Annotated in this window: 56 protein-coding genes (1 of these 56 cut by a window edge); 44 read left to right on the top strand and 12 right to left on the bottom strand. The window is 64.5% G+C overall.

The window, feature by feature from the left end:
- The 4 genes in view from RB623_RS08580 to RB623_RS08565 are tightly spaced (at most 28 nt apart) and all read right to left on the bottom strand, a layout consistent with a single transcriptional unit that may run on beyond the window.
- Positions 1-63, bottom strand: partial view of an ABC transporter substrate-binding protein gene (locus RB623_RS08580; RefSeq protein WP_374121656.1) — the 5' end (the start) only. 1,545 nt of this gene lie to the left of the window's left edge; 63 of the gene's 1,608 nt are visible here — the first part of the coding sequence; its start codon is at positions 61-63; the stop codon falls past the left edge of the window.
- Positions 64-91: 28 nt separating this feature from the next.
- Positions 92-2,269 carry a thiamine pyrophosphate-dependent enzyme gene (locus tag RB623_RS08575; protein ID WP_308056362.1) on the bottom strand — a complete coding sequence of 726 codons (2,178 nt, stop codon included), beginning with the start codon at positions 2,267-2,269 and terminating at the stop codon, positions 92-94.
- Between the two features lie 20 nt (positions 2,270-2,289).
- Positions 2,290-3,819 carry a 3-hydroxyacyl-CoA dehydrogenase gene (locus tag RB623_RS08570; protein WP_308056361.1) on the bottom strand — a complete coding sequence of 510 codons (1,530 nt, stop codon included), beginning with the start codon at positions 3,817-3,819 and terminating at the stop codon, positions 2,290-2,292.
- A 1-nt stretch (position 3,820) separates the two neighbouring features.
- Positions 3,821-4,603: an enoyl-CoA hydratase-related protein gene (locus RB623_RS08565; RefSeq protein ID WP_308056360.1), complete on the bottom strand. Its 783-nt coding sequence runs from the start codon at positions 4,601-4,603 to the stop codon at positions 3,821-3,823.
- A gap of 298 nt (positions 4,604-4,901) precedes the next feature.
- On the opposite strand from RB623_RS08565, the gene RB623_RS08560 reads away from it, so the two are divergent.
- A complete protein-coding gene (locus RB623_RS08560; protein WP_308056359.1) occupies positions 4,902-5,594 on the top strand; it encodes a TetR family transcriptional regulator in 693 nt (230 codons plus the stop codon).
- Between the two features lie 114 nt (positions 5,595-5,708).
- Here the strand turns inward: RB623_RS08560 and RB623_RS08555 are convergent, their stop codons facing one another.
- Positions 5,709-6,578, bottom strand: coding sequence for an AraC family transcriptional regulator (locus RB623_RS08555; protein WP_308056358.1), 870 nt, complete (start codon positions 6,576-6,578; stop codon positions 5,709-5,711).
- Between the two features lie 183 nt (positions 6,579-6,761).
- Here RB623_RS08555 and RB623_RS08550 point away from each other — a divergent pair, with 183 nt between their 5' ends.
- The 8 genes from RB623_RS08550 to RB623_RS08515 all read left to right on the top strand — a co-directional run bounded on the left by RB623_RS08550 (position 6,762) and on the right by RB623_RS08515 (position 15,315).
- Positions 6,762-7,538 carry a phytanoyl-CoA dioxygenase family protein gene (locus RB623_RS08550; RefSeq protein ID WP_308056357.1) on the top strand — a complete coding sequence of 259 codons (777 nt, stop codon included), beginning with the start codon at positions 6,762-6,764 and terminating at the stop codon, positions 7,536-7,538.
- Between the two features lie 115 nt (positions 7,539-7,653).
- Positions 7,654-8,676, top strand: a complete 1,023-nt coding sequence (locus tag RB623_RS08545) for an ABC transporter permease (protein WP_308056356.1) — start codon at positions 7,654-7,656, stop codon at positions 8,674-8,676.
- A 39-nt stretch (positions 8,677-8,715) separates the two neighbouring features.
- On the top strand, positions 8,716-9,687 hold the full coding sequence (locus RB623_RS08540; protein WP_308056355.1) for a substrate-binding domain-containing protein: 972 nt from the start codon (positions 8,716-8,718) through the stop codon (positions 9,685-9,687).
- Positions 9,688-9,866: 179 nt separating this feature from the next.
- A complete protein-coding gene (locus RB623_RS08535; RefSeq protein ID WP_308056354.1) occupies positions 9,867-11,384 on the top strand; it encodes a sugar ABC transporter ATP-binding protein in 1,518 nt (505 codons plus the stop codon).
- 130 nt (positions 11,385-11,514) lie between these two features.
- Positions 11,515-12,465: a ribokinase gene (locus RB623_RS08530; protein WP_308056353.1), complete on the top strand. Its 951-nt coding sequence runs from the start codon at positions 11,515-11,517 to the stop codon at positions 12,463-12,465.
- Complete coding sequence (gene rbsD / locus RB623_RS08525; protein WP_308056352.1) at positions 12,462-12,920, top strand: D-ribose pyranase; 459 nt, start codon at positions 12,462-12,464, stop codon at positions 12,918-12,920. The genes RB623_RS08530 and rbsD overlap by 4 nt, the downstream gene beginning before the upstream one ends.
- 12 nt (positions 12,921-12,932) lie before the next feature.
- The gene (locus tag RB623_RS08520; protein WP_308056351.1) at positions 12,933-13,763 is read left to right on the top strand and encodes a 3-methyl-2-oxobutanoate hydroxymethyltransferase; all 831 of its coding nucleotides are present in this window, start codon (positions 12,933-12,935) and stop codon (positions 13,761-13,763) included.
- Between the two features lie 700 nt (positions 13,764-14,463).
- Positions 14,464-15,315, top strand: coding sequence for an SDR family NAD(P)-dependent oxidoreductase (locus RB623_RS08515; RefSeq protein ID WP_308056349.1), 852 nt, complete (start codon positions 14,464-14,466; stop codon positions 15,313-15,315).
- A gap of 24 nt (positions 15,316-15,339) precedes the next feature.
- Here the strand turns inward: RB623_RS08515 and RB623_RS08510 are convergent, their stop codons facing one another.
- Positions 15,340-15,546: a DUF1737 domain-containing protein gene (locus RB623_RS08510; protein WP_308056537.1), complete on the bottom strand. Its 207-nt coding sequence runs from the start codon at positions 15,544-15,546 to the stop codon at positions 15,340-15,342.
- 54 nt (positions 15,547-15,600) lie between these two features.
- Positions 15,601-16,476, bottom strand: coding sequence for a CoA ester lyase (locus tag RB623_RS08505; RefSeq protein WP_308056348.1), 876 nt, complete (start codon positions 16,474-16,476; stop codon positions 15,601-15,603).
- A gap of 99 nt (positions 16,477-16,575) precedes the next feature.
- On the opposite strand from RB623_RS08505, the gene RB623_RS08500 reads away from it, so the two are divergent.
- The 14 genes from RB623_RS08500 to RB623_RS08435 all read left to right on the top strand — a co-directional run bounded on the left by RB623_RS08500 (position 16,576) and on the right by RB623_RS08435 (position 27,588).
- Positions 16,576-17,745: an FAD-binding oxidoreductase gene (locus RB623_RS08500; protein WP_308056347.1), complete on the top strand. Its 1,170-nt coding sequence runs from the start codon at positions 16,576-16,578 to the stop codon at positions 17,743-17,745.
- Between the two features lie 145 nt (positions 17,746-17,890).
- The gene (locus RB623_RS08495) at positions 17,891-18,562 is read left to right on the top strand and encodes an amino acid ABC transporter permease (protein WP_308056346.1); all 672 of its coding nucleotides are present in this window, start codon (positions 17,891-17,893) and stop codon (positions 18,560-18,562) included.
- The gene (locus RB623_RS08490; protein ID WP_308056345.1) at positions 18,562-19,233 is read left to right on the top strand and encodes an amino acid ABC transporter permease; all 672 of its coding nucleotides are present in this window, start codon (positions 18,562-18,564) and stop codon (positions 19,231-19,233) included. The genes RB623_RS08495 and RB623_RS08490 overlap by 1 nt, the downstream gene beginning before the upstream one ends.
- A 1-nt stretch (position 19,234) precedes the next feature.
- The gene (locus tag RB623_RS08485) at positions 19,235-19,969 is read left to right on the top strand and encodes an amino acid ABC transporter ATP-binding protein (RefSeq protein ID WP_308056344.1); all 735 of its coding nucleotides are present in this window, start codon (positions 19,235-19,237) and stop codon (positions 19,967-19,969) included.
- A gap of 271 nt (positions 19,970-20,240) precedes the next feature.
- Positions 20,241-21,158, top strand: coding sequence for an isoaspartyl peptidase/L-asparaginase (locus tag RB623_RS08480; RefSeq protein ID WP_308056343.1), 918 nt, complete (start codon positions 20,241-20,243; stop codon positions 21,156-21,158).
- 28 nt (positions 21,159-21,186) lie between these two features.
- Positions 21,187-21,978 (top strand): transporter substrate-binding domain-containing protein, encoded by a 792-nt coding sequence (locus RB623_RS08475; RefSeq protein ID WP_308056342.1) that lies wholly within the window; start codon positions 21,187-21,189, stop codon positions 21,976-21,978.
- A 64-nt stretch (positions 21,979-22,042) separates the two neighbouring features.
- A complete protein-coding gene (locus tag RB623_RS08470) occupies positions 22,043-22,801 on the top strand; it encodes a copper homeostasis protein CutC (RefSeq protein ID WP_308056341.1) in 759 nt (252 codons plus the stop codon).
- A gap of 8 nt (positions 22,802-22,809) precedes the next feature.
- Entirely contained in the window at positions 22,810-23,805 is a 996-nt protein-coding gene (locus RB623_RS08465) for a LacI family DNA-binding transcriptional regulator (protein ID WP_308056340.1), read from the top strand.
- An 87-nt stretch (positions 23,806-23,892) separates the two neighbouring features.
- A complete protein-coding gene (gene leuD, locus RB623_RS08460; RefSeq protein WP_308056339.1) occupies positions 23,893-24,498 on the top strand; it encodes a 3-isopropylmalate dehydratase small subunit in 606 nt (201 codons plus the stop codon).
- 13 nt (positions 24,499-24,511) lie between these two features.
- Positions 24,512-25,345 carry a hypothetical protein gene (locus tag RB623_RS08455; RefSeq protein WP_308056338.1) on the top strand — a complete coding sequence of 278 codons (834 nt, stop codon included), beginning with the start codon at positions 24,512-24,514 and terminating at the stop codon, positions 25,343-25,345.
- A gap of 5 nt (positions 25,346-25,350) precedes the next feature.
- Complete coding sequence (locus tag RB623_RS08450) at positions 25,351-25,737, top strand: RidA family protein (protein ID WP_308056337.1); 387 nt, start codon at positions 25,351-25,353, stop codon at positions 25,735-25,737.
- Between the two features lie 219 nt (positions 25,738-25,956).
- Entirely contained in the window at positions 25,957-26,550 is a 594-nt protein-coding gene (gene thpR / locus RB623_RS08445) for an RNA 2',3'-cyclic phosphodiesterase (RefSeq protein ID WP_308056336.1), read from the top strand.
- Between the two features lie 41 nt (positions 26,551-26,591).
- Entirely contained in the window at positions 26,592-26,891 is a 300-nt protein-coding gene (locus RB623_RS08440) for a 4a-hydroxytetrahydrobiopterin dehydratase (protein WP_308056536.1), read from the top strand.
- 358 nt (positions 26,892-27,249) lie between these two features.
- Positions 27,250-27,588 (top strand): YkvA family protein, encoded by a 339-nt coding sequence (locus RB623_RS08435; protein WP_308056335.1) that lies wholly within the window; start codon positions 27,250-27,252, stop codon positions 27,586-27,588.
- A 19-nt stretch (positions 27,589-27,607) separates the two neighbouring features.
- Here RB623_RS08435 and RB623_RS08430 read toward each other — a convergent pair whose 3' ends face one another.
- Positions 27,608-28,180, bottom strand: a complete 573-nt coding sequence (locus RB623_RS08430) for a sigma-70 family RNA polymerase sigma factor (protein ID WP_308056334.1) — start codon at positions 28,178-28,180, stop codon at positions 27,608-27,610.
- Between the two features lie 337 nt (positions 28,181-28,517).
- Here RB623_RS08430 and RB623_RS08425 point away from each other — a divergent pair, with 337 nt between their 5' ends.
- Positions 28,518-29,021, top strand: a complete 504-nt coding sequence (locus tag RB623_RS08425; RefSeq protein WP_308056333.1) for an invasion associated locus B family protein — start codon at positions 28,518-28,520, stop codon at positions 29,019-29,021.
- Between the two features lie 274 nt (positions 29,022-29,295).
- On the opposite strand, the gene RB623_RS08420 is transcribed toward RB623_RS08425, so the two are convergent.
- On the bottom strand, positions 29,296-30,207 hold the full coding sequence (locus tag RB623_RS08420; protein ID WP_308056332.1) for a LysR substrate-binding domain-containing protein: 912 nt from the start codon (positions 30,205-30,207) through the stop codon (positions 29,296-29,298).
- A gap of 152 nt (positions 30,208-30,359) precedes the next feature.
- Between RB623_RS08420 and RB623_RS08415 the strand changes: the two genes are divergently transcribed.
- Positions 30,360-31,253, top strand: coding sequence for a DMT family transporter (locus tag RB623_RS08415; RefSeq protein WP_308056331.1), 894 nt, complete (start codon positions 30,360-30,362; stop codon positions 31,251-31,253).
- 117 nt (positions 31,254-31,370) lie between these two features.
- A complete protein-coding gene (gene rlmN / locus RB623_RS08410) occupies positions 31,371-32,606 on the top strand; it encodes a 23S rRNA (adenine(2503)-C(2))-methyltransferase RlmN (protein WP_308056330.1) in 1,236 nt (411 codons plus the stop codon).
- A 522-nt stretch (positions 32,607-33,128) separates the two neighbouring features.
- Here the strand turns inward: rlmN and RB623_RS08405 are convergent.
- Positions 33,129-33,770, bottom strand: a complete 642-nt coding sequence (locus RB623_RS08405; RefSeq protein WP_308056329.1) for a LysE family translocator — start codon at positions 33,768-33,770, stop codon at positions 33,129-33,131.
- A 202-nt stretch (positions 33,771-33,972) separates the two neighbouring features.
- Here RB623_RS08405 and RB623_RS08400 point away from each other — a divergent pair, with 202 nt between their 5' ends.
- The 4 genes from RB623_RS08400 (at position 33,973) to RB623_RS08385 (ending at position 37,449) form a co-directional block, all read left to right on the top strand.
- Positions 33,973-35,097, top strand: a complete 1,125-nt coding sequence (locus tag RB623_RS08400; protein WP_308056328.1) for a TRAP transporter substrate-binding protein — start codon at positions 33,973-33,975, stop codon at positions 35,095-35,097.
- A gap of 77 nt (positions 35,098-35,174) precedes the next feature.
- Entirely contained in the window at positions 35,175-35,819 is a 645-nt protein-coding gene (locus RB623_RS08395) for a TRAP transporter small permease subunit (protein ID WP_308056327.1), read from the top strand.
- A complete protein-coding gene (locus RB623_RS08390) occupies positions 35,816-37,237 on the top strand; it encodes a TRAP transporter large permease subunit (RefSeq protein WP_308056326.1) in 1,422 nt (473 codons plus the stop codon). Before RB623_RS08395 ends, RB623_RS08390 begins: the two co-directional genes overlap by 4 nt.
- Positions 37,238-37,281: 44 nt before the next feature.
- A complete protein-coding gene (locus RB623_RS08385; protein ID WP_308056325.1) occupies positions 37,282-37,449 on the top strand; it encodes a hypothetical protein in 168 nt (55 codons plus the stop codon).
- A 22-nt stretch (positions 37,450-37,471) separates the two neighbouring features.
- On the opposite strand, the gene RB623_RS08380 is transcribed toward RB623_RS08385, so the two are convergent.
- Positions 37,472-38,383 carry a hypothetical protein gene (locus tag RB623_RS08380; protein ID WP_308056324.1) on the bottom strand — a complete coding sequence of 304 codons (912 nt, stop codon included), beginning with the start codon at positions 38,381-38,383 and terminating at the stop codon, positions 37,472-37,474.
- A 220-nt stretch (positions 38,384-38,603) separates the two neighbouring features.
- Between RB623_RS08380 and RB623_RS08375 the strand changes: the two genes are divergently transcribed.
- Entirely contained in the window at positions 38,604-39,827 is a 1,224-nt protein-coding gene (locus tag RB623_RS08375) for an argininosuccinate synthase (protein ID WP_308056323.1), read from the top strand.
- A 153-nt stretch (positions 39,828-39,980) separates the two neighbouring features.
- Here RB623_RS08375 and RB623_RS08370 read toward each other — a convergent pair whose 3' ends face one another.
- Complete coding sequence (locus RB623_RS08370) at positions 39,981-40,775, bottom strand: lytic transglycosylase domain-containing protein (protein ID WP_308056322.1); 795 nt, start codon at positions 40,773-40,775, stop codon at positions 39,981-39,983.
- A gap of 157 nt (positions 40,776-40,932) precedes the next feature.
- On the opposite strand from RB623_RS08370, the gene RB623_RS08365 reads away from it, so the two are divergent.
- The 13 genes from RB623_RS08365 to RB623_RS08305 all read left to right on the top strand — a co-directional run bounded on the left by RB623_RS08365 (position 40,933) and on the right by RB623_RS08305 (position 56,746).
- Positions 40,933-42,198 (top strand): NAD(P)/FAD-dependent oxidoreductase, encoded by a 1,266-nt coding sequence (locus RB623_RS08365; RefSeq protein WP_308056321.1) that lies wholly within the window; start codon positions 40,933-40,935, stop codon positions 42,196-42,198.
- A gap of 35 nt (positions 42,199-42,233) precedes the next feature.
- Entirely contained in the window at positions 42,234-43,286 is a 1,053-nt protein-coding gene (locus RB623_RS08360) for a putative zinc-binding metallopeptidase (protein ID WP_308056320.1), read from the top strand.
- 134 nt (positions 43,287-43,420) lie between these two features.
- Entirely contained in the window at positions 43,421-44,074 is a 654-nt protein-coding gene (locus RB623_RS08355; protein ID WP_308056319.1) for a DUF1236 domain-containing protein, read from the top strand.
- Between the two features lie 178 nt (positions 44,075-44,252).
- Positions 44,253-46,055, top strand: a complete 1,803-nt coding sequence (locus RB623_RS08350) for a calcium-binding protein (RefSeq protein ID WP_308056318.1) — start codon at positions 44,253-44,255, stop codon at positions 46,053-46,055.
- Between the two features lie 145 nt (positions 46,056-46,200).
- Positions 46,201-48,882, top strand: coding sequence for a DNA translocase FtsK (locus tag RB623_RS08345; protein WP_308056317.1), 2,682 nt, complete (start codon positions 46,201-46,203; stop codon positions 48,880-48,882).
- A gap of 121 nt (positions 48,883-49,003) precedes the next feature.
- The gene (locus RB623_RS08340; RefSeq protein WP_308056316.1) at positions 49,004-49,684 is read left to right on the top strand and encodes an outer membrane lipoprotein carrier protein LolA; all 681 of its coding nucleotides are present in this window, start codon (positions 49,004-49,006) and stop codon (positions 49,682-49,684) included.
- Positions 49,685-49,774: 90 nt separating this feature from the next.
- Positions 49,775-49,933 (top strand): DUF3309 family protein, encoded by a 159-nt coding sequence (locus RB623_RS08335; RefSeq protein WP_308056315.1) that lies wholly within the window; start codon positions 49,775-49,777, stop codon positions 49,931-49,933.
- 128 nt (positions 49,934-50,061) lie between these two features.
- Positions 50,062-50,700 carry a class I SAM-dependent methyltransferase gene (locus RB623_RS08330; protein WP_308056314.1) on the top strand — a complete coding sequence of 213 codons (639 nt, stop codon included), beginning with the start codon at positions 50,062-50,064 and terminating at the stop codon, positions 50,698-50,700.
- 80 nt (positions 50,701-50,780) lie between these two features.
- Positions 50,781-51,371 (top strand): MgtC/SapB family protein, encoded by a 591-nt coding sequence (locus RB623_RS08325; protein WP_308056313.1) that lies wholly within the window; start codon positions 50,781-50,783, stop codon positions 51,369-51,371.
- 270 nt (positions 51,372-51,641) lie between these two features.
- Complete coding sequence (leuC, locus tag RB623_RS08320; RefSeq protein ID WP_308056312.1) at positions 51,642-53,051, top strand: 3-isopropylmalate dehydratase large subunit; 1,410 nt, start codon at positions 51,642-51,644, stop codon at positions 53,049-53,051.
- Positions 53,052-53,181: 130 nt separating this feature from the next.
- Positions 53,182-54,396, top strand: a complete 1,215-nt coding sequence (locus RB623_RS08315; RefSeq protein WP_308056311.1) for a GGDEF domain-containing protein — start codon at positions 53,182-53,184, stop codon at positions 54,394-54,396.
- 121 nt (positions 54,397-54,517) lie between these two features.
- Positions 54,518-55,714: a GGDEF domain-containing protein gene (locus RB623_RS08310; RefSeq protein WP_308056310.1), complete on the top strand. Its 1,197-nt coding sequence runs from the start codon at positions 54,518-54,520 to the stop codon at positions 55,712-55,714.
- Positions 55,715-55,771: 57 nt separating this feature from the next.
- The gene (locus RB623_RS08305; protein WP_308056309.1) at positions 55,772-56,746 is read left to right on the top strand and encodes an amidohydrolase family protein; all 975 of its coding nucleotides are present in this window, start codon (positions 55,772-55,774) and stop codon (positions 56,744-56,746) included.
- Positions 56,747-56,783 lie beyond the last annotated feature (37 nt).

The raw sequence follows: 56,783 nt of genomic DNA, 5'->3' as shown, positions 1-56,783 counted from the left end.
CAGCATTGTCGCGGCCGCGAGACCCTTCAGTCCCGAAAGACGGCCAAAATTCCCCATTTTCATTGTCATGCTCCTTCCCAGTTCGATCTGTTCATGCGTTCTCGGTAATCAACTCCATCGCCTCCCGCAGCTTTTCCGCGGAACCGAGGGCGGCCTTGTTGAGTACGGCCGACACGACGGGCGCCGAGAGACTGCCGGTGACGTGAAGTATTTCGTGGTCGAGGTCATCGAATGCACGCGCCTGGATTTCCGCGATCCAGTGGCGGCCGAGCGCGAAGCCGCTGGCGACCTGCTCGGCGATGATGACCCGGTTTGTCTTTGCGATCGATGCCAGGATGAGCGGCCAGTCGGTGGAGAGCTGGCCGATGCTGCGCATATCGATGACTTCTGCGTCGATGCCGGAATCGTTCGCGACCTTCGTGGCGATGGGAACCATGGCCGAGGTGGCGAGCACCGTGCAGGCCGCGCCGGGGCGGGCGACCTTGGCCTTGCCAATGCGGAGGCAGAAGTCGCGCTCGTCGCGCGGAACCAGGCTCTCGCGCTGGTAGAACTCGACATGTTCGATGATGGCGACCGGATCGTTGGACTTCAACGCCGTGTTCAGCAGGCCGACATAGTCGAAGGCCGTGGTCGGCGAAACGACGTGCCAGCCGGGGAACATCCTGAACAGCGCGGCCGGATCGCCCGAATGCTGCGACCCGTAGCCGGTGTGGGGCGACACGCGCACGCGCATGATCACCGGTACGGGGAAGCCGTCGCCGAACATGTGGCGCACCTTGGCGATGCCGTTGCCGATCTGGTCGGCCGCCACAAGGCAGAAGTCGCCGAACATGATTTCGACGACCGGCCGCAATCCGCGCAGGGCCGCACCCAGCGCCACGCCGGTGAAGCCGTTCTCGGCGATGGGCATGGCGAGCACGCGGCCGGGGAACTGCTCCAGCGCCGAGCGTGTAAAACCGCTGACGCCGCCGCGCAGCCGGTGAACGTCCTCGCCAAGCACGACGATGGTCGGATCGGCCGCCATGGCGGCAGCGAGCGCCTCGCCCGCCGCGGTGACGAAGCGCGTCTTGACCAACTGGTCCGGCGCATAGTCCTCCAACTCGCGGTACTTCAAACCGTCCGTTTCGGAAGGGTCGGCCAGGATGCCGTCGTCGACGGTCTCAACAGAGGGCCACAGGCGCTCCGGAATGCGCAACTGGTTGCTTCCGGGAACAGGTTCGGTCAGGCGATCGGCGGCGGCCTGCACTGCGGCCGTGATGCGCTCGTCGATCAGCACGACGCCGGCATTGTCGAGGATGCCGAGGCTGGCAAGGCGAGCCTCGGCCAGGCGCAGCGGATCGCGATCGATCCATTCCTGCTCTTCCTCGCGGCTGCGGTAGCCGAACTCGCTGCCCGGCTTGCTGCCGCTCTGGTGGAAGTAGCGGTAGCACTGGGCTTCGATGATGACCGGGCCGCGACCCTCGCGGATGATGCCGATGGCATCGGATACGGCCCGATACACAGCCACCACGTCCATGCCGTCGCACTCGATGCCGGTGAAGCCTAGCATCGGGCCGCGCGAGGCGATGCGCGGTTCGGCGGTGACGTCGCCGATATGGGTGGAGACGGCGTAGAGATTGTTCTCCACGAAGAAGATCACCGGCAGCTTGTAGGCAGCCGCAATGTTCATGGATTCGTAGGCCGCTCCCTGCAGCGACGCCCCGTCGCCGAAGAAGCTGACGGAAATGCCGTCGCGCCCAAGCACCTGGTCGGCCAGCGCGTAACCGGCCGCGTGAGGGATGTTGCCGCCGACGATGGCGCTCGTTCCGGCCACGCCGGACTCTGCGTCCCGCATATGCATGGAGCCGCCGCGGCCCTCACAATAGCCGGGCGTCAATCCCATGATCTCCGCCATGAGCCGGTACACGGCGTCGTTCATCGGCGGCGTGTAGGCCCGCGAGCGTATGTCGAAATCCGGTTCGGTCTGCGCGTTGACGAGTTTGCTCAGCACCTGGTGGTGGGCGCGGTGCGTCCCGTTGATCTGGTCGATGGGGCGCAGCAGCGAGGTGACGCCGACCGCGGCGGCCTCCTGGCCTATACTGGCGTGGGCGGGGCCATGGACCAGGCCCGCCTTCTCCAGGTCAAGGATCTTTTCCTCGAAGCGGCGGATCAGCTTCATCTGGCCATAGAGCTGAACCAGGGTCTGCTCCGGCAGCGCCGCCCAGTCGGACTCGTCCGTCTCGATCCTGTACCAGGGCGCGGAGGGGGTCAGGTCATGCTTGCGGGCCAAAAGCCGTTCTCCACTTCACTTCATGCCGCGAGCGGAAGCCCGAGTTCGGCCCGTCGTCTCAGCCACAAGCTGGCCCGATAGCGCGGGTCGCGGGTGCGGTCGTAGATGGTGTCGAGGATGCGCAGGACGCGGGCCGGGCCGAGCCTGTCGCCCCACTCCAGCGGACCATGCGGGTACCCGAGTCCCAGCCGCACCGCAGCGTCCACATCCGCTACGGACGCAATCCGCTGCTCCACGATCTCGCAGCCGATGTTGACGATCATGGCGACGACGCGCTGGCAAATCGCGCCGCAACTGTCGTTGATCAGGGTTGCCTTGCGTCCGGCGCCCGCCGCCACTGCCAGGGCAGCGCCGGCGGCTCGCGGCGACGTGGCGGGCGAGGCCACCAGGACGACATGTCCGTCCAGTCCGAAAAGCGGGTCGAAGCCGACGCAGGCGGAAGGCGGCAGTCCCCGGCGGATCACGGCGCCCGTGAGATCCTCGCCCTCGAGGCCGACCAGTACCAATCCCCCGACCTCGTGCGCCGCGGCCGGATCGGACGAAACGTCATGGCCCGCGGCTTCCAGCAGCTTGCGCATCGCCTGGTGGTCGCTGTCGCCGAGGACGGCGATACTGCTCGGTATTTCGCTCGTAGGGGACGCCTCTTCCGGGGCGACGATCTGGCGCGAGCCCTCGTAGGCGTAGAAGCCCCGCTGCGTCTTTCGCCCCAGCAGCCCGGCCGCGACACGCTGCGTGGCAATAACCGACGGACGGTAGCGGGGGTCCTGATAATACTGGTTGTAGATGCTTTCCATCACCGGATGGCTGACGTCGAGGCCGGTGAGGTCCATCAGTTCGAAGGGACCCATCCTGAACCCGGCGGCATCGCGCAGGATCGCGTCGATCCGTGCGATCGACGCGACGCCTTCGCGCAACAGGGCGAGCGCCTCGGTGCCGAAAGCCCGTCCGGCATGGTTGACGATGAAGCCGGGCGTGTCGCTGGCGCGCACGGCGCGATGGCCGAAACGTTTCGCGAGATCGACGAGGGCGCTTTCAACCTCGGGCAGGGTGTGCGCGCCACGGATGACTTCCACGATCTTCATCGCAGGGACGGGATTGAAGAAGTGATATCCGGCGACCCGGTCCGGATGTTCGGCGGCGGCGGCAATGCTCGTCACCGACAGGGACGAGGTGTTGGTCGCGATGATCGCCCGCCGACCGACGATGCCTTCCAGTGCGCGTATCAGTTCGCGTTTGGGATCGATGCGCTCGACAATGGCCTCGATCACGAGGTCCACCGGCGCCAGGCCTTCGAGCGCTTCGATCGGGGTGATGCGCGAGATGAGCGCCTCCGCCGCCTCCGGGCCGATCTTGCCGGCGGCCGCCCTTGCCCGCTGGCGCACGGCGATCTGATCCAGCGAAGCCGCCGCCTTGCCCGGCGCCCCATCCATCAACAGCACTTGGAGCCCGGCCGCCGCCAGCACCTCGGCAATGCCGGATCCCATCACGCCGGCGCCTACGATACCGGCCGTCGCGATCCGCAGGCCCTCCGAAATCGCCGCCTCCGTCATGTCAGCGGCCCGTGAAGGAAGGCTTGCGCTTTTCAAGGAAGGCGGCGATGCCCTCGCGCTTGTCGGCCGTATCGAACAGAAGCTGGAACGCCTTGCGTTCAAGCCGCAGCGCCGTCTCTAGAGGCGCATCCTCGCCGCTCACGACGGCTTCCTTGATTTGCTCGACCGCCAGGGGCGGCATCCGCGCGATCTTCGTTGCGATCTTCAGCGCATGCTGCAGGGCTTCGCCTTCCGGGGTGAGAAGGCTGACAAGACCGGCCTGCTCGGCCTGTTCGGCAGACAGCAGGTCGCCGGTCAGCAGCAGCATCATCGTCTTGTATTTGCCGATGGCCCTCAGCAGGCGCTGCGTGCCGCCGGCGCCTGGCATCAGGCCCAGCTTGACCTCCGGCTGTCCGAACGTCGCCGTCCGCGCCGCCACAATGATGTCGGCGTGCATGGCCAGCTCGCATCCCCCGCCGAGCGCATAGCCTTCGACCGCCGCGATGACCGGCTTCGGACATCTGGCGATGGCCTCCCAATAGCGGTGTGTGCGTTGCGTGAGGACGTCGGCGGAACCGAGTTTCTCGAAAGCCTTGATGTCTGCTCCAGCGACGAAATCGCCGTTGCGACCGGTGATGACGATGACGTGGATGCCGGAATCGTTGGCAAAGCTCTCGACCGCCGCGGCCAGTTTTTCGCGAACCTCGAGGTTCAGTGCATTGCGCACTTCAGGACGGTCGATCTCGACCAGCCCCACTTTCTCGACCGGCTGACTTTGTACGACGACCCCACCCTGAACGCTCATCCCAACTCCACAACCTCCCCCGGCCTACCGGTGGTGGAATTTAATTTCAGATATTGTACGGACTATAGTGGGTGGGCATTTTGCCTGCAAGAAGAAATCGGCGGGCACGGGGACTGCCCGCAAACCCGACCTGAAACCGTCGATCGATGCCGACGGCCGTACGGCTGCGGGCAGCACACGAAGAGACTTGCCATTTGCTTCGGGGCCTTTATGCCGCCAGAAGATGCCAGGCCGCGCGCGCGGCGCCGAAGGGCACCCGCAGAGGTAGAAGTCGGGTCCTGGAAGGAGCGACTGCGAAATGCCCCGTAGCACACGAAAAGCGCCGGCGAACGTGGTGCCTGCCGCCCATTTGCCGGTTCGGCGTCGCGGCAGGGTGCGTTTTGACGCATTGCTGGCGGCCACGGCGGAATTGCTAGGCAAGCAGCCCATGCGCGACGTCAGCATCTACGACATCGCCAGAAAAGCCGACGTGCCGGCGGCCTCGGCCTATCATTTCTTTCCGACCGCACAGTCGGCCTTCATTGAACTGGCCAGGCAATATGTCGCTCGCCTGCGTGAGCATGTCGACCGGCCGCTCGCCGGCGGCGGGACCGTACAGCTCCACGGCTGGCCGGATCTGCTGAGGATCCGGTTCGACCGGGCGGCGGCGTTCTACAATTCCGACCCGGTGGCCCGTCGGCTGTTCCTGTCGGGGGAGGTGACGAGCGAAATCCGCAAGATCGACATCGAGAATTCGAGGCTCGCCGCGCAACGGGTCTACGACTGGCTGGATCGTTATGTCGTGATGCCTCCCCTTTCCGACCGGGACATGCGGTTCATCGTCCTGATCGCCATCTATGACGGCATATGGATGACGTCATGTGCCCAGCACGACCGGCTGACTGCGGCGTTTTGCGACGAGGCCAACAAGGCGGCCGAAGCCTATTGCCGCACGTTCCTGCCTGCCGATTTGCCGTGCCGTGCACCGGAGACGGCGGCCGGCGATTCCTGACCGTGTGCGGCCGGGTCGTCATGGACAAAGGAAACCTGGCGATCGCCTCGATTGGAGCCTCGGGAAGCGGGCATGCTGGGCGGCTTCGGACAGGCTTCGCCATCCGCGGCTGCACTATGCCGTAGCTTCCCGTCCCACCGGCCACGCGCCCAACTCGTTTCGGCGCCAGGCCGCCGGCGCGATGCCGATCGCACGCTTGAATTCGCGGCCGAAATGATAGACGTCGCAGAAGCCGCACAGTTCTGCGATCTCGGCCAGCGGCGCATCGTTCTCCAGCAGCAGGGATTGCGCCCGCATCAGCCGTTCGCGGATCAGCCATTGCCGCGGGCTTGTGCGCAGGTGCTTGCGGAACAGCCGCCGCATCTGCGAATGGCCGAGGCCGCTCACGTCCGAAAGATCGGCCGCGCTCCAAGGCAGCCCGAGATCGGCGCTCATGGCCGCGAGCGCGGCGGCGACCGGCCCGGGGAAATCGCGCGCCGCCGTTCCCGCATGCGCATGGTCGATCATCGTCAAGAACTCGGCCACCAGATGGTTGAGTCGCAGGTCGAGCCCCGGGTCGCGCCGCCGCAGCGCCGAGAAAAGTCTTTCGAACCACGGCACCGCATGGCCGCCATCGGCGAAGGCGACATGCGGAAAACCGTCGCCGAACAGTTTTTCGCGCAGCGCTGCCGGGTCGGGCCCGTCGAAGCGGAACCACAGCACCGTCCACGGCGCGGCCGGATCGGCCTCGTGAGCATGTGGCGCCTCGTTGGCGATCCATACGAGGTCGCCCGCCGCTACCGGCGCGCGCTGGCCGAGCGTCTCCACAAATCCCTTGCCGGAGAGGCAGTACAGAATGTCCTGGCCTTGGTGTGCAGCGCGGGCGACGCGGTAGTCGGGTGCCGCCGCCACCTTGCCGGCACGCAGGACGGTGAGCGCCGAGCGGGTCCACCCGGCCTCCGGAACATAGTGCAGGCTTTCGCGGAATTGGGTTCTTTCGGACATGCGCGTTTTATACAAAAGCTGCGTTCTGTTTGTCCATTTCCCATCCTGGCGAGCGGGCGTAATCTAACCGTCGAGAGTTTGAGGAAATTCTCCGCATCGGCGGGAAAGCAAGGATTTCGAGCTTTTCGCGGCTGGTTCTGCGCCTACGGGCGAAAAAATTCGTGCATGCCAGGGAGTAGTCCGATGCTTGCGATGACCAGGGAAGAGACCGAGCTCTACGCTCGCGACGGATACATCATCCGCAAGAATCTTCTGACGACCGAGGAGGTCGATCTCTTCCGCGATCGCGCCCGTGCCCAGCTCGAAGCCGAGAACAAGTCCGGCGCGGTCATGCAGAAAGGCGACAAGGAGGGCAAGACGACCCTTCTGAAGATGTGGAACACGGCGGAAGACGACCAATACGGATATCTGGCCCGCGACGAGCGCCTCGTCGACCTCGCCGAGGACGCGGTCGGCAAGCCGATCTATCTCTACAGCCACAAGATGACGATGAAGCAGCCCAACGAGGGCGGCGCCTGGGAATGGCACCAGGATTTCGGCTACTGGTACAATTACGGCTGCCTCGCACCTGAAATGATGAGCATCTATCTCGCGCTCGACAAGGCGACGAAGGAGAATGGCTGCCTGCAGGTGCTGAAAGGCACGCACAAGCTCGGCCGTCTCAACCACATCCGCGAGGATGGCCAGACCAATGTCGAGCAGGAACATCTGGAAGCCGCGCTAAAGCGCTACGAACACATCTATGTCGAGATGGAACCCGGCGATGCGCTGGTGTTCGACGGCAATCTTCTGCATCGCTCGGACGCCAACCGCTCCGATACCTACCGCTGGGGCTATATCAGCTCCTACAACGCGGTCGAGAACGCACCGTTCAAGCGGGTGCGCGACTACGGAAACTATGAAGCCTTGCAGAAGGTGCCGGCCGGCACGTTCCGCATGCTGCCGGAAAAGGCCGCCTGAGCGGCGGAAGAACGCGCAAGGTCCGGACTGGAGCTCGCCCGGACTTTTCGACCTGAGTGAGTAAGGCACGGCGGCGCGCCAAAAGCGTCTGCCGGACCCAACGGGAGGATATCTTATGGCCGATGCGGTCAGGACCGGCGCGCGCGCGCCTGCCATGGACCGATTTTCGCTGTCGAGGCTTTTGCGCGCACGCGAGACAGGCGTGTTTTTCGCGCTGCTGGTGCTCTGCATTTTCCTCTCGATCGCCACCGACGGTTTCCTCACCTCGCTCAACCTGCTGAATGTCGGCCGCCAGGTGTCGCTGCTCGGCATCATGGCCGTCGGCATGACCTTCGTGCTGATCTCCGGCGAGGTCGACCTCTCCGTCGGTTCGACCTATGCGTTTTCAGGGCTGGCCACCGGCATGCTGATCATCGCCGGCTGGGGACTCATGCCGGCAATCTGCGTGGGCCTGCTCACCGGCGTGGCGATCGGCCTGATCAACGGCGTGCTTTCCACCTACGGCCGCCTGCCGTCGCTGATCGCCACGCTCGGCATGCTGTCGATCGTGCGCGGCGCCGCACTCATCCTCACCAACGGCCAGCCGGTGACGGTCAACATCCGCAACGGCGCCGACGCCGGCGTGCTCGAGACCTTCAGCTATATGGGCCAGGGTTACCTGTTCGGCATCGTGCCGATGCAGCTTGTTTTCTTCATCATCATCGCGGCGCTGGCCTGGATCGTGCTGTCCTACACCAATTTCGGTTTTCGCGTGTTCGCCGTCGGCGGCAGCGCCAAGGCGGCGCGCGTCTCCGGCATTTCGGTCAACACCGTAAAGATCTGGGCCTTCGTGCTGATGGGCGTGCTCGCCGCCTTCGCGGGCATTTTGAGCCTCGCCTTCCTGCCGAGCGGCCAGGCTGGCCGCACCGGCCTTGGCCTGGAGCTCGACGTCATCGCGGCGACCATCGTCGGCGGCGCGTCGCTGTCGGGCGGCGAAGGCACCATCCTCGGAACCATTCTCGGCGTGCTGATCATCGGCGTCATGCGCAACGGCCTCGTGCTGATGGGCGTCTCGCCCTTCGTGCAGGAGCTGATGATCGGCCTCGTCATCATCATCGCGGTCGGCATCGACAAATGGACGATGCGCAAGCGCGGCTGAGTTCGAAGAAACGAGTCAAATTCAAAGGGAGGACTATCCATGAAAGCAAGACAGATCATCCTGGCGGCGGCACTCAGCCTGCTGCCGCTCCAATTCGCCCATGCCGACTCCAAGCCGGCGGACTTTCCGCTGGCCGAGCGCATCAAGGCTAAGGTCGCAGCCGGCCAGCCGCTCGATCTCTACGTCTCCTACCACGACGTCTCCAACGAGTTCGCGCCGTTCATGAAGGCGGGCGTCGCCAAGGCGGCGGAAGCCGACAAGGTCAACGCCAACTTCATCGGCCCGGTCGGCGCCGACGCCGACGGCCAGATCAGCGAAATCGAGACGCTGATGGGCAAGATGGACGGCCTCGCCATCTCCTCGGTCTCAACAGACGCGCTGGCCCCGCTGATCGACCGTGTGCTCGCCGCCGGCATTCCTGTCGTGACCTTCAACACCGACAATCCCGACTCGAAGCGCCTCGCCTTCGCCGGCCAGGATCTGGTCCAGTCGGGCCGCGAGGCCGGCAAGCTGATGGCCACGACGCTGGGCGGCAAGGGCAAGGTGATGATCACCACCATCGACGCCGCCGCGCAGTGGTCGCTCGACCGCGAGAAGGGCGCGCGCGAGGCGCTGGCCGCCGAATCCGGCATCGAGGTCGTGCAGACGCTGAACACCGGCACCGATCCGCAGGAGATCTACTCGGCGATCGAGAACGCCATGCTGGCAAACCCGACCGTCACCGGCATCCTGTCGCTGGAATGCTGCTCGACGCCCGCCGCCGGCACCTGGGTCGAGCGCAACAACGCCGCCGACAAGGTCAAGGTCGTCGGCTTCGACCTGCTCGACCAGACGGTGGGCCTCGTCGAAAGCGGCAATATCCAGGCGACCATCGACCAGGCGCCCGAGAAGCAGGGTTTTGCCGCCGTCGACCTGCTGGCGAAGTTCATCAAGGGCGAGACGATCGACAATCTCGACACCGGCGTCGGCATCTACACCAAGGAGAACATTGGCGAGGTGGCGAAGAAGTAGCGCTGCATTTCCCTCCCCCTTGAGGGGAGGGTGGCCGCGAAGCGGCCGGGTGGGGTCCGCGCGGCAGTGCGCCAACCTTCAACGACCCCACCCCGTCTTGCGATCTCCGCTTCGCTCCGACCTCTCGCCGACCCTCCCCTCAAGGGGGAGGGTAAGCCAACCCCCAACGACAGCACCGAATGACCCATCCATCCTCCCAAGATGCGATCGTCCGGATTGCCGGGGTAACCATGCGGTTCCCCGGCGTTCTGGCGCTCGACCGCATCTCGATCGATTTCCGGCCAGGCGAGGTCCATGCCGTCATCGGCGAGAACGGCGCGGGCAAGTCGACGCTGATGAACATTCTGGCCGGCGACCTGCAGCCGGATGGCGGCGAGATCTTTGTCGACGGCAAGGCAACCGTGATTTCGTCCCCGCTGGTGAGCCGCGCCGCCGGCATCACCGTCGTCTACCAGGAACTGGCGCTCTGCCCGACACTCTCCATCGCCGACAACATCATGATGTCCGACATGGCGGTGCGCTCCGTAACGTCGCTTGTCCCGCGCGAAAACATGCGGCGCGAGGCGCGCGCCGCGCTCGCCCGCCTCGGCATGGGCTCGCTCGACCCCGACACGAAAGTCGGCCGGCTGTCGGTCGCCGAGATGCAACTCGTCGAGATCGCCCGCGCCATCCGCCAGAACGCCCGGCTGCTGGTGCTGGACGAGCCGAATTCGGCGCTGTCCAAGCGCGAGAGCGACCGCCTGTTCGAGGTCGTCCGCCAGCTTCGCACCGAAGGCGTCGCCGTCATCTACGTCTCGCACCACCTCAGCGAGGTGATCGACCTCGCCGACCGCATTACCGTGATGCGCGACGGCCGCACCATCGAGACCATCGACAACGAGGATGTTTCGGAGGACCGCCTGATCCGCGCCATGGTCGGCCGCGACCTCGGCGCCACCGTGCAATGGTCGTTGCAGGCGGAAGGCCGGTCCGTTGACAATGACGTCGTGCTTTCGGTCGAAAACCTGACCGCTCCCGGCCTCGACGACATCTCCTTTCACGTCCGCGCCGGCGAAATCCTCGGCATCGGCGGCCTGCCGGATTCCGGCAAGGACGGGCTCGGCGAGGCGCTGTTCGGGCTGGTCGACCGCAAGGGCCGCGTTGCCATAGACGGCGTCGACCTGCGCCCTGCCGATGCGCTGGCCTCGATCCGCGGCGGCATGTCCTTCGTGCCGGCCGACCGGCGCGGCGCCGGCGGCCTGCTTTCGATGAGCGTCGCCGACAATGTCGTCTCGGCCTCGCTGCCGCGCTTCTCCATGTCCGGCTTCCTGCGCCGTGGCGCGATCCGCCGCGAAGCGCGCGCCCAGGTGGCGCGGCTCGACGCGCGCATCTCGCATCTCGGCCAGAAGCTGGCGACCCTGTCGGGCGGCAATCAGCAAAAGATCATCCTCGGCCGCAGCCTGGTCACCAATCCGCGCGTGCTGGTCCTGCACGAGCCCACGCGCGGCATCGATGTCGGCGCCAAGGCGGAGATCTATTCGATCCTGCGCGGTATTGCCGGCGAGGGCGTCGCCGTGGTCATGATCTCGTCCGAGATACCGGAGCTGATCCTGAACGCCGAGCGCGTGCTGGTCATGCGCGGCGGCCGCATTTCCGGTGAGCTGACTGGCGCCGGTATCAACGAGCAGGGTATTTTGGCACGGGCGATGGCGTCATGAGAAATCCGGGGACAGTTTACTCAATTCCGGTCAGCTCCTTTGCCGCGCCTGTGGGTGTGGCGGAATTAAGTAAACTGTCCCCGGATTTCTCTGTCGTGCCGCAATCCTTCGTTTTGGCCATGAGCAAACTATGACCAGACCCAACATCACCATCGTCGGCAGCTTCGCCGTCGGCCTGACCATGCGTGCGCCAAAGCTGCCGATCTTCGGCGAAACCATGCTCGGCACGGATTTCGACATGGGGCCGGGCGGCAAGGGCTCGAACCAGTCAGTCGGCACGGCGCGGCTGGGCGCTTCCTCCGGCCTCGTCGCCTATATCGGCAGCGACAAGCTCGCCGGCATCGCCACCGATCTCTATGCCGCCGAGGGCGTCGACACGGAGTTCGTCTTGACGCGTACCGAGCGCGCCACCGGCGTCGGTTTCATCATCCTCAACGACAAGGGCGAGAATTTCATCATCCTCGACATGGGGGCGAACGAGCTGCTCGACGCCGGTGCGGTCGATGCCGCCGAACGCCGGATCGCCGGCAGCGACGTGGTGATGACCGTGCTGGAAGTGCCGACCGCGGCGGCGTCGCGCGCCATGGAACTCGGCCGCAAGCACGGCGCGAAAACCATCCTCAACCCGGCGCCGGCGCGCGCCCTGCCGGACACGATCTTCGCTTCCGTCGATTATCTAACGCCCAACGAGAGCGAGCTACGCATCCTACTCGGCCTGCCTGCCGACGATCCGCGCTCGTCGCGCGAACTGGCCGGTGAGCTGCGCCGGCGCGGCGTGAAAAATGTCGTCGTCACGCTCGGCCGCGCCGGTGCGCTGATCCTCACCGAAGAGCTCGACATCATGGTGCCGGCCGTTCCGGTCGAGGTGGTCGACACCACCGGCGCCGGCGACGCCTTCAATTCCGGTTTCGCCGTGGCGCTTGCCGAAGGCCGCGGCATCGTCGATGCCGTGCGCTTCGGCGTCGTCTGCGGCGGCATCGCCTGCACCAAACTCGGCGTCATTCCCGGCCTGCCGGACCGCGCCAGCGCCGACGCGATGTATGCCCGTGCGCTCGAAACCACATGGAAGGAAAAACCGTGAACCGCAACAGACTGCTCAACGCCGAGCTTTCCCACGCCATCGCCTCGATGGGCCACGGCGACCTGATGATCATCTGCGACGCCGGCTTTCCGATCCCGTCGAGTGCCTGGCGCATCGATCTCGCCATCACTCCCGACGTGCCGGATCTGGAGACGGTGCTCACCCCGATCGCCGAGAATCTGATCGCCGAAAAAGTGTCCTATGCCGACACGCTGCCGGCCCACAATGCGCCGCTGCTTGAGAAGGTGAAGCGCCTGTTCGCCGACGCCGAGCACGCGCCGATCAAGCACGAGACGATCCTTGGCGAGATGGCGGCCAAAGCCAAGGTGATCGTGCGCACCGGCGCCTTCGACCCCTGGGGCAACATACTGCTCTATTCCGGCGTCGACGTGCCGAAGTGGTTTTCCAAGCCCGGCATCGTGGCGCCCGACTATTATGCGAAGAAGATGAAATAAGCCCGGCAAAACATGCCCCGCATTTTCGATTTTGGCGGCCGTGAGGTCGAGCGCGGCATTACCGTCGCCGGTTTGCGCGCCCTGAAGGGCAGCGGCCGCCATGCAGCGCAGGTGACGGCGGAGACCGCAGATGAAGCGGCGGCTGCCGAAGCCGCCGGCGTCGAGATGGTGGTGTGTCGCGCCGTCAACGTGGCGAAGGTGCGCGAAGGCTCGAAAAAAGTCTTCGTTACCGCCGCACTCGGCTTTGCCGATGCGATCACGGCCGAAGAGGTTTTGCGCACCGCCTTCTCGGCCATCGTCGCGGGCGCCGACGCGGTCATCACCGGGCGCGGCTGGGACACGGTGAAGATGCTTTCGGCCGAGCAGATTCCGGTCATGGGCCATCTCGGATTCGTGCCGCGCAAATCGACCTGGGTCGGCGGCGTGCGCGCCGTCGGCAAGACGGCCGATGAGGCGCTCGACCTGTTCGACCGTTTCCGGCGGCTTGAGGATGCCGGTGCCTTCGCCGTGGAATGCGAGGTCATCCCCGCCGCCGTGATGGCGGAGATCAATCGCCGCACCGGCCTCGTCACCGTGTCGCTCGGCTCCGGCCCGGACGCCGACGTGATTTTTCTTTTCACTTCCGACATATGCGGAGAGGTAAAACGCCTGCCGCGCCATGCCCGCGCCTGGGGCGACCTCGCTTCGCTTCACCAGAAGGTGCGCGACGAACGGGTGAAGGCGCTTTCTGGTTTCCGCGCCGATGTCGCCTCTGGCGGCTACCCCGGCGAGGCGGAGAACGCGCGGATCCCGGAGAACGAACTGGCTCGCTTTCAGGAAGCATCGAACGGCCGGCAGGAATAAGGCACGCCGCTGCGACGTGAGGTCCCCGAATTTCCCACCCGACGAAGCGCTCCGGCGACCCCGAAAGGCGCAACACGGTGACCCAAAACGGGGATGGAAAATGCGCCGCCTGGAAGAAATTTTTCTGCCGGAGCCGTCTTGCCTTCGCCAACCCGTTGAAATCGCTCGCAGGCACTTCTTAGACGCAACCGCCTTCGACAAAAAAATCGTGCCCGCCGTCCCCCTCCCCAAAACCACGCGCATACTTGCTGCCAGTTTCTCCTGCGGGAACGCCGATCATGACGGTGGTCTGTGGGGAGGAACCGGCGCCTCCGGTGCGGGAAGACGTAGCCCGCGCCCGGGGAGGCTTTGTCCGAAGGTCCTCCCTCCGCAACTACGTGCGGTGTGCGCTGGACGACGCGCTTAAGCACGGCCAGCCGAGGCGAAAGCCGGAGCCGGAGCTGTCGCGAAGCAGGACGGGACAGAGCCCAAAGTCGCCGGCGGGGCGCGGACGTCGCGCCACGTATTATAAATTAGGAGGCACGGCCTCGCGCCCCGCTTCCCGACTACTCCCGAAAGGGAGCGTTCTCTCAACAATGGCCAGACGCGAAAGCGGGCGTGGCGATGAGGACGGCTGTCCGTGTTGGCTGTTGTTTCCATCCTTTGGCGGGTGCAAATATCATCGCCTCCCCGTTTTTCACCTGCCCTCCAGGAGTTCCTCATGCCCCACCCCGCTCTTGTCCCCGGCGCCGTCGCCGTAATTACCGGCGGGGCTTCCGGCATCGGGCTCGCCGCTGCGAAAAAATTCGCCTCGATGGGCCTGAAAGTCTGCATCGCCGACATCGGCGCCAAGCGGCTGGCGGATGCCCGCGCGCAGGTGATCCTGGCTGCTGCCGGCAAGGACGACGTGATGGCTGTCGAGACCGACGTCAGCCGCGTCGACGACATCGTGGCGCTGGAGCGCAGCGTCGCCGAAACTTTTGGCGGTGTCGACGTGCTGATGAACAATGCCGGTGTCCAGCCCGGCAGCGCGCTGTTCGGACCCATCGAGAACTGGGAACGGGTCCTTGCCGTCAATCTGTGGGGTGTCATCCACGGCAGCCGCGTCTTCGCGCCGGGCATGATCGCCCGCGGAAAGCCGGGGCTCATCATCAACACCGGCTCGAAGCAGGGCATCACCACGCCGCCCGGCGACCCGGCCTACAACGTCTCCAAGGCCGGCGTGAAAACCTTTACCGAGGCGTTGCAGCACGAATTGCGCAACACCAAGGACTGCCAGGTCGGCGCGCATCTGCTCATCCCCGGCTTCGTCTTCACTCCACTGGCCGCCGGCGGACGAACCGAAAAGCCGTCAGGCGCCTGGACGCCGGAGCAGACGGTGGATTTCATGCTGCAAAGCCTGGAGCGTGGCGACTTCTACATCCTGTGCCCCGACAACGACGTGCCGCGCGCGCTTGACGAGAAGCGAATCCGCTGGGCGGCCGGCGACATCGTCGAGAACCGCCCGCCGCTGTCGCGCTGGCACCCGGACTATTCCGACGCCTTCGCGGCCTTCCTGCGCGATGGGAAGTGAGCGGCAAAGGGTGACGCGAGCCGCCTAAAACTCGCTGAGCTTGATGCCCGGCTCGTAATCTCTGCCCTCGACGTCCTTCACCACGGCCTGGCCGCAGCGCATGGTCTTGGTCTCGGCGTCGAAGGAATAGGTTGGCGACCCGAACAAGTGCCAGCCCTTGTTCATCGCCGCCGTTACCTTGTGGCAGAAGCTGGAATCGTCCGGTCCGGTCAGGAAACGGTAGAGCTTCATCATTGCCTCCAGCTAGCTGTCCAGTGAGATCAATTACGATCCAGCCTGGCGAATTCAAGGCCGCATGGCGCGCCCGAGCAGCCGCTCGGCCTGCATCAGATGCAGGCGCTCAACCATGCGGCCTTCGAGGGAAATGACGCCCTTGCCGGCATTTTCGGGCCGCGCGAACGCTTCGACGATCGCTCGCGCCTCGGCCACGGCCGCTTCCGATGGCGAAAATGCCTTGTTGGCCGGCTCGATCTGCGCCGGATGGATCAACGTCTTGCCGTCGAATCCCATCGCCGCGCCATCGGTGCATTCGCGCCCGAAGTCATGGAGGTCGCGGAATTCGTTCATCACGCCGTCCAGCGCCACCAGCCCGCCGGCGCGTGCCGCCAGCACGATCTGCATCAGCCAGGGCAGCAGGTAGCGCCGGTCCGGCGTCATCAGCATGCCGGTGTCTTTCGCCAGATCGTTGGTGCCGGCCACCAGCCCGGCCAACCGCGAGGCCGGGTCGCGGCCGAGCTCGGCGATGGCGCCGAGGTTGAGCACAGCTTTTGGCGTCTCGACCATTGCCCACAGTTTCACCGTCTCCGGCGCGGTCTCGTCGTCGAGCGCGTCGCCGGCCTCGAGAATGTCGCGCGGTGTGTCGATCTTCGGCAGCAGGATGCCGTCCGGCTCGAGTTTTCGCGCCAGCGCCAGATCCTCGGCGCCCCATTCGCTCGACAGCGCATTGATGCGTATGATCGTCGCCGCAGGTTTGGCGGCGCGCGCGGCGAACCAGTCCTTCAGATGCTTCCGTGCTTCCGACTTCTGCTCCGGCGCCACTGCATCTTCGAGATCAACAATCACCGCATCGCAGGCGAGCGTGGCGGCCTTCGCCAGCGCCCTTTCGTTGGTCGCGGGCATGTAGAGGACGGAGCGGAAGGGCCGGTCGGCGGGCGAGGACATGTGGCCTTCTTGCCCTGCCGGGCTGGCCCTTGCAAGAGCTTGCCTTGCGGCGCCCTTGCTGCTTGTTAGGGCCTTTGGAAACGGGACAAGCGGAACAGCATGGCGCGATACGATATCGTCATCGTTGGCGGAGCAATCGTCGGAAGCTCGATCGCCTACTATTTGCGCGAGGAAGGTTTTTCCGGCTCGATCGCGCTGGTCGAGCGCGATCCGCAATTCACGCATTCCGCCACGACGCTGTCCGCAGCCTCGATCCGCCAGCAATTTTCCATCCCCGAAAACATCCGCCTGTCGCAATTCACGCTCGGCCTGTTCCGCCGGCTGAAGGAAGAGTTCGGCGCCGATGCCGACATAACCTTCCATGAAAACGGTTATCTCATCCTCGCCAGCGAGGATGGGTTTCCGGTGCTCAAGGCCAACCACGAGGCGCAGGCGGCCGAGGGCGCCGATATCCTGCTGGAGGACGCCGAGGCCCTGGCGCGCCGTTTCTCCTGGCTGTCGCCGGAAGGTATTGTCGCCGGCGCGTGGGGACGCAGCGGCGAAGGCTGGTTCGACGCGCATGCGCTGCTGATGCTGTTCCGCAAGGCGCTGCGGACAAAGCATATCGATTTCATCACCGCCGCCGTCGCCGGCATCGACCGCGACGGCGCCAAGGTTACCGGCGTGATGCTCGACAATGGCGAGCGGCTGGAAGCCGGCATCGTCGTCAACGCCGCCGGCCCGAACGCCGGCAAGGTGGCGGCGTTGGCGGGATTGGCCCTGCCGGTCGAGCCGCGCAAGCGCAGCGTCTTCGTGTTCGAGGCGCGCGAAAAGTTCGACGACATGCCGCTGCTGGTCGACCCGTCCGGCATCTATGTGCGGCCGGAAGGATCGGTCTACATCACCGGCGGCGCCGAGCCTTACGAGACGGACGCTACCGCCGATCCCGGTGATTTCGATCCGGACTGGCCGCTGTTCGAGGAGACGATCTGGCCGGTGCTTGCCACCCGCATCCCCGCCTTCGAGGCGATCAAGGCGACACGCGCCTGGGCCGGCCACTACGACTACAATACGCTCGACCAGAACGCCGTCGTCGGCCCGCATCCTCAGGTGAGAAATTTCCTCTTCGCCAACGGCTTCTCCGGCCACGGCCTGCAGCAGGCGCCGGCGGTCGGCAAGGCTTTGGCGGAACTCGTTGTGCATGGCGGCTACCGCACGATCGATGCGTCGGCGTTCGGCTACGAGCGTATCCGCGACAACCGGCCGTTCCGCGAATTGAACGTCATCTGAGATAGGTCTCGCGCGAACGCAGGTTTACGGCAGACGCGGTCCAAGGCGTCAGGCCGGCACAACATCATGACAATTGCCAACCGATTGACAGCATCTCGATAAGACCGCAGAGTGAAACCGGTTTCACTCGCGCATACGGGGACACGTGCGGTTCGACCTGACTATCCTTGCGCCGCATATCGGCTTTCTGGCCGAGGGTGCGCTGCTGACGGTTCAGGCCTGTATCCTGTCGCTGATCGGCTCGGTCATCCTCGGCATGCTGGTCGCCATCGCCCGCACCTCGGCGGCGGGTTGGGTGCGGCGGCTGGCCTTCGTTTATGTCGACCTCTTCCGCAACATCCCGTTCATCGTGCAGCTTTTCTTCTTCTATTACGGGCTGCCGGAGATCGGCATCTATATCGACGCCTTCACCACCGGCGTCATCGCGCTGTCGATCGCCGGCGGCGCCTACGCCTCCGACGTGATCCGTTCCGGCATCCTCGCCATCGACAACGGCATCCTCGAAGCCGCCGAAGTCAGCGGCCTGTCGAAACGTAAGACCTTCACACGCATCGTGCTGCCGATCGCGCTTCGCACATCGGTGAGGCCGCTCGGCTCGGTGCTGATCAACATGATCCTGACCTCGTCGATCCTGTCGACCATCACGCTCAACGAACTGACCGGCTCGGCCAAGATCGTCGCTTCCGACACGTTCCGGCCGTTCGAGATCTATGTCGTGCTGCTCGTGGTCTATGCGGCGCTCACCTGGCTTGTCTCGCTCGGCATCGGCCTGCTGCACCGGCGCTTGAACCGCGACATGCTGGAGCCTGTCGGCTGATGCGGTTCACCGATTTCACCAGCTACGACCTCGTCCTGCTGGCGCAGGGCCTCGCGACCACCATCGGCCTTTTCCTGGCCACTTCCCTGATCGGGCTGGCCATCGGCGCGCTCTGGGCGGTGATCCGTTTCTACCGCGTGCCGGTGCTGACGCAGCTCGTCGCCTTCCTCGCAGAGATTCTCAAGAACTCGCCGGTGCTGGTGCAACTGTTCCTGGTCTTCTTCGGCTTTCCAGCTTTCTTCAAGGTCAACGTCACGCCGGTCGAGGCGGCGGTCATCACGCTGTCGGCCAACACCGCCGCCTTCGTCTATGTCATCGGAGTCTCCGCCATCGAATCCATCGCCCGCGAGCAGGTCGAGGCGGCCCGCGTCTTCGGGCTGACACGCTGGCAGGTGCTGCGCCATGTGATCGCGCCGCAGGCCGCGGCGTTTTCCGTCGGGCCGCTGGTGGCGCTGCTGGTCAACCAGCTTCAGGTCACGTCTCTGATATCGGTCATCGGTGTCGTCGACCTCACCAAGATCGGCAACATCCTCAATCTGCGCACCCTGAAACCCTTCATCGTCTGGTCGGTCGTGGGCCTGCTCTACTATCTGGCGGCGAAGCTGGTGGCGACGCTCGGCGCGCGCTTCGAGGACCGCCTGCGGGCGCACAGCGCCTTTAGAGGTCTCTGACATGCTGAAGGTCGAAAACGTCAAAAAGTCCTTCGGCGCGGCGACGGTGCTGAACGGCGTCAATCTCACCGTCCGGCCCGGCGAAGTCGTTTCTATCCTCGGCTCGTCGGGGTCCGGCAAGTCGACCTTGATCCGTTGCATCAACGGTCTCGAAAAGCTCGACGCCGGCCTGATCACCGTCGACGAGTTCGACGTGAGCAAGCCGAAGGAACTGGCGGAGGCGCGAAAACGCTCGGGCACTGTGTTCCAGCTTTTCAATCTCTACCCGCACATGACGGCTCTCAAAAACATCACGCTGGCGCCGGTAGAGGTTCTCAAGCGGCCGCGCGACGAGGCGGAGGCGGAAGGCCGCGCGCTGCTCGCCTCGGTGGGTCTCGGCGACCGCGCCGACGCCTATCCGGCGCAATTGTCGGGCGGCCAGCGCCAGCGCGTCGGCATTTGCCGGGCGCTTGCCATGAAGCCGCGCTACCTGCTGCTCGACGAGGTGACCAGCGCGCTCGATCCCGAAATGACCGCCGAGGTGCTGACCATCCTGGCGAAGCTCGCGGCCGAAGGCACGACCATGGTCTTCGTCACCCACGAAGTCGAGTTCGCCCGGCAGATATCAAATCGCGTCGTCTTCCTCGAAAAGGGGACGCTGCTGGTCGACCTGCCGACTAAGGATTTTTTCGATCCAGCGGGCGGTCTCGCGCAGCCGCGCGTCGCGCAGTTCCTGTCAAAAATGCGGAAAGATTAGAGCAATGTCCGAGCAGATTGGACCATTCTGTTTCTCGTTTGGCGAGGCGATCCACAAGGAGGATGGCGCGGGTCGTGCTGGTGGCACGGCCAAGCCCATCCGACGACGTGGGCGCCCGCCAAACGGAAACCCGGAGGGCCGGGCTGGTTTGGGCCAAATCCTTCGGCCTTTGTCTCGACCGCACCTCCAGTGCGGCCATTCGACAAAGACCTCGACCTTGGCCCAAACCATCGCCGGCAGAATGGTTCAATCTACTTGGACATTGCTCTAAATGCTGTTGCTTGCAAATGCCGAGGCCTGGCCTGGCTTTCCGCTTGCCGTCGACATGCTGAAGGCAGGCGCCGACAGCCTCGACGCCATGGTGGCCGGCATCGGCCGCGTCGAGGCGGAACCGAAGGTGCGCAGCGTCGGTTATGGCGGCTGGCCGAACATGCTGGGCGTCATGGAATGCGACGGCGCGGTGATGGACGGCAACACGCGCGCCGTCGGTACCGTCGGCGCGGTGCCCGACACGCTGCACGTCACGGCGCTGGCGCATGAGGTGATGAAGCGCCTGCCGCATGTGATGCTGACCGGAGACGGCGCGCGCCGCTTCGCCACGGAGATCGGTTTCCCGCTGGACGACATGCTGCTGGAAGACAGCAAACGCGTCTGGTGGGAACGGCTGGAGAAAGAACTGTCGGCCGGCGAACTGGAAAAATTCCCGGACATCGCGCTGGCGCCGCTGAGCAAGGCGATCACCGATCCAGAGCGGGTGCGCGACACCACCGTCTTCCTCAGCGCCGATCCGGACCGCGGCATCCATGCCGCGACCTCGACCTCGGGCTGGGCGTGGAAATATCCCGGCAGGCTGGGCGACAGCCCGATCCCCGGCGCCGGATTCTACGCCGACAGCCGCTACGGGGCGGCCGCCTGCACTCATACCGGCGAGATGACCATGCGCTGCGCCACCGCGCGCTCGATCGTGCTCGCCATGAAGCTCGGCCGGCCCCTGGGCGATGCCATAAAGCTCGCGGTCGACGAGCTTGCCGAACTGACCGAGGGTTTTTTGGGAGGCGTGGTGATCCACGCCGTCGATGCCCATGGCAACCACAAGGTCGTGGATTTCCAGTGCCAGGGCGAGATCCGCTACTGGCTCTGGGAGGAGTCGATGTCCGGGCCGGAACTTCGGGCAGCGAGCAACGCGTGACAACAAATTTTCCAGAGAGGATAGACGTATGAGACGCCTTCTTACCGCCATCGCCGCGCTGGCCTTCGTCGCCGGCTCGGCCCTTCCGGCACTCGCCGGCATGCTGGATGACATCCGCTCGCGCGGCACTGTGCGCATCGGCGTGTCGCTCGGCGGCGAGCCGATCGGTTTCCGCGACCCGCAGAACAATCCGGTCGGCTACGACGTCGACGTCGCCACGATGCTGGCCGAGAAGCTCGGCGTGCCGGTCGAGTTCACCGACGTCTCCGGCGACGCCCGCATCTCCATGTTGGTCTCCGGCCAACTCGACATCGTCGTCGCCAACACCTCGGCGACGCTGGAGCGGGCCAAGAGCGTCAACTTCACCATCCCCTACAACCGCGCCGGCCTGCGCGTCATCGTCCAGGCCGATTCCGGCATCAAGACCCTTGCCGACCTTGCCGGCAAGAAGATCGTGGTAGGCCGCGGCACCACCGGCGAGACCTTCATCAAGAAGGCGGTGCCGGAGGCTGAACTCGTCTATGTCGACCAGTTCGCGCCGGACGGCGTGCTGCAGCTCCAGCAGAAGCGTGTCGACGCGGCGATCGAAGATTCCTCGCTGCTCGACTATCTGGCCACAAAAAACCCGTCGCTGGTGACCATCGAGGGTCTCTACTCCAACGACCCGATCAGCATCGCCGTTGCCAAGGGCGATCCGGAGTTCGTGCGCTGGCTGGACATGTTCGTCTCCGACTACATCCAGTCGGGCGCCTACGAGGCCAATTACAAGAAGTGGTGGGGCGAGACGGCCAATCCGCCGGCCCTGAACCCGCTCTGGTGATTTTTTTCGCCCTTCGTAGCTCGGCCGTACGGCCGGGCTACATATTCCATCACAGGATTCGCTCATGACCGCTCATCCGCTCCGCGCCATCGAGATCTGCGTGGAAAACACCGACGGCCTGGTCGCCGCCCAGAATGCCGGCGCCGACCGTGTCGAGCTTTGCGCCTCGCTGCTCGAGGGCGGGCTGACGCCCAGCATCGGTGTGGTGCGCGAGGCGCAGCGCCTCGCCAAAATCCCGTTCTTCGTCATGGTCCGCCCGCGCGGCGGCGATTTTCTTTATTCCGACATCGAGTTCCGCTCGATGCTCGAGGATGTGAAGGCGTTTCGCGACATGGGCGTGCAAGGCGTCGTCGCCGGCTGCCTTAACCCCGACGGCACCATCGACGAGAAGCGCATGACGGCGCTGGTCGAGGCGGCCCGGCCGATGAAGGTCACCTGCCATCGCGCCTTCGACATGACCCGCGACCACGAAGAGGCGATCGAGGCGCTGGTGCGCGCCGGCGTCGACCGCGTGCTTACCTCCGGCCGTCACGACACCGCAATCGAAGGGCTCGACGTGCTGGCCGAGACGGTCAAGGTGGCGGCGGGGCGTATCGTCGTCATGGGCTGCGGCGGCCTCGACGAGCGCAACATCGCCCATGTCATCGATGCCACCGGCGTCGAGGAAGTGCATTTCGCCGCACTCCGGGACGAACCCAGCGCCATGCGCTTCCGCAACCCGACCATCGGCATGGGCGGCACCGATCTCGAGCGCGAATACACGAACACCGTCACGTCGGAAGAAGGCGTGCGCGCCACGATAGCCGCCGCGCGCTCCCGCTGAGCCGGCGCATGGGCAATGACGACACACGCTCGTTGACCATCGCCGATGTCGCGGCCCGCGCTGGCGTGTCGCGCGCCGTCGCCTCGCGTGCGCTGTCGCCGCAGCCGCGGCCCGTGTCGGCGGACAAGCGCGAGCGTGTGCTGAAGGCCGCGGCAGAGCTCGGCTTCAAGCCAAATGTCCTGGCCCAGAGCCTGACCTCGAAATCGGTCAATCTGGTCGCCGTGGTGGTCAACCACATCCACGACCTGTCCGACCTCGACCTGTTCGACCTGCTGATCGACCGCATCCAGGCCGCGGGCAAGCAGGTGATCCTGCTGCGCGTCGGCTCGGTCGACCGCGTCGGGGAATTCCTGCGGCGCGGCATCGCCTATCATGTCGACGCGGCCGTCGTGTTTTCCGATTTCGCCGACGCGGCGACCATGCGCGAGATGTTTCGCTCCGACCATGTGGTGATGCTCAACGGCCGCCATGACCGGCTGTCGCCCGCCGTCATCCCCGACGAGGCCGCCGGCATCGAGCAGGCCGTCGCCGACGCGGCCGCCAAGGGCGTGCGCACGGCGGCACTGCTCACCGGCCGGCCGTCGTCGGAGGTCGAGCGCATTCGCATCGCCGCTTATCGCGCGAGTTTTACTCGCCACGACATTTCCGTGCTGCGCGAGGCGCAGGGCGACTATTCCTACGAGAGCGGCCACGCCGCCGCCGAGGTTCTGGTCGGCAAAAATCCGCCGCAGGCGCTGTTCTGCACCTCGGACGCCATGGCCATGGGGGTGCTCGATGCGCGCCGGGCCGACTTTCCCGGCAATCGGCCGGAACGTTTTCGGCTCTACGGTTTTGACAATTTGTCGCTGACCGGCTTCGACGCCTATCCGATCGCCTCGATCGGCTACGACAAGACACGCTACGTCGAGGAGATCGTCAACATGTTGACGCGGCCGCAGGCCTTTTCGCAGCCGCATGAGCCTGTGTGGATACCGACGGCCTTTTATCCACGCGCCACGGCGTGATCGCGCGGTCGCGACAGGCTTTGAATCGCCGGGCGCTTGCTGTAAAGCGGTCGCAGCGAAAATTGCTGGCGCTGACGGAAGATCATCATGGACAAGTTCACCACGCTCACCGGCGTTGCCGCCCCGTTGCCGATCGTCAATGTCGACACCGACATGATCATCCCGAAGGACTATCTCAAGACGATCAAGCGGACCGGGCTCGGCAAGGGCCTGTTCGCCGAGATGCGCTTCAACGAGGACGGCACCGAGAACCCGGATTTCGTGCTCAACAAGCCGGCCTACCGCACGGCGCAGATTCTTGTCGCCGGCGACAATTTCGGCTGCGGCTCCTCGCGCGAACATGCGCCGTGGGCGCTGCTCGACTTCGGCATACGCTGCGTGATCTCCACCTCCTTCGCCGACATCTTCTACAACAACTGCTTCAAGAACGGCATTCTGCCGGTCACGGTCAGCCCGGAAGATCTGGAGAAACTGCTGGACGACGCCTCTCGCGGCGCCAACGCCACGCTCACCGTCGATCTCGAGGCCAAGGAAATCCGCGGCCCGGACGGCGGCACGGTGAAGTTCGACCTCGACGACTTCAAGCGCCACTGCCTGCTCAACGGCCTGGACGACATCGGCCTGACGCTGGAAAAAGCGCCGTCGATCGCCGCCTACGAGAAGAGCGCCGCAGCCTCCCGGCCCTGGGCCTGACGCGGCCGCGCCGATGCGCTTCGCAACCGGCCTGCTGGCGCTGGCGCTGCTCGGCGCGTCCTCCGTACTGGCGCTTGCGCAGGACTTCGAACCCGTCTCGGTGCCGTTCGAGGGCGGCACGATCACCATCACCGAGAATGACGAGCTGGAAAAGATCGTTGCTTTCGACGGCAAGGAACTGGCGCGCAACTACGTCGCTTTCTTCGATCGCACCGTCGATCTCGGCGACACCAAGGTAGCGCTGCTTTCGGTCGGCGACGGCGGCAACCAGTGCGGTGCGGCGACCCTGATCGTCTGGAAGCCGAAGGACGCGGACATCCGGAGCCAGATGGTCGGCGAGGATTGCGGTTCGCCGCCCGCCGCCGTCACCGAAAGCAGCATCTATTTCGTACCTTACCTGGTGCCCGGCGCATCGGCGCCGGTCGAGACATGGTCGCCCGAGACGGGTCTGAAGGTGTCCGGACTGCTGCAGTTCTCGCCGCAGCCCGGCACCACATGGGACGAGATCGACGCCTCGAAATTCGACAACCTCGTCGAGGCCTTCGGCAACGAGGCGCTTTATGCCGACGCCAAGAAACTGCTCGGCGATGACCTGACCGGCTTCGCGACCGGCCTTCTGACCGGCGGCGGCACGGAACAACTGCCCGGCGGTCTGTTCTACGCCAGCGGCTGCGTGCCGCATGCCTGTGGGCTCCAGGATTCCTTCATGGCCGTCGATAAAAAAGGCCGAAAACTCTATTTCGCCCAGCAGGCCGACAGCGGCGAACCCAGGACATGGCCGGCGCTGGCCGAATGGCCGGGCGAGGTCGCCAAGGCCATGCAAGGCGCCATCGGCGGACAGCAGTAGGTTCCATGCGAAAACTCATCTCCACCGGTTCGCCCTTCGAGAAGACAGCGGGCTATTCGCGTGCAGTCGTGCAGGGCGACTGGTGTTTCGTCGCCGGCACCACCGGCTACGACTACACCACCATGACCATGCCCGACAGCGTCGAGGAGCAGGCGCGCAATTGCCTCGCCACCATCGGCAAGGCGCTGGAAGAGGGCGGCTTCGCCTTCGCCGACGTGGTGCGCGCGCATTATTACATCACCGATGCCGACTATGTTGACCGCGTCTTCCCGATCCTCGGCGAGACATTCGGCGACATCCGCCCAGCCGCGACGATGATCGTCTGCGCCCTGAACAAGCCGGAAATGAAGATCGAAATCGAGGTCACCGCGCTGCGGCGCGACGCCCCTTGAACGTGTGGCCGGCCCGCGGGCCGTGACCGCGTGGCGGGATGGGCGGGACCGGCCGGACGGAACCCCAAAGCCCATTCCCCGTTTGGCCTGGGCAGCGCGCTTTCTCGACTTACGCTGCGTAAAGCAATTATCTTTTGCGATGCACACAAAGCGCTTGCCGTCGCACCCGATCGGTGATTCGTTTGAAGGGCAAGTCGATTCGAGGAAGGGAGGCTTTTCATGCCGCGTCTTTTCACCGCCCTCGAAATTCCGCGTGATGCCGCTCTTTCGCTGTCCCTGCTGCGGGGCGGCCTGCCGGGAGCCCGCTGGATCGACGTGGAAAACTACCACATCACGCTGCGCTTCTTCGGTGACATCGAGGGCCATGTCGCCGACGAGATCGCCAATGCGCTCGACCGGGTGCGGCGTCCCTCCTTCCAGCTTCGCCTCGAGGGTGTCGGCGCCTTCGGTGGCAAGAAGCCGCATTCGATCTGGGCCGGCGTCGCCGCGACTCCCGACCTGACCGCTTTGCAGGCCGAGATCGAGCGCATCTGCCAGCGCCTCGGCGTTCCCGCCGATCCGCGCAAGTTCACCCCGCATGTCACGCTGGCGCGGCTGCGCAACACCAGCCCCATCGACGTGGCGCACTATCTCTCGGCGCGCGGCAATTTTGCCGCCATGCCGTTCAAGGTCGGGCGCTTCGTGCTGATGTCGTCGCGCGAATCGGTCGGCGGCGGACCCTATGTGGTCGAGGAAGCCTGGCCGCTGGCGGGGGCCGACACCCGGCAAAACCTGTCGGCCGATTTCGCCGACGCCTACCGCACCATGCGGTAGGCGGGTACGAAACCGCCCGATCCGTAATGTCCAAGATACCGATCAGCAGGAAAAAACTCGACGGAGCGGCGATCCGCGCCGAGCTTGCGAAACTGGATGGATGGAGCCTGGCTGAGGATGGCGCCTCGATCCGGCGCAGCTTCGTGTTCGCCGACTTCAGCGAGGCTTTTGCCTTCATGACTCGCACGGCGCTCGCCGCCGAACAGCTCGACCATCACCCGGACTGGTCGAACGTCTACAAGACCGTCGAGGTCACGCTGAATACCCATGACGCGGGTGGCCTGACCGCGCTCGATTTCGAGCTGGCGACGCGTATGAACGGCTTCGCGGCGGGCGCATAAAAGCGAAGCTCATAATGCTTTCGGAGAACGAAATAGGCTGTTCCGGCAAGGTCGGAGGCGCAAAAACAAGGCCGGAATGAAGCCCATTGCGCGTCTCGCGCGTTGCTGCCCGAATAAAGCATTGATAAACAATAATATTCCGGACTTCACGGGCGATTTTTCGAACCTCAAATCGATTTAAATCACCAAATTCCTGTGACGTGCGCTCACAGCTCGATTAAGCGGACTGGGGAATGTTTTGTTTTCAGATGCCATCTGGCATGCCGCCAACCTTGGCCATGGAAAGCCTGCCGGCAACCTCTTGCAGCGGGTCGGTGGACTCACCACTTTGTTACCGAAGGGAGCGAATTGGATAGCCATGTCGACCGAATCTCTGAAAACCTCTCAGGAAGAAAGCGTGCGTGAAAAATTCTGGCGCACCGCCAGAAAGGCGGCGGCGCAGGTTCCGTTCATGGACGAGGTCGTCGCCGGCTATTATTGCGCGATGGACAGGAACACGCCGCTGCGCGCCAAGGGCATCCTGCTGGCCGCGCTGGCCTATTTCGTCCTGCCGACGGACAGCATTCCCGACGTTTTCCTGGGCATCGGCTTCACCGACGACATCGCGGTGCTGACCGCCGCGCTCGCCGCCGTGCGCGCCCATATGAAGCCGGCGCACCGGCTTGCTGCGCGCGAGGCGCTCGACGACTTGTCTTGAGCGTGCGCGAGCCGGCCTTTCAATCGGTGTCGGCTGCGCCGTCCGCTTCCAGAATTTTCCTTAGCCGGCCAAAAGCCAGCCGGATCCGCGACTTCACGGTGCCCAGCGGCAGGCCGGTGCGCTCGGCGATCTGACTGTGGGTCAGTCCGACGAAGAAGGCATATTGTACGAGTTCCAACTGCTCGCCCGACAGTGCCGCCATGGCCGCCCGCACGCTTTCGTCGCGCTGCCTGGCTTCGATGCCTCGGTCGGCGGGCTCCGGATCGTCCGGAACCAGGATCGGATCGGACGGATCAAGAAGATGTGAGCGGTCGCGGCGCAGAAGATCGATGCGGCGGTTGCGGGCGATGCGGAACAGCCAGGTGCCGAGCGAGGATTTTGCCGGATCGAACAGATGCGCCTTGTGCCAGAGCACCGACATGACCTCCTGGACGAGGTCCTCGGCCGCGCCGGCATCCATGCCCAGCCGCTGCAGGTAACCATTGAGGCGCGGGGCGAAATGATCGAACAGCCGTGTAAAAGCATCGCGGTCGCGCTCACGCGCCACGCGGCTGGCCAGTTGGGAGAAATCGTCCTCCTGCGTGCTGGTCATGATCTGATCATGCCCGCAAAGCCGTATCTCCCGTCCGCTTTTGCGGCCGCGCCATAGCCATGCGCCGCTGCCCGTCGCTCGCCCTCCCATTGCATGTCGGCAAAAAAAGTCAAACTGCTGCCGCTTTTTTTGTCTTGAAGTCGCACCAAGGGACAAGGCTCCGATGGCTCACAGAAGGCCATGGGGCAGGTTGGCGGTGATGCAACATGGCGGGTGCCCTTTTTCGCGGACGTTCACCATTTCGTAACCCTGACTAATTCAAAATTAAACGAACGGGCGGGGCAAAACCCGGCCTGCTTCGGCAATTCCAGCGAAACGTGAGACGGTGAAGAAAAACATGCGCGGATTGTTAGCGGCGGTTGCGGGCCTGATCCTTGTTGCGGGCGCGGCGCCGGCGCTCGCCCAGTCGGCCACCAAGATCGGCCAGCACAATGCCTGGGGCACCTACAGCTACCAGGCCGGCAACGGCAAGGTCTGCTACGTGCTGACCGTCCCGACGGACAAGCAGCCGCCTTCGCTCGATCATGGCGACATCTTCTTCTTCGTCAGCCAGCGGCCCGGCCAGCAGGTCAGCTACGAACCGCAATTCATCGCCTCCTACAATTTCCAGGAGAACTCCAAGGTGCAGGTGACGGTCGGCGGAAAGACCTTCTCCATGTTCACCAAGGGCAAGTCGGCCTGGGTGGAGAACGCCTCCGAGGAGCCGCTGCTGATCGCCGCGATGAAGGGCGGGTCGGACATGAAGGTCGCCGCCAAGTCCGGACGCGGCAATCCGACCAACTACACCTTCTCGCTGAAGGGCATTTCGGCGGCGCTGACGTCTATCTCCAGTTGCAAGTAGCTCTGATCTTGCGTCCTTCGAGGCTCGCCCCGCCAGCATTTTCGCTGTGATTTTCAATGTCTTGCGGGCTCGCACCTCAGGATGAGGACGGGCGTGCCCGCAATGCGGTCGCCAGCGTAAGTCTTGACGCCATGCCAGACATTTCCATGCCGCCAGAACCAACGCTGAAGGTTGGAGGTTCGGGCACGACCGTCCTCATCCTGAGGTGCGAGCCGCACGCCGCCGAAAATCAAAGCAAATACGTCGGCAGGGCGAGCCTCGAAGGACGCACTGATCAGGCCACATCCGAACTCAAGAAAGCTTCGATTCGCTCCTCCGCCACGCCCGCTTCCCGGCCTATGCGTCGCGCCAGGTCGGCGGCGGCGGGCCGGGGCGAAACGCCTTCGGGCCGGTCGAGCCAGTAGGACACCGGATTGAGCACGCGCCGCGTGTCGACGGGCACGATGCGGCCCGCAGCCAACTGGTCGACAGTGAGCGGCGGCCGCGCCAGCGCGACGCCGAGGCCGCAGGCGGCGGCGTCCAGCACCAGATTGTAGTCCTCGAAGCGCCGGTCTTCCGGGCGGGGCCGGTAGTCGATGCCGAGGACCCCGAACCAGGCTCGCCAGGCGGAAGCGTCGGAATCGTTGATCAGCGGATGCGCGAGCAGCCGCTCCGGCTCGCCATCGCCAATGGCTTGTGCCAGCGCGGGTGCTGCGACCGGAAAACAGTGCTCCTCGAAAAGCTGCACCGAGACACGGCCGGGGATGCGGCCGCGGCCGCAACGGATCGAAAGATCATGTCCTTCCTCGACCAGATCCGCCTGGCGGTTGTCGACGTCGAGCACGATGCGCAGTCTCGGCGGCCCGGCTTCCAGTTTCTGCAGCCTCGGCATCAGCCACAATCCGCTGATCGACGGGATGGTGGTCAGCCGCACGACGGCCGCGCCCCGCGGCTCGACCCATCGGTCGGTGTTGTCGGCGATCAGAGCGAAGGCCTCGCTGGTGCGCAGGAACAGCCGCTGTCCCTCGATGGTCAGCGCCACGCCGCGCGCGCCGCGGTCGAAGACTTTCAGGCCCAGCCAATGTTCCAGCTTGGCGATCTGCCGGCTGACGGCGCCGTGCGTCAGGTTCAGCTTCTCCGCCGCCGCGCTGAAGCTGCCGGTTTTTGCCGCGACCTCGAAGGCGCGGAGCGTGTCCAGAGGAGGCATGGAGCGGTCCGTGATGTGATCCGTAGTCGACATTGGGGTCAGGAATCCATCAAGCTGTGAGCGTAGGTCACAGCAGGTCATCGAATCTCTCGTTTGTCAATTCGATCCCGAAACTGCATTTGAGCCGGTATCGAATTCCGGGAGACCAGATCATGACCGCCGCCGCCCTTTCGCCCGCCACCCCGCAACGCCTCGATCTTGCGACAATTGCCGCGGTCGGCATCACCGTGGTCGGCTGGGCCTCGGCGTTTCCGGCCATCCGCGCCGGCCTGACCGCCTTCGGGCCTATAGAACTCGGCGCGATCCGCTTCGGCATCGCCGCTCTGCCGGCGCTGGTTTTCCTTTTGATTACAAGGCCGTCGCTGCCCTCGCTCGGCGAGGTATGGCGCTTCGCCACCGGCGGCGTGGTGTTCGTCGCGCTCTACACCGTGCTGCTCAACATGGGCGAGCAGACCGTATCGGCGGGAGCCGCAAGCTTCATCATCAATGTCAGCCCGATCCTGACGGCCATTTTCGCTACGCTGCTGCTCGGCGAGCGGTTCCGGGCGCTGGCCTGGGTCGGGACCTTCGTGTCGTTCTTCGGCGTCGGCCTGATCGCGCTGGGCGAGGGGGACGGCCTGTCGCTCGACACCGGCGCGCTGCTAATCTTCGGCGGCGCCGTCTGCACGACGGTGAACACCATTGTCCAGAAGCCATTGTTTTCGCGTCATAAACCGCTGACCGTAGCGGCCTGGAACATGGTGATCGGCGGGCTGATGCTGTCGCCGGCCCTGCCTTCCGCCCTGTCGCAGGCAGTCACGGCAAATTCCGAGGCGCTGCTGTCGGCGATCTATCTCGGCATCATCCCGAGCTTCGTCGCTTATGGCGCCTGGGCGGTCGCGCTGTCGCGCCTGCCGGCCTCGCGCGCCTCCAACTATCTCTATTGCGTGCCGCCGGTAGCGACCTTCATCGGTTTCGTCTGGCTGGCCGAGGCGCCCGGCATGCTGGGCATCGTCGGTGGGCTGCTGGCGCTGGGCGGCGTGGTGATCGTCAACCTGCGTCGCTGATCGCGCCGCCGTCGGGAATGGTGAGTTTCGGGGCGGGCCGTGACGCGGGCCGCCCGCCGTGCTATGGGCGCAGCGGATCGCTTTGAATTTTCGGCGGCATCCCCATATAGGCTTGCCATGACGCTTACCCTCGACCTCACCACGCCCGACCGGCGCGACGCCTTGCGCGCAAGACCTTCGCTCGCCGAAAAGCCGTCGCTGATAGGGCTGACCCGCGCCGAGATGGCGGAGACGCTCATCGCCTCCGGCATCGTGCCGGAGCGGCAGGCGAAGATGCGCGTGCAGCAGCTCTGGCATTGGCTCTACGTGCGCGGCGTGTCGGATTTTTCCGACATGTTCAACATCTCGAAGGATCTGCGAGCCGCGCTGGCCAAGCATTTTTCCATCGGACGGCCTGAGATCGTTGAGGAGCAAATATCGAGCGACGGCACGCGAAAGTGGCTGTTCCGCTTTCCCCCGCGCGGCGCCGGGCGGCCGGTGGAGATCGAAACCGTTTATATCCCCGAGGAAGGCCGCGGCACGCTGTGCATTTCCAGCCAGGTCGGCTGCACGCTGACCTGCTCGTTCTGCCACACCGGCACGCAAAAGCTGGTGCGCAACCTGACCTCGGAAGAAATCCTCGCGCAATTGCTGACGGCCCGCGACCGGCTCGGCGATTTTCCCGATCGCGATACGCCGGACGGCGCCATCGTGCCGGCGGAAGGGCGAAAGATCTCAAACATCGTCATGATGGGCATGGGCGAGCCGCTCTACAATTTCGAGGCGGTGAAGAAGGCGCTGCTGATCGCCTCGGACGGCGACGGCCTGTCGCTGTCGAAGCGCCGCATCACGCTGTCGACCTCCGGCGTGGTGCCGGAGATTTATCGCACCGGCGCGGAGATCGGCGTGATGCTGGCGATCTCGCTGCATGCCACCAATGACGATCTGCGCGACATGCTGGTGCCGATCAACAAAAAATACCCGCTGAAGGAGCTGATCGCCGCCTGCAAGGCCTATCCCGGCCTGTCGAACGCCCGCCGCATCACCTTCGAATACGTCATGCTGAAGGACGTCAACGATTCGATCGAAGACGCCAAGGCGTTGATCAAGCTGCTGCGCGGCATTCCGGCAAAAATCAATCTGATCCCGTTCAACCCGTGGCCGGGGACGAACTACCAGTGCTCTGACTGGGAGACGATCGAAAAATTCGCCGACTACATCAACAATGCCGGCTACGCCTCGCCGATCCGCACCCCGCGCGGTCGCGACATCCTCGCCGCCTGCGGCCAGCTCAAGTCGGAATCGGAGCGGATGAAGAAGACCGAGCGGCTGGCGCTGGAGGCGATGATGATCGCCGGGCATGGTGAAGCTTGAGCGACGCCACGCCTGCCCCTGAAAGACCAAGTTATTGGCCAGGACGGATTTTGAGAATCGGCTTGGGATATCTCCTCGCCTGCTTCACGGCTATCATCGCCTTTGCGATATTCAACTCTGTTTTGTCCTATCTGGATTATCTTCCCGGCCCATTTCCCGATGATGGGCTATCTGGCAGCATCTCCAGAGTGCTAAACTTCATATTTCTTGCACTCAGTATTTTTCCAATTTCAATCGCTGTGGCAGCTGCGATGGCCGCGCCGACACTGGTGCCAGCTATAATTATTTCAGAAATATTCCGAATTCGGAATGTTTGGTTTTACCTTGGAATGGGGCTTTTATATCCCATCGTGGCCTTTCGCCGTGACCTCTGGATAATGTGGACAGGCTTTGAGCATGCGAGCGTCTCATTTTTTCTAATTCCCACCATGATCCACGCCGGCCTCGTGGCGATCGCCGGAACGTTAGCCTATTGGCTGGTCGCCGGCCGCTACGCTGGTAGGCGAGCGGGCACCCCATTCGCTACTTCGCCTGGGCCGTCAGGATCTTCAGCGCAAACGCCGAAAACACCCCTGCAAACAGATAATCGACAATCCGCGTGACGCGCGGGCTTTTGCGCAGCAGCCCGGCAAAACGGTCGGCGGCGATCACCATCGGCGCGGTGATCGGGATCGACAGCACGATGAACATCATGCCGAGGAAGAACAGTTTTCCCGGCGCATAAGGGTCGGACGCCGAGACGAATTGCGGCAGGAAGGTCATGAAGAACAGGATGATCTTCGGGTTCATCAGGTTGATGCCAAGGCCCGTTGCCCAGTTCTTGAACAGCGAGCGCGGCGGGCGGGGTGTCGCGTCCGGCGAGAAGGCGGAGCCATGGCGGATCGCCTGCCAGGCCAGCCAGACCAGATAGCCCGCGCCGAAAATCTTCAGCGCGAAAAATGCCTGCGGCGATGCGACGATCAGCGCCGACAGGCCAAGCGCCACCAGCGCGGTGTGGATGACGATGCCGGTCAAGGCGCCGGCCATGCAGGCGAAGCCCGCCGCGCGACCCTCGGAAAGCGCCCGGCCGACGAACAACGTCATGTCCGGCCCCGGCGTGATCGCGATGATGAAGGTTGCGATCGCGAACTGGACGATAATGGAAGGGTCGGGGATGAAGGTCATGGCCGGACTCGCTTGTGGCTGCTCTCATTAACGCCCGTTCCGTGGAGCGGCAATCCCGACTGGCGACAGAGTCTTCGCCAAGCTTGTCGCATTTCCGCACTATCAGTCGGAAGTTGTAGCGCAAGCGCCTTGAATCGTATCCGCCATGGCCTATTCTGCTGACGCCAGAGTGACAAAGATCACGGCAATGGGAGGAATTCGCATGACTACAACCAAGGGTTTGTCGCGTCGGAAATTCCTGAGAACCTCGACGGTCGGCGGCGTCGCCGCGGCCGCGGGCACCTTGGCCGCGCCGGCGGTGCTGGCGCAGGCGCCGGTGGTGCTCAAGATGCAGTCGTCATGGCCCGCCTCGGACGTGTTCCAGGAGATGGCGCAGCAATATGTCGACCGCGTCCAGACAATGTCGGGCGGCCGGCTCAAGATCGATCTCCTGCCGGCGGGCGCCGTCGTCGGCGCCTTCCAGGTGCAGGACGCCTGCCATGATGGCGTCATCGACGCCGCCCATACCGTGCCGGTCTACTGGTACGGCAAGAACAAGGCGGCCTCGCTGTTCGGTACCGGACCGGTGTTTGGTGGCGACGCCAACCAGATGATCGCCTGGCTCTATTACGGCGGCGGCCAGGAGTTCTATCGCGAGCTCACCCAGGACGTTCTCGGTCTCAACGTCGTCGGCTTCCTGTCCTTCGGCATGCCGGCCCAGCCGCTCGGCTGGTTCAAGAGCGAGATCACCGATGCGGCGCAGCTCCAGGGCCTGAAATACCGCACGGTGGGCCTTGCGGCGGATCTGTTCCAGTCGATGGGCGCTTCGGTCGCCCAGCTTCCCGGCGGCGAGATCGTTCCCGCCATGGAGCGCGGTGTCATCGACGGCTTCGAGTTCAACAATCCGACGTCGGACATGCGCTTCGGCGCGCAGGACGTGGCGAAGAACTACATGCTCGCCTCCTATCACCAGGCCAGCGAGTCGTTCGAATACATCTTCAACCGCGACAAGTTCGACAGCCTCGATCCCGACTTGCAGGCGATCCTGAAGCACGGCGTCGAGGCGGCGCATCTCGCCAACTATGCGCTGGCCATGAACCAGTATTCGGCCGACCTGCAGAAGCTGGCGACGGAGAGCGGCGTCAACGTCAAGCGCACGCCAGACACGGTCCTCAAGGCGCAGCTCGATGCCTGGGACAAGATCCTGCCGCCGCTGATGGAGGACCCGTTCTTCAAGAAGGTGGTCGACAGCCAGAAGGCCTGGTGCGAGCGCGTCGTCTTCTACTCGCTGCAGAACGCTCCCGACTACAAGCTCGCCTACCAGCATTATTTCCCGGGCAAGCTCTGACCGTCTTCGGCTGACGGGCCGGCCGTTCGTTCGGCCGGCCCTGCCGGCTCCTGTCAACCCGATCGGACGGTGGGCGTGTGGAAAGCTACATAGGGTTTGCGGACAGGCTGTCCGCCTGGTTCGGAAAGGTGTTCGCCTGGAGCATCCTGATCATGACGATCGGGGTGACCTACGAGGTGATCGTGCGCTACCTGTTCCGCGCGCCGACGCCCTGGGCCTTCGATCTATCCTACATGATGTATGGCACGCTGTTCATGATGGCGGGCGCCTACACGCTGTCGCGCGACGGCCATGTGCGCGGCGATTTCCTCTACCGCCTGTGGCGGCCGAGAACGCAGGCGCGGGTCGAACTGGTGCTTTATATCCTCTTCTTCTTTCCGGGCGTGATCGCGCTGGTCGTCACCGGATGGCGCTACGCCGCGCGCTCCTGGCGCTATCTCGAAGTCAGCACGATGAGCCCGGCCAATATCCCGATCTACCAGTTCAAGTCGGTGATCGCCGCCGCCGGCATCCTGCTTTTCCTGCAAGGCGTGGCGCAGGTGTTCCGCGCCATCATCTGCCTGCGCACCGGGGCCTGGCCGCCGCACGCCGCCGACGTCGAGGAGACGGAGAAACTGCTGATGGAAACCAAATCGCTTGCCGCGCTCGAACACGGCTCCGAAGCGGTCGACATCCCGTCCGGGTACGGAGCCGAAGACAGGAAGGACGGAAAACGGCCATGAGCGATCCCTTCGTCGCGGTGCTCATGCTGCTGATCCTGATCCTCGCAATCTTCCTGGGATTCCCCGTCGCCTTCACGCTGGCCGCGCTGGGCGTCGCCTTCGGCTACTACGCCTATTTCGATGCCGGCCGCATGTGGGCGCCCTACAACCGCGCCGTCGAATCCGGCGCGGACGGCTGGACGCTCGCCGAGACCTGGGCTTCCGGCTTCTTCAACAACCGCATCTTCGATCTGTTCGTGAACCAGACCTACGGCGTCATGTCGAACGACGTGCTGACCGCGATCCCGCTGTTCCTGTTCATGGGTTACATCGTCGAGCGCGCCAACATCGTCGACCGGCTGTTCTCGACGCTGTTCATCGCTACCCGCAACGTGCCGGGCTCGATGGCGGTGGCGGCGCTGATCACCTGCACGCTGTTCGCCACCGCCACCGGCATCGTCGGCGCGGTGGTCACGCTGATGGGCCTGCTCGCCTTCCCGGCCATGCTGAAGGCGCGCTACGACGTGCGCTACGCCTCCGGCGTCATCTGCGCCGGTGGCACGCTCGGCATCCTCATCCCGCCGTCGATCATGCTGATCGTCTATGCGGCGACGTCGGGCGTCTCGGTGGTGCGCATGTATGCCGCCGCGCTGCTGCCGGGCCTGCTGCTCGCCGGCCTCTATCTGGTCTATGTGGTGGGGCGTGCCATGCTGCAGCCGCAACTCGCCCCGAAGCCGACGCGCGAGCAGGTCGGCGATCACTCGGCGCTCGAAATCGCCTGGATGATGATTACCTCCTTCGTGCCGCTGGCCGTGCTGATCCTTGCCGTGCTCGGCGCCATCCTGTTCGGCATCGCGACGCCATCGGAGGCGGCGGCGGTGGGTGCGGCCGGCGGATTGATCCTCGCGGCCGCCTATCGCGCGCTCACCTGGCAGCGGCTAAAGGAATCGGTCTATCTCACGGCGCGCACCTCGGCGATGGTGTGCTGGCTGTTCGTCGGCTCGGCGACCTTCGCCTCGGTCTTCGCCTATCTCGGCGGGCAGCAGCTCATCAGCGATTTCGTCACCGGGCTCGACATATCGCCGCTGGCCTTCCTGCTGGTCGCCCAGCTCATCATCTTCATCCTCGGCTGGCCGCTGGAGTGGACGGAGATCATCGTCATCTTCATTCCGATCTTCCTGCCACTCCTGGCGCATTTCGACATCGATCCGCTGTTCTTCGGGGTGCTGGTGGCGGTCAATCTGCAGACAGCCTTCCTGTCTCCGCCGATGGCGATGTCCGCCTACTACCTCAAGGGCATCGCTCCGCCGCACGTGCAGCTTCCCGACATTTTCCGCGGCATGATGCCCTATATGGCGATCGTCATCCTGTGCATGGTGATCATCTATGTGTTCCCGCAGATCGTCTATGCGCTGCCCGACATGATCTATGGCAAGTGAGGTTGGATGGTGGTGAGCCGAGTCTGGACAGGGAGATTGCCGCGATGATGCTGGACCGCCTGTTCGCGCTGCTCGCGCTTGTCGCCCTCGTCGCGTTTCTCTGGATCGTCGCTGCGCGGGTCGGACGCGCCGATCTCGCCATCGCCATCGCGATCGGCATCGCCTTCGTCTGCTACGACCTCTGGTTGCAACTGTTCAGGCGTCGCCGGTAGCGCGTGTGGCGCGCGATCGGACTCAGGGCGTGACGGTTCCGGTGTTCGCGGGTTCGTCAGCGGCGACCAGCGGGTCGCGCAGTTCGTAGCGCTCGCCGTTCCATTTCCATTGGATCGGCTCCGCGCCGCCGGCAGCCTCCAGCGTCACCAGGTTCGGCCAGCCGCCGCTCGACGCGCTCGCATCGATGTAAAGGGCCATGCCCTCGCTGTTGTAGGCCTCGCGCCATTCCTCGGCGGGCGTCGCCCGGATGTAGCCGAACAGCGTGCAGCCGGTGCGGCCATAATACCAGGAGGAGCCGCAGAGCGTGGCGAACAACATCTCGCGGCCCTGACCGCGGTCGAGATGCGCGGCGGCTAATTTCGGCGTGGCGGTGGTGGCTTGCCGGAACAGCTTTGTTTCCTCGGCAAGCAGTGGCCGCGCCCGTTCCACCGCGGGGTCGGTTTCGGAAAGGCTGGCCTGCTCATAGGCCGACATGTCGACCTGGCTGCAGCGCGGCGCGATCGCCTCGATGACCGTCCTCGAATTCTTGAGCGGGAACGTGGCCGCCGGTCCATCCGTCCTGGCGCCCGCGGCGACGACCAGCAGGCCGCCGGCCTTCATGGCGTCGATCATCTCATAACTGGCCGGCAAGCTCAGGACATCCGGTCCGGTCTCGGCGAGGACGAGGAAGGATTCGCCGTCGACCGATACCTTCGCCTGCTGAGAGGAGAGCGCCTCGACCGAACGGTCGAGCCGCAGCCGCAGCGACCAGCGCTGTTCGGCGCAGACCAGCGAGCCGCCGGTGATGGCGGCCGCCTTCCCAGGAACCGGCAGGATGGCCACCGCGCCGCTGCCGGCTTCCTCCCAGCGGTCGCCCGCCATCGCGGCGGGCGCGCCGGCAAGGACCGCGAGGCAGACCATGCCGAAGGCCGGCAACGCGCCGCGTCGCCGCAAGGGGCGATCCGCTCGGGTGAGGTTTCCGGTTGTCATGGACACTTTGCAACTGTTCGGAGAGAATCGTTAAAAGTCTATTGAGGCGCAGATTGTGGCCTAAACCGGCCAGCGCGCCGCGGATCGTTTCACGAGCCGTTCCCACCCTTGCCCGGCAAGTCATTCCTGCTAATAGTGCCGCCGAAACCGGCGGCCGGGCCGAACTCGCAAATCCGAGGACATCATGTCGAAGTGGAAAGACGTCAAGAAGGTCGTGCTCGCCTATTCGGGTGGCCTCGACACCTCGATCATCCTGAAATGGCTGCAGACCGAGCTCGGCGCCGAAGTGGTGACCTTCACCGCCGATCTCGGCCAGGGCGGCGAGCTTGAGCCGGCCCGCAAGAAGGCCGAGATGATGGGGATCAAGGACATCCGCATCGTCGACGTGCGCGAGGAATTCGTTTCCGACTTCGTCTTTCCGATGTTCCGCGCCAACGCCCAGTATGAGGGCCTCTATCTCCTCGGCACCTCGATCGCCCGCCCGCTGATCTCGAAACACCTCGTCGACATCGCCGCCGAGACCGGCGCCGACGCCATCGCCCACGGCGCCACCGGCAAGGGCAACGATCAGGTGCGCTTCGAGCTGTCGGCCTATGCCCTCAACCCCGACATCAAGGTGATCGCGCCCTGGCGCGACTGGTCGTTCAAGTCGCGCACCGACCTGCTCGACTTTGCCGAAAAACACCAGATCCAGGTCGCCAAGGACAAAAGGGGCGAGGCGCCGTTCTCGGTGGACGCCAACCTGCTGCACTCCTCGTCGGAGGGCAAGGTGCTGGAGGACCCGTGGGTCGAGCCGCCTGAATATGTCCACCAGCGCAGCGTCTCACCGATGGACGCGCCCGACCGGGTGACCGAAATCGTGGTGACCTTCAAGAACGGCGATCCCGTCGCGCTGAACGGCCAGGCGATGTCGCCCGCCACATTGCTGTCGGCGCTCAACGATCTCGGCCGCGACAACGGCATCGGCCGGCTCGACCTCGTGGAAAACCGCTTTGTCGGCATGAAGAGCCGCGGCGTCTACGAGACGCCCGGCGGCACGATCCTGCTCCAAGCGCACCGCGCGATCGAATCGATCACGCTCGACCGGGGCGCGGCGCATCTCAAGGACGAGATCATGCCGCGCTATGCCGAGCTGATCTACAACGGCTTCTGGTTCGCGCCGGAACGCGAGATGCTGCAGGCGCTCATCGACAAGAGCCAGGACAAGGTTGAGGGCGAGGTGCGGCTGAAGCTCTACAAGGGTAATGTCATCGTCACCGGCCGCCGTTCATCGCAGTCGCTCTATTCGGATGCGCTGGTGACGTTCGAGGACGACCGCGGGGCCTATGACCAGAAGGACGCCGAAGGGTTCATCCGGCTCAACGGCCTGCGGCTGCGTACGTTGGCGGCGCGGAACCGGAAAGTCTGAGCGCATCCCTCCCCCTTGAGGGGAGGGTGGCCCGAAGGGCCGGGTGGGGTCGCTGCGGCCAGACGCCAACATTGCTGCGCGTCGGAGCGCGGCCGCACGGACCCCACCTGCCTCGCTTCGCTCGGCACCCTCCCCTCAAGGGGGAGGGAAATCTCAGTTCCCGTCGATGGCGTCGGCCATGATGATGATGGCCTGCTGGTAGACGGAGGCCGAGTTCCATCCCGCGATCGCGCCGCGATTGGCGCTTGCCGGCCCGCCGCCATAACCGTGGGCGCGCAGGAAGTTCGCCGTCGAGGCCAGCGCCGTCGCCTTGTCGCGCAGGTTCCGGTTGCCGACGCCATACTTCAACGCGTTGCCGGGCAGAAATTGCGTATGCCCCATCTCGCCATGCGCGGCGCCGACAGAACTCGAGCTCAACACACCGGCATCAACCAACTTGAGCGCAGCAATCGCGTGCGGCGTGAAGAAGGCCGGACGGCGACAGTCGTAGGCCAACGTCACGATCGCCGAGACCGTGTTCTGGTTGCCCATGGCGGCGCCAAAACCGGTCTCCATGCCCCAGATAGCCAGCAACGGCCCCGCCGGCACGCCATAGCGCTGCTCGATCGAGGCGAAAAGCGCGGCGTTCTGCTTCTTGAGCTTCCGGCCCTTGGCGATGATCGTCGCGCCGCCGCGCCGCTTCATGAACGCATCGACCGAGCCGCTGAACGCCTTCCTGACGGCGCGGTCGACCGAGATCGTCTTGGTGGCGTAGGACGTTTTCGCCAGCGCCGCCATGCCCCTCTGGCCAACGCCGTTTGCTGCCGCCTCCTGCGCGAAATCCGCCTTCCATGCCTCGAAGCCGCTGGCGTTTTTGCCGCACGAAGCGGCTTGCGCGGCGACGGCCGAAAAGCCGATCGCAGCAAGAGCCACGGTCGCTAAAGTCAGTCTCTTGGCAAACAATGCCATCCTCGTCTCCTGATTGCCTGGAACACGTTGTTGGGACATTGCCAGCGAATCGCCGCCCTGTCACCGCAGGTTGTAGCCGTATCGACGGCGCCGCTGGTCAGTTTCAGGCAATTTCCCTACGATCAAGTATATAATGTGGCAAGGGGTGGAATAAGCCATGGAAGATGTGGACGTGGTGATCGTCGGCGCCGGTTCATCGGGGCTTGCCGCCGCAAAAATTCTTCGCGCCGCCGGTTTGACCTTCAGGGTGTTCGAGGCGATGGGCCGCATCGGCGGCCGCGCCTTCACCTCGACCGAACATTTCGGCATTCCCTTCGACATCGGTTGCGCCTGGCTGCACGCGGCGGACCGCAACCCCTATTTTCCCGAGGCCGAGGCGGGAGGCTGGACGCTGCATCATCACGACATGAATGTCGACCACCTCTATTTCGGCAAGCACAAGGCTTCGGAATCCGACGAGGCCGACATGAAGCTCGCCGACCAGCAGCTCGCTACGTTGATGGAACTGTGGGCCGGCACGGACGACCGCGTGTCGTCGCTGCTCGCTTCCGGCCATGCGCCGCGCGCCGCGGCCACCTTTGCCGGCCCGATGGATTTCGGCAAGGACTTCGACGAGATCTCGATCGAGGATTTTAGGGCGGCCGCCGATCTCGATCCGAATTATTACAGTTTTGAAGGTTTCGGCGCGCTGGTGGCGCGGTTCGGCGCCGACGTGCCGGTCGAGCTGGCCACGCCGGTGCGCAAGATCCTGTGGGACGTGCCGGGGATCGCCTGCGTCACCGACCGCGGCACGATCCGCGCAAAGGCGGTCATCGTCACCGCATCGCCGGCGGCGCTCGCCTTCGAGGAGATCGAGTTCCGGCCGGAACTGCCCGCCGCCCACACCCAGGCCTTCTTCGACCTGCCGATGGGCATGCTGACAAAACTTCCCATCGAGATCAGGGGCACCCGCCTGGGGCTGTCGCCGTTCGACGATCTGCTGATCGAGCGCCGCGCCCGCAACGACATCTATTTCCTGTGCTTTCCGTTCGACACCGAGCTGATGGTCGGCTTCGTCGGCGGGGACTTCGCCTGGGAGATTTCGGCGGCCGGCGAGGCGGCCGGTGTCGATTTCGTCACCGACCGCCTGTGCGACATTTTCGGCAGCGACCTGCGCAAACACGTTGGCCGCGCCGCCATGACAAACTGGGGCGGCGAACGTTTCGTGCGCGGCGCCTATGCCGCGGCCCGCCCTGGAAAATCAGCGGCGCGGGCGACGCTGATGCAGCCGGTGGCGGAGCGGATCTTCTTCGCCGGTGAGCATCTGGCAGGGCCGTTGATCCAGACCTGCGGCGGCGCGCGGCTTTCCGGCGAGGCGGTGGCGCGGCAGGTCGTGGCGCAGCTCGCAGGGGCCTCCGGAACCATCCCCGGCGCCTCGCGTTGAACGGCGCTCCCGTTCCGCTCCGAAGCGAGCCCGCCATGAAGCTTTTCACTTGCCCGCATTGCGGCCAGCGGCTCTATTTCGAGAACGCGCAATGCCTCGCCTGCGGCACCTCGGTTCTCTACAATCCCGACCGCGCGGCCTTCGAGATCGCCGGCAGCGACCATGCGTTCCAGTGCGTCAACGCCACCGAATGCGATTGCAACTGGATCGGCCAGGCCGACCAGCCATTCTGCCGTGCCTGTGCGCTCAACAAGATCATCCCGGACCTGTCGATCGACGGTAACCGGCGACGCTGGACGCGGGTCGAGGCGGCCAAGAAGCGGGCGATCTACACGCTGCTCGCCTTCGGTCTGCCGGTCGGCCCCAAGATCAATCCCGAGGACGAAGACGGCCTCGCTTTCGATTTGCTGGCCGACCCGATCGGCGTAGGGCCGGGTGGCGAGCGCATCCTCACCGGCCACGACAGCGGCTTGATCACGCTGAACGTCGCCGAGGCGGACTCGCCGGAGCGGGAGAAGATGCGGGTAGAGATGCGCGAGAACTACCGCACGCTGCTCGGTCATTTCCGCCACGAGCTTGGCCATTATTACTGGGATCGCCTGGTGCGCGACGATCCGATCTGGCTGAACGCGTTTCGTGGCGTGTTCGGCCAAGAGGAGGCCGACTACGAGCAGGCGCTGCAGGCACACTACGCAAATGGTGCGCCGCCGGACTGGCAGGTGAACCACATCTCCGCCTATGCCGCGAGCCATCCCTGGGAAGATTGGGCTGAGACCTGGGCTCACTATCTCCACATCACCGACACGCTGGAGATGGTGCAGTCGCTCAATTTGCGGCTGGGCCAGCTCGAAACGGTCGACCGGCACGATCTCGGCAGCGCCGACACGGGCGGCGGCGCGGCGGCCGGCGGTGACGAGCAGGGCACCAAAAGTTTCGACACGATTCTCGAGCGCTGGCTGGTGCTGTCGGAAGCCTCGAACTCGATCAATCGATGCATGGGCCTGCCCGACCTCTATCCGTTCGTTATTTCACCCGCAGCCGCCGGCAAGCTGCGATTCGTGCATGAACTTCTGGCCGGCCGCCACTGACTGGAGGCGCTGGCGCCGCCGGTCGCGGCGTGAGCTCCGAAACAAATCGTCATTGACGCAGGCCAGCGATCCGGAACCTGCAAATCGTCTTCATCGTTGCCATGTCGAGGGACGCTCAATGATGGAGTAATGTCATGAACAAGCTAACGATGCTTGCCGCGGCCGGCACCGTTCTGGCCCTCGGCGGAACCGCCTTTGCCCAGACGATGGCGCAGGCCACCACCGAACTCAACGTGCGTGCAGGTCCCGGATCGCAATATCCGGTCGTCGGCGTGCTGGCCGCCGGGCAGGACGTCACGATCAAGGGGTGCCTTGCCAACGGCAGATGGTGCTCGATCGACGAAGGCTGGGTCTTTGCCGATTATCTCAGCGGCGATTTCGGCGGCGGGAAGGTGGTGCTGAGCCAGCGCCCGGCCAATTCCGCGGTGGCGGTGATCGAAGCGCCCGACACCGGCTCCGCCGGAGCGGTGGTTGGCGGAACGACCGGCGCCGTGGGCGGCGCAATCGTGGGCGGGCCCGTCGGCGCGCTGATCGGCGGCGTCGCCGGCACTGCGATCGGCGGCGCTGTCGGCGAAGTCGCCGAACCTCCGGCCCAGGTGCGGACCTATGTGACCCGCAACCGGCTGGAGCCCGTCCATCTCGAGGGCGAGGTGGTGGTCGGCGCGAAACTACCGGACACCGTGCAGATCCGTGAGATCCCCGACTACGATTACCGCTACGTGAACATCAACGGCCAGGAAGTCCTGGTCGAGCCGGGATCGCGCCAGATCGTCTATGTCATGCGCTGAATGACGGCGCCTGATAGCAAAGCGCCGGACGATCTGGGTCCGGCGTTTTGTTTAACTGGCATCAAATGAAGTCCAGGCAAAAATATTCAAACCTGGCGACTAATGTCATTTCTTGGGTCTTTTCTTGCCCATATTGTCCAAGAATCTGTCTTCTGGATAATTTGTCGGGAGGGGTCCCATGCTTGTCAGCCAGTTCGTTTCCGGCGTATCCGCCGAATTCTCGCTTGTGCGCAGCGGCAATCAGCTTACAGCCACGTTCTATTACGGGTTGATTGGCTTGGAGGATGAGGGAGGCATCTTTCTCTGGGACGGCGAGATCGGAGCGGCGATCGGTGCCTTCGGCGACTATCTCAATCAAACGTCGGATCGCCCGATGGATCTGCAGTTCGTGGCGACGCTGACCCCCGGCGCCAATACGGCGGCGAGTTATTTCGTCAACGACAATATCGGCGGTGCGGCGTTCGACCACGCGTTCAACATTGTCATCTTCGATACGACAGCGAACTTTATTGGCACGTCAGGTGTGGACCTGGTATTCGGCTCCGCCAGCGCAGACGTGTTCCGTACTAGTGGCGTCGGCGACATGTTCGAGGGTGGCTCGGGCAATGACTTCTATCGCATCTACCACGCCAACACGAAGGTGTTCGAAACGGCTGGCGGCGGAACCGACGACCGTATCGCTTCCTATGTCTCCTACGTGCTGGCGCCGGGCGTGGCAGTTGAGCAACTTACAACCAATTCTGCGAGCGAAACCTACAGGATCAATCTCACTGGCAATGCTTTGGCGCAAACGATCACCGGCAATGCTGGTAACAATGTGCTGCGCGATGGTGGTGGAGCCGGGGACGTTCTTATCGGACTCGGTGGAAATGACATCTTTCAAGTCTATAGTGCTGCGACGACTATACACGAAGGCCTAAACGGCGGTTTCGCCGACCGAGTGATGACTGCAGTGAGCTATACGCTGGCTGCGGGGGCAGAGATCGAGATACTAACGACCAATGGGTCGAGCGGAAAATCTAAGATCGATCTCACTGGAAATGAGTTTTCCCAGAGGATTTATGGCAATACCGGTGACAACGTCTTAACTGGCGGAGGCGGAAGCGATACTCTGAATGGCGGTGGTGGAAAGGACACGCTGAAGGGAGGCGCGGGCGACGACACACTCTTCGTCTTCAGTTCATCTGACGTGTTCGAGGAGCTGGGTGGTGGTGGACAGGATCGTCTCGTTGCTGCCGTGAGTTGGGTCCTTGACGTCGATGACGAGATTGAGACTCTGTCCACAGAGGACTTGGCGGGCAAGGCCCCTATTGACCTTACTGGCAACGGCATTGCTCAAACCCTGATCGGGAATGCCTGGGTTAACCGATTGGATGGGGCCGGCGATCGCGACATTCTGATTGGCGGCGGCGGCGGTGACATTCTGATAGGCGGAACCGGCTTAGACTATGCCTCATATGAGTTTTCAAAGGCTGGCCTCACCGTCAATCTCGCTAATCCGAATTTGAACACCGGCGAGGCGGCCGGCGATAGCTATTCCGGGATTGAGGGAATTGTTGGCTCCAGATTCGCCGACACTCTTTCAGCGAATGCCGGTTCGAATGTTCTCGACGGACACGGCGGCGCGGACAAAATCAGTGGACTGGCAGGTGCGGATTCCTTCGTGTTCTCAGCGTGGCTGGGTACCGACAATATTGATACGATCACCGACTTCACCGCGATAGACGACACGATCCGTCTGGAAAATGCGATCTTTACGACGCTGACGGCGACCGGTGCGCTGGCGGTATCCGCCTTTCGCGCCAATATGACCGGCCTCGCCGGCGACGCCAACGACCGCATCATTTACGAGACCGACACCGGAAAACTTTTCTACGATGCGGATGGTAATGGCGCGCGTGCAGCCATCCAGTTTGCCACGCTAGCTGCAACGCCGGTGGGACCGCCGACCATCACGGCAGCCGACTTTGTGGTGATCTAACGGCTACCGAGGATCCAAACTCCGGACGCATCCAATCCGCATGGTTAAAGCGCCTTTAACTCTCCCCGCCTAGTCTCACGGTCGATTCTGCCGGCAGCGCGTCGCACGCGCGCCGGCCGCAATGAAACGACCACGAGGATTTTGCATGCGTTCTGGGGCTGCCGCGCCGCTCGCGCTTTCCGACACCGACACCGGCATAGGCGCGTTCCTGCGCAGGCAGCTCGGCCGGCTCGTCGGGCTCGGCATTTTCGCCGGCGTCGCCTTCGCGCTCGCCAGCCTGGGCACCTGGAACGTCGCCGATCCCAGCCTCAGCCACGCCACAGACAATCCTGTCACCAACGCCATGGGTTTCGCCGGCGCGGCGTTTTCCGACCTCGCCATCCAGTTCTACGGCCTGTCGGCGGTTGCCGCCCTCGCGCCGGCGGTGGTCTGGGGCATCCTGTTCGCTATGGCGCAGGGCGTCGACCGGAAGCTCAAGCGCGCGCTTGCCTGGCTGGGTGCGTCGCTGCTCTTCGCCGGCGTCGCCGGCTGCGTCACGCCGCCCGACACCTGGCCTCTCCCCTCCGGCCTGGGCGGTGTCTTCGGCGACATCGTGCTGAAGATCCCGGCGCTCATCATCGGCCACTATCCGACCGGCCTCGTCGCCATGGGCATCGCCGGCGGCCTCGCTTTGCCGGCGCTGGGGCTTGCCGCCTTTGGCTCCGGCCTGCTGTTCCGCCGCGCCGCGCCGGTCGAGGTCGAGCGCCGCGGCCGCGAGACGCCGCAACTCGACGAGGCGAATTTCGAGGAGGAAGAGGACGAGAGCGAAGGCATTCTGGCGTTGGGCGCCATCACCCATTGGTGGCTCTCGGCACGCGCCTTCGTGCGCCGCCGCCTGGCAAGCCGGCGGGCCGCGCACGACGAATACGATATCGCTCCCGCGCCATCGCGCGGCTGGCGCGAGGCGGCCGAACGCGTCGAATTCGCCGAGCGTGCCGAGGCACGCGTAAGTTCGGCCGGCCGCGCTCGCGTCGAGCCGGAATTCTTCGCTGCCATGGTGGCCGACAGCCGCGTTCCGCAGATGCTGCCGGCAGCCGATGACGAAGATGACGACGAAGCGTACGCCGAGGCAGAGGAGGATGTGCAGCCCGTCCGGTCGACTCCGCGCGCCCAGCCGACCCATGTGCAGTCCTACCGTTCGAACCCGTCCGGTGCGCCGGTGGCGCCGACCATGCCGAGCCGTGTCGAGGCACCAGCGCCACGTCCGGCGCCCGGCGCCCGCGTTCAGCGCGAGGCGCAGACCTCGATGATCGGCGCCGACAATTTCGAGATGCCGTCGCTGTTCTTCCTGTCCGAGCCGAAGAGCGTGGCGCGCGACGCAAGCCTGTCTAAGGACGCGCTTGAGCAGAACGCCCGCATGCTGGAAGGCGTGCTGGAGGATTTCGGCGTCAAGGGCGAGATCATCCATGTCCGCCCCGGCCCGGTCGTCACGCTGTACGAACTGGAGCCCGCGCCCGGTATCAAATCCTCGCGCGTCATCGGCCTTGCCGACGACATCGCCCGCTCGATGAGTGCCATCGCCTGCCGTGTCGCCGTGGTGCCCGGCCGCAACGCCATCGGCATCGAACTGCCCAATCCGAAGCGCGAGACGGTCTATCTGCGCGAGCTTCTGGCCAGCAAGGATTTCGAGACCAGCAAGGCGAAACTGGCGCTGGCGTTGGGCAAGACCATCAACGGCGAGGCCGTGATCACCGACATCGCCAAGATGCCGCACGTGCTGGTGGCCGGCACCACCGGCTCGGGCAAGTCGGTCGCCATCAACACCATGGTGCTGTCGCTGCTCTACCGGCTGAGGCCGGAACACTGCCGGCTGATCATGATCGATCCGAAGATGGTGGAACTGTCCGTCTATCAGGGCATCCCGCATCTGCTGACGCCGGTCGTGACTGATCCGAAGAAGGCGGTAGTGGCGCTGAAGTGGACGGTACGGGAGATGGAGGACCGCTATCGCAAGATGGCCAAGGTGGGCGTGCGCAACATCGACGGTTTCAACGCCCGGGTCGCCCAGTCTATGGAAAAGGGCGAAAAGATCTCGCGTACCGTGCAGACCGGCTTCGACCGTGAGACCGGCGAGGCGATCTACGAGACCGAGGAACTCGATCTCGCGCCGCTGCCCTTCATTGTCGTCATCATCGACGAGGTGGCCGACCTGATGATGGTCGCGGGCAAGGACATCGAGGGCGCGGTGCAGCGTCTCGGCCAGATGGCGCGCGCCGCCGGCATCCATGTCATCATGGCTACCCAGCGCCCGTCGGTCGACGTCATCACCGGCACGATCAAGGCCAACTTCCCCACCCGCATCTCGTTCCAGGTGACGTCGAAGATCGACAGCCGCACCATTTTGGGCGAACAGGGCGCCGAGCAACTGCTCGGCATGGGCGACATGCTCTACATGGCCGGCGGCGGCCGCATCCAGCGCGTCCACGGTCCCTTCGTCTCCGACGACGAGGTCGAAAAGGTCGTCAACCATCTCAAGCTGCAGGGCGTCCCGGAATATCTCGACGCCATCACCGAGGATGACGAAGAGGACGGCGACGATGACGCTCCGCGCGGCGGCGCGGGCGGCGGCGGGAATTTTGAGGATTCGGACGACCCTTACGACCAGGCGGTGGCGGTGGTGCTGCGCGACGGCAAGGCTTCGACCAGCTATATCCAGCGCCGTCTCGGTGTCGGCTACAACAAGGCCGCCTCGATCATCGAAAAGATGGAAAAGGAAGGCATCGTCGGCCCCGCCAACCATGCTGGAAAACGCGAGATTCTGGTGCCGACCGAAGAGGACAAGATGTGACGGTTTCGCGCCGGACCGCAGGTCCCGCGAATGTGAGGGGGCCGGCCCTTGCCTCCGTCAAACTAAAGCCCAACTACATTCATAGCTGGATGCAGACGCAAATCGGATTTGGGTGAAAAGGATGACGAACATGCCCGCTGACATCGGCCTTGGCGCGCGCACGCGCCGCAGCGTGATCGGCATGGCGCTCGGCATCGCGGGCGCAGTCGCGCTGGCTGCGCTCCCGGTGTTCACGCCGCCGGCGGCCGCCCAGGCGACGGCGACGGCTCAGAAGATCGCCGACCATTTCGCCTCCATCCGCTCGATGACCGGCGAATTCGTGCAGTTCGACGCGCGCGGCCGGCAGACCGGCGGGAAATTCTACATCCAGCGGCCGGGAAAAGTCCGGTTCAACTATGACGGCAATGCCGGATTCCGGGTGATCTCCGACGGCGATTCGGTGGTGCTCGAAAATCCCAGGATGAAGACGATGGATCTCTATCCCTTGTCGAAGACGCCGCTGAAACTGTTGCTCAACGACCGTATCGACCTTTCTGGCAATAAGGTGCGCAGCGTCAAGGAGGAGCCGGACCAGACGGTGATCCAACTGGTAGACAAGTCGTCCTTCGGCAATTCCAGGATCACCATGAAGTTCGACCCCTCCAATTACGAACTCAAGGAGTGGACGATCACCGACGCCCAAGGCAAGGACACCACGGTGATGATCTTCAACGTGCGCCAGGACGTGAAGATCGACCAAAGCCTGTTCACCATCGACTACAAGAAGAACATCGAGATCAACCGCAAGAAGTCGAACCGGTAGTTCGCGGACCGGCGGGCATAGCCTGGCCGGGAACCCGAAACCCACACGCGCATTGTCTTTCCATTCGGCCAGTCAATCCGGAGGACGGCAATGACGCTGACGACCATTCTGATCATCATCCTGATCCTGATCCTCATCGGCGCCGTGCCGGCATGGCCGCATTCGCGGGCTTGGGGCTATGGCCCGTCCGGCATCGTTGGCGTCATTCTTGTCGTGCTGCTGATCCTGCTGCTGATGGGCCGAATCTGAGCCGATTGACCAGCCACTTGGCTTCACAATAGGGGCAGCGGGTTGGTGCAGCCGCCCGCAAACCTTGTTTCGCTTGCCCGAACGTTCTTGTCCTGCCACCTTCGCGGGAAAGAGGGACAGCACGACAGATGAACGATCTCAACAAGGCGGCGGCGGCACTCGATTCCGTCTACACAGCGGGATCGCCCGAGGCTCTGGCGGAGGCCTATGCCGCGTGGGCCGCGACCTATGACGGCGAGACGGCGGCGCTAGGCTACTTGCTGCCCTTCCTGATCGTTGCCTGGATCACGCGGTACGTGCCGGTCGCCGAGGGACCGCTGCTCGACGCAGGCTGCGGCACCGGCCTGTCGGGACCGCAACTCGTGGCGCTGGGCTATGGCGACCTTGCCGGGCTCGACCTGTCGGAGGATATGTTGAAGATCGCCGGCTCGCGCGGCAGCTACAACGATCTCCGGCAGGCGGCATTGGGCGGGCCGCTGCCCTGGCCAGATGGCCATTTCCGCGCCTTTTTCTCGACGGGGGTGTTCACCATGGGCCACGCGCCGGCATCCAGCCTGCGTGAACTCGCCCGGATCACGCGAAAGGGTGGCCACGCGATCTTCACTGTACGCGACAAGGTTTTTGAAAGCGGCGGTTTTCGGGCTGTTTTCGATGACCTCGAGCGGCAGGGTAAATGGCGACCGGTCGAGGAAAGCCCGTGGTTCCGCTGCTACGCCATTGCCGAGCCGGATGCGGTGGTGAAGGCGTTCGTGTTTGAGATCACCTGACGCGGAACTCTTTGCCGGCTGGCGGCCTGCAGGGAACCTCCGTCGCGACGCCGCGTTAGCTGCGAGCTTTTGAGGGATTCATGGATCAGCTCGCCGCCGAATTTGGCCATCCGACCTATACGTCCTTTCCCGTGATCGCCGCGCGGCTGCTGCTGGCGGCAATCTTCGGCGCGGCGATCGGCTTCGAGCGTGAATGGCGCAACCGGCCGGCGGGCCTGCGCACCCACATCCTGGTCTGCGTGGCCGCCGCCACCTTTGCGATCCTGACGATCGAGATCATCCATGCGCCGATGTTCACCACAGATGCTTTGAAAGACGCGGTGAAGGTCGACCCGATCCGCGTCGTCGAGGCGGTGACGGCCGGCGTCGCCTTCCTCGCCGCCGGGGTGGTCATCTTCACGCGCGGGCAGGTGCATGGGCTGACGACGGGCGCCGGCATGTGGCTCGCCGGCGCCATCGGCGTGGCGTGCGGGCTCGGGCTCTGGCAGATCGCGCTGTTCTCGACCCTGCTGGCGCTGGCCGTGCTGGTGCTTCTCTATACGTTCGAGAGCAGCATGGATATGAACCAGGGGGACGATTTCGAGCTGCCGGAGGAGGAGCGCAAGTCCGCCAAGCGGGCGATCAGTCCGAAGGAGGACGATCCGTCGAAGGTGAAGCCCGCCGAGGGCTGAGGGACCGGACCAAGCCGCAGGTGTCCCCTGCCGCGCGCGGCTGCGTCACAATTGCCGCCGGGTCAAAAGCTTGATATGAGCGGCGCGATGGAAGAGCTTTTCGGAGATCCGAGCTACAAGGGCTTCGTGCTGCAGGACAAGAAACGCCTGCCCGCGCGGTTCTACGCCCGTATCTCGGGCGCGCTGCTTTCCCGACTTCGCTGAAGCCGACGGGCTTCCGGCTGTCGCCGGACTTTTCCACTTCCTCATTCCTATCGACGGATAAAGACCATGAGCGCACCGCGCACCCTCTACGACAAGATTTTCGACGACCACGTCGTCGACCGCCAGGACGACGGCACCTGCCTGCTCTATATCGACCGCCACCTCGTGCATGAGGTCACCAGCCCGCAGGCCTTTGAGGGCCTGCGCATGGCCGGCCGCAAGGTGCGGCACCCGGAAAAAACGCTGGCCGTCGTCGACCACAACGTGCCGACCTCGCCGGACCGCAAGAACGGCATCAAGAACGAGGAAAGCCGCATCCAGGTCGAGGCGCTGGCCAAGAATGCCGCCGACTTCGGCGTTGAGTATTATTCCGAGAACGACGTCCGTCAGGGCATCGTGCATATCGTCGGCCCCGAGCAGGGGTTTACGCAGCCGGGCATGACGATCGTCTGCGGCGACAGCCACACCTCAACGCATGGTGCTTTCGGCGCGCTGGCGCACGGCATCGGCACGTCTGAGGTCGAACATGTGCTCGCCACCCAGACGCTGATCCAGAAGAAGGCCAAGAACATGCTGGTGCGCGTCGACGGGCAACTGCCGCCCGGCGTCACCGCCAAGGACATCATCCTCGCCATCATCGGCGAGATCGGCACGGCAGGCGGCACCGGCTACGTCATCGAATATGCCGGCGAGGCAATCCGCGCGCTGTCGATGGAAGGCCGCATGACCATCTGTAACATGAGCATTGAGGGCGGGGCACGCGCCGGCCTCATCGCGCCGGACGAGACGACCTTCGCCTATGTCAAGGACAAGCCCCGCTCGCCCAAGGGCGAGGCGTTGGAGGCCGCGCTCGCCTACTGGAAGACGCTGAAGTCAGACGAAGGCGCGCATTTCGACAAGGTCATCGTGCTCGACGCGGCAAAGCTGCCGCCGATCGTCACCTGGGGTTCCTCGCCTGAGGACGTCGTGTCGATCAATGGCATCGTGCCGGACCCCGAGGCGATCGAGGACGAGAACAAGCGCAACTCGAAGAAGCGCGCGCTCGACTATATGGGCCTGGAGCCGGGCACCAAGATCACCGATATCAAGCTCGACCGCGTCTTCATCGGTTCCTGCACCAACGGCCGCATCGAGGACCTGCGCGCCGTGGCCAAGGTGGTCGACGGCAAACGCGTCGCCGCCACGGTCGACGCCATGATCGTGCCGGGCTCGGGCCTGGTGAAGGAGCAGGCGGAAGCCGAGGGCCTCGACAGGATCTTCAAGGAGGCCGGCTTCGACTGGCGCGAGCCGGGCTGCTCCATGTGCCTTGCCATGAACGACGATCGGCTGAAGCCGCACGAGCGCTGCGCATCCACCTCGAACCGCAATTTCGAGGGCCGCCAGGGTTTTAAGGGCCGCACCCATCTGGTGTCGCCTGCCATGGCGGCGGCGGCCGCGATCGCCGGGCACTTCGTCGATATCCGCGACTGGAACTGACGCCCCAACGCGGCGCGCCGCCACCCGCCGCCAGTGACTCGGCCTGCAATCACCGGTAGATGCAGGCCGAGACTTAACCTCTTCTTTGGCACTTTTTGCCTAACATCTTTCCCTAGGGAAACCATTCGGGGTGGCGTTGGACCAAGGGCTCTTCATCGCTCTGCTCAACCCGTCGCTGTCGGCAGTCTTGTCGGCGGCGTTTTTTGTGCTGTGGACGGTGCGGCGCCAGGCCGGCTACGTGCTACAGCTTTGCCTCTGCTACTGTCTGGTCGCCATCGGCTTCGTGCTGCAGGGGTTCCAACTCGGCCTGGGATTCGAACTCTCGAAGCTGGTGTCCAACCTGCTCTTCTTCACTGCCGTGTTCCTGTTCGTCTCGGCGGTCGTGTCGCGGCAGAAACTGCCGGTGCCGCGGGCCGCGCTGCTGGTCTGCGCGGCTGCCGGCATGTCGGCGTTCACCTGGTTCCTGTTCGTGGTGCCGGACTTCGGCGCGCGCGTCTTTGCCGTCAACTACGCGCTGGGGGCGATGTGCGCGGTCGGCGTGTTCCGGCTGCGGCAGTCGACCAGCGTCGCGCCGGCCGACAGGCTGCTGACGTGGCTCGCCGGGCTTAGGGCGCTCGACTTCTTCATCCGGCCGGCGGTGGTGGCGTTGCTCGACGGCGGGGGGGCTGGCGATGCTTCTTTCGTAGGCTCGTCCTATTGGCTGACGACGAGCCTTTCGGTTGTCGTCTGGTCGTTGATGATCGCGCTTACGCTGCTCACCGCTGTCGGGTTCGATATCATCCAGGAGTTCCGCACCGAATCGCATACCGACGCGCTGTCGGGCCTGCTCAACCGCCGCGGGTTTCACGACCGGACGCGAGCCTTCTTCGATCTCCCGGCAGGCAGCAAGGTTCCGGTCGGCCTGGTTCTGGCCGACCTCGACCACTTCAAGGCAGTCAACGACCGCCACGGCCACGCCGCCGGCGACGCGGTTATCACCGCCTTCGCCCGCCTGCTCCGTCAAACCGGGTCGGACAAGGCGATCATCGGTCGAACCGGCGGCGAGGAGTTCGCGGTGTTCATGCCGCACTGCGATCTTGGCGCGGCCCGGCTCTTCGCTGAAGGCGTGCGGGCGGCTTTGGGGTCTGGTGCGCTGGAAGGCACGGTGCCAGGCCTCGGACCGGTCACCTGCAGTTTTGGCGTTGCGGCACGGTCCGGCGGCGAAAGCCTTGACGCGCTGTTCAAGCGCGCCGACGATGCGCTGATGCAGGCCAAGCGGGCCGGCCGCGACCGCGTCCGGGTCACCTATGTCAGGTCCGAGACGGATCTGGAAGCAGACGCGGCCGGGATGCTGCGCGGCGCCTGAACGGAACCGGCGGGCTGCTTACCCGATTGAACTCGGCAGACGGGTGACCCAGGGTTAACGGCTTCTTCGGAAGCCTGTGTTTTGTCTTTCGTCAACCCGCATGATGCGGCGGAGAGACTGAATGAGCGGAGCGGGATTTATCCTCGCGATCAATTTTGTCGTGGCCGGCCTGCTCGCCGCCGCCTTTCTCACGGTCGCCCTCTATGACGCCAAGCTTACCGCGGCGCGCTGGTTCGCGCTCGGCTACGGGCTCGGCATGGCCTATTTCGGCGTCGAGTTCACCATCTACATGCTGGGCAGCAACACGCCGGCCGTGGTGTTCTCCTTCGCCATGGTGCTGGCCGGCATGGCGCTGTTCAACGTCGGGCTTGCCGAGAAATACTCGGTCCGCAACCCGCGCACGGCGATCGCCGTCACCTTCATCCTGTCGGTGGTCGTCTGCACGCTGATCCAGGACATGCCACGCACCTCGTTCTGGCGCATGCTGGCCTATCAGGCGCCCTACTTCGCCATGCAGATGATAGGCGTATGGATTGTCGGCCTGTCGCGCGCCCGCGGGCGGCTGGACACGGTACTGCTCGTGCTTCTGTCGGCAAGCTCTCTGCAGTTCCTGTCGAAGCCGTTCCTGATGGTTTTCGCCGGCGGCACGGGAGCGACGCCGCAGGACTACCTCACGACGAATTACGCGCTGTTTTCGCAGACGCTGGCCACCATCTTCGCCATCGGCATCGCGCTGCTGATGCTGGTGATCATGGTGCGCGACATTCTGGCCGTCGTGACCTCCAAGTCCGAGACCGATACCTTGTCCGGCCTCTACAACCGCGGCGGCTTCGAGCGGCTGGCGGCCTCGGCGCTGGAAGACACCGCGCGCCAGGGAACGCCGGCCGCGCTCGTCATGGCCGATCTCGACCACTTCAAGACCGTCAACGACACGTTCGGTCATGCCAGCGGTGACCGCGTCATCCAGGCATTTGCCACCGTCCTGAAGGATGCTGCCGGCACCCGCCCGATCGCGGCCCGGCTCGGCGGCGAGGAGTTCGCCATCGTCCTGCCGGGCGCAAATCTGGTCGCCGCGCGGCTTTTTGCCGAGGGCGTGCGCAGCGCTTTCTCCACCCTGCCGGTCGGCGGGCTGCCGTCCGACATGCGCTTCACCGCGAGTTTCGGTGTTGCGGAACTGCTACCGCCGGAAAACCTGTCGGGACTGATGCGGCGGGCCGACGAGGCGCTTTACGTCGCCAAGAAGGATGGGCGCGACTGCGTACGGGTTGCGCGGCCGGCGGCGGTGATGCCCAGCGCGCTGGTGGGCCGGGCGGGGTGAATCGGGCTTGGAACCAGCCATGACGAACAACAATCACGGTGGGCAGCGCAGGTTCTGTTGAGGGGAAGCAGACATCAGCATGGCATCTCTTCCAGCCGGCGACCGATCGTCGATGCCCATGCGCACCTCTACGACAGCCGTGCGATCCGTTACGGCATCTTTGAAGATCGGAATCCGACCTTCGAGGCACTGGTCGGCGACTACGACGCGCTGCCGCGCGTCTATGGCATCGACGATTATCTGCGAAGCACCCGGTCGCGCGCCGTTTCAGGTCTCGTCTGGCATGAATTCATCGCCGAGGATACGCTCGGAGAGATTGCATGGGCGCGGCGGCTTGCGGCGTCCACCTCGTTGCCGATGGCGCTTGTAGGCGTGGTGGACTTTGCCGATCCGGGATTGCCGCGCCAGCTCGAAGCCTATCGTAACGTGCCGGGCCTCTCTGCCGTGCGCCAGCATCTCGGCTGGGACGAGAAGGTTCCGCTTCGCCGGATGGCCGCGCGGCCGGACTTCATGAGTGACCCGGACTGGCTCAAGGGGCTAGGCTCGCTGCAAGGGCGCGACCTGCACTGCGGACTCGAGGTTTTTGCGCCGCAACTGCCGGAACTGCTTGGCGTGGTTCGCGCTCACCCCCAGATCGGCTTCACCATAGCTGTGATGGGTTGGCCGACCGATCGCGGTGCCGAGGGCTTTTCGCGTTGGCGCACGGACATGCTGGCGCTTGGCCGCTGCGGCAATACCTGTGCCAGCATCTCCGCCGTCGAGTGCATTTTCGGTCTCGACTGGAGCGAGACTGAAGTCGACCCCTGGATCCTCACTGTCATCGAAGCCTTCGGCCCGCAGCGGTGCATGTTCGGCAGCCATCTTCCCATCGACGGCCTGTCCTATGGATTCGACCGGCTCTACGATGCCTACGAGCATATCGTCTCCAGCTTCTCCGACGACGAAAAGGACGCGATGTTCCGGGGGACTGCCGCGGCCTGGTTCCGGATACCACAGCAAAAGCCCGACACTATCGTGGGCGCTGTTGCATAGGCGGTGTGCGATCAGCGGCTATCATCGACGCGAGAGA

It is taken from the genome of Mesorhizobium sp. LHD-90 (assembly GCF_030929505.1).
GTDB lineage: Bacteria > Pseudomonadota > Alphaproteobacteria > Rhizobiales > Rhizobiaceae > Kumtagia.
The sequence above is the reverse complement of the archived record's forward strand: the minus strand, read 5'-3'. Positions and strand labels throughout refer to the sequence as shown.

Bases quoted from the DNA above. Each gene is read 5' to 3' on its own strand.
- RB623_RS08535 (WP_308056354.1), top strand. From the start codon at position 9,867: ATGACCCATCCATCCTCCCAAGATGCGATCGTCCGGATTGCCGGGGTA.
- rlmN (WP_308056330.1), top strand. From the start codon at position 31,371: ATGACGCTTACCCTCGACCTCACCACGCCCGACCGGCGCGACGCCTTG.
- RB623_RS08375 (WP_308056323.1), top strand. From the start codon at position 38,604: ATGTCGAAGTGGAAAGACGTCAAGAAGGTCGTGCTCGCCTATTCGGGT.
- RB623_RS08400 (WP_308056328.1), top strand. From the start codon at position 33,973: ATGACTACAACCAAGGGTTTGTCGCGTCGGAAATTCCTGAGAACCTCG.
- leuD (WP_308056339.1), top strand. From the start codon at position 23,893: ATGGACAAGTTCACCACGCTCACCGGCGTTGCCGCCCCGTTGCCGATC.
- RB623_RS08470 (WP_308056341.1), top strand. From the start codon at position 22,043: ATGACCGCTCATCCGCTCCGCGCCATCGAGATCTGCGTGGAAAACACC.
- RB623_RS08515 (WP_308056349.1), top strand. From the start codon at position 14,464: ATGCCCCACCCCGCTCTTGTCCCCGGCGCCGTCGCCGTAATTACCGGC.
- RB623_RS08465 (WP_308056340.1), top strand. From the start codon at position 22,810: ATGGGCAATGACGACACACGCTCGTTGACCATCGCCGATGTCGCGGCC.
- RB623_RS08350 (WP_308056318.1), top strand. From the start codon at position 44,253: ATGCTTGTCAGCCAGTTCGTTTCCGGCGTATCCGCCGAATTCTCGCTT.
- RB623_RS08450 (WP_308056337.1), top strand. From the start codon at position 25,351: ATGCGAAAACTCATCTCCACCGGTTCGCCCTTCGAGAAGACAGCGGGC.
- RB623_RS08355 (WP_308056319.1), top strand. From the start codon at position 43,421: ATGAACAAGCTAACGATGCTTGCCGCGGCCGGCACCGTTCTGGCCCTC.
- RB623_RS08385 (WP_308056325.1), top strand. From the start codon at position 37,282: ATGATGCTGGACCGCCTGTTCGCGCTGCTCGCGCTTGTCGCCCTCGTC.
- RB623_RS08360 (WP_308056320.1), top strand. From the start codon at position 42,234: ATGAAGCTTTTCACTTGCCCGCATTGCGGCCAGCGGCTCTATTTCGAG.
- RB623_RS08365 (WP_308056321.1), top strand. From the start codon at position 40,933: ATGGAAGATGTGGACGTGGTGATCGTCGGCGCCGGTTCATCGGGGCTT.
- RB623_RS08570 (WP_308056361.1), bottom strand. From the start codon at position 3,819: ATGACGGAGGCGGCGATTTCGGAGGGCCTGCGGATCGCGACGGCCGGT.
- RB623_RS08390 (WP_308056326.1), top strand. From the start codon at position 35,816: ATGAGCGATCCCTTCGTCGCGGTGCTCATGCTGCTGATCCTGATCCTC.
- RB623_RS08425 (WP_308056333.1), top strand. From the start codon at position 28,518: ATGCGCGGATTGTTAGCGGCGGTTGCGGGCCTGATCCTTGTTGCGGGC.
- RB623_RS08310 (WP_308056310.1), top strand. From the start codon at position 54,518: ATGAGCGGAGCGGGATTTATCCTCGCGATCAATTTTGTCGTGGCCGGC.
- RB623_RS08415 (WP_308056331.1), top strand. From the start codon at position 30,360: ATGACCGCCGCCGCCCTTTCGCCCGCCACCCCGCAACGCCTCGATCTT.
- RB623_RS08540 (WP_308056355.1), top strand. From the start codon at position 8,716: ATGAAAGCAAGACAGATCATCCTGGCGGCGGCACTCAGCCTGCTGCCG.
- RB623_RS08490 (WP_308056345.1), top strand. From the start codon at position 18,562: ATGCGGTTCACCGATTTCACCAGCTACGACCTCGTCCTGCTGGCGCAG.
- RB623_RS08435 (WP_308056335.1), top strand. From the start codon at position 27,250: ATGTCGACCGAATCTCTGAAAACCTCTCAGGAAGAAAGCGTGCGTGAA.
- RB623_RS08370 (WP_308056322.1), bottom strand. From the start codon at position 40,775: ATGGCATTGTTTGCCAAGAGACTGACTTTAGCGACCGTGGCTCTTGCT.
- RB623_RS08420 (WP_308056332.1), bottom strand. From the start codon at position 30,207: ATGCCTCCTCTGGACACGCTCCGCGCCTTCGAGGTCGCGGCAAAAACC.
- RB623_RS08505 (WP_308056348.1), bottom strand. From the start codon at position 16,476: ATGTCCTCGCCCGCCGACCGGCCCTTCCGCTCCGTCCTCTACATGCCC.
- RB623_RS08405 (WP_308056329.1), bottom strand. From the start codon at position 33,770: ATGACCTTCATCCCCGACCCTTCCATTATCGTCCAGTTCGCGATCGCA.
- RB623_RS08530 (WP_308056353.1), top strand. From the start codon at position 11,515: ATGACCAGACCCAACATCACCATCGTCGGCAGCTTCGCCGTCGGCCTG.
- RB623_RS08325 (WP_308056313.1), top strand. From the start codon at position 50,781: ATGGATCAGCTCGCCGCCGAATTTGGCCATCCGACCTATACGTCCTTT.
- leuC (WP_308056312.1), top strand. From the start codon at position 51,642: ATGAGCGCACCGCGCACCCTCTACGACAAGATTTTCGACGACCACGTC.
- RB623_RS08550 (WP_308056357.1), top strand. From the start codon at position 6,762: ATGCTTGCGATGACCAGGGAAGAGACCGAGCTCTACGCTCGCGACGGA.
- RB623_RS08340 (WP_308056316.1), top strand. From the start codon at position 49,004: ATGACGAACATGCCCGCTGACATCGGCCTTGGCGCGCGCACGCGCCGC.
- RB623_RS08335 (WP_308056315.1), top strand. From the start codon at position 49,775: ATGACGCTGACGACCATTCTGATCATCATCCTGATCCTGATCCTCATC.
- RB623_RS08455 (WP_308056338.1), top strand. From the start codon at position 24,512: ATGCGCTTCGCAACCGGCCTGCTGGCGCTGGCGCTGCTCGGCGCGTCC.
- thpR (WP_308056336.1), top strand. From the start codon at position 25,957: ATGCCGCGTCTTTTCACCGCCCTCGAAATTCCGCGTGATGCCGCTCTT.
- RB623_RS08485 (WP_308056344.1), top strand. From the start codon at position 19,235: ATGCTGAAGGTCGAAAACGTCAAAAAGTCCTTCGGCGCGGCGACGGTG.
- RB623_RS08475 (WP_308056342.1), top strand. From the start codon at position 21,187: ATGAGACGCCTTCTTACCGCCATCGCCGCGCTGGCCTTCGTCGCCGGC.
- RB623_RS08480 (WP_308056343.1), top strand. From the start codon at position 20,241: ATGCTGTTGCTTGCAAATGCCGAGGCCTGGCCTGGCTTTCCGCTTGCC.
- RB623_RS08500 (WP_308056347.1), top strand. From the start codon at position 16,576: ATGGCGCGATACGATATCGTCATCGTTGGCGGAGCAATCGTCGGAAGC.
- RB623_RS08430 (WP_308056334.1), bottom strand. From the start codon at position 28,180: ATGACCAGCACGCAGGAGGACGATTTCTCCCAACTGGCCAGCCGCGTG.
- RB623_RS08565 (WP_308056360.1), bottom strand. From the start codon at position 4,603: ATGAGCGTTCAGGGTGGGGTCGTCGTACAAAGTCAGCCGGTCGAGAAA.
- RB623_RS08545 (WP_308056356.1), top strand. From the start codon at position 7,654: ATGGCCGATGCGGTCAGGACCGGCGCGCGCGCGCCTGCCATGGACCGA.
- RB623_RS08555 (WP_308056358.1), bottom strand. From the start codon at position 6,578: ATGTCCGAAAGAACCCAATTCCGCGAAAGCCTGCACTATGTTCCGGAG.
- RB623_RS08510 (WP_308056537.1), bottom strand. From the start codon at position 15,546: ATGAAGCTCTACCGTTTCCTGACCGGACCGGACGATTCCAGCTTCTGC.
- RB623_RS08520 (WP_308056351.1), top strand. From the start codon at position 12,933: ATGCCCCGCATTTTCGATTTTGGCGGCCGTGAGGTCGAGCGCGGCATT.
- RB623_RS08560 (WP_308056359.1), top strand. From the start codon at position 4,902: ATGCCCCGTAGCACACGAAAAGCGCCGGCGAACGTGGTGCCTGCCGCC.
- RB623_RS08345 (WP_308056317.1), top strand. From the start codon at position 46,201: ATGCGTTCTGGGGCTGCCGCGCCGCTCGCGCTTTCCGACACCGACACC.
- RB623_RS08330 (WP_308056314.1), top strand. From the start codon at position 50,062: ATGAACGATCTCAACAAGGCGGCGGCGGCACTCGATTCCGTCTACACA.